43 protein-coding genes (2 of these 43 running past the window's edge) are annotated in these 57671 nt (G+C 57.6%); 11 read left to right on the top strand and 32 right to left on the bottom strand.

Going from position 1 to position 57671, the window contains the following annotated elements; all coding sequences use genetic code 11:
• The 5 genes from AB4072_RS09505 to AB4072_RS09485 form a co-directional block, all read right to left on the bottom strand.
• A protein-coding gene (locus AB4072_RS09505; RefSeq protein WP_441967468.1) for a cadherin domain-containing protein crosses the window boundary here: on the bottom strand, positions 1–3298 show its 5' portion. 944 nt of this gene lie to the left of the window's left edge; only the first 3298 of its 4242 coding nucleotides appear in the window; the start codon lies at positions 3296–3298; its stop codon lies beyond the left edge, outside the window.
• Between the two features lie 660 nt (positions 3299–3958).
• The gene (locus AB4072_RS09500) at positions 3959–6517 is read right to left on the bottom strand and encodes a hypothetical protein (RefSeq protein ID WP_441967466.1); all 2559 of its coding nucleotides are present in this window, start codon (positions 6515–6517) and stop codon (positions 3959–3961) included.
• A 975-nt stretch (positions 6518–7492) separates the two neighbouring features.
• Positions 7493–8737: a calcium-binding protein gene (locus tag AB4072_RS09495; protein ID WP_441967464.1), complete on the bottom strand. Its 1245-nt coding sequence runs from the start codon at positions 8735–8737 to the stop codon at positions 7493–7495.
• Between the two features lie 126 nt (positions 8738–8863).
• Complete coding sequence (locus AB4072_RS09490; protein ID WP_441967462.1) at positions 8864–12898, bottom strand: cadherin domain-containing protein; 4035 nt, start codon at positions 12896–12898, stop codon at positions 8864–8866.
• A gap of 62 nt (positions 12899–12960) precedes the next feature.
• Positions 12961–17628, bottom strand: coding sequence for a hypothetical protein (locus tag AB4072_RS09485; protein ID WP_441967460.1), 4668 nt, complete (start codon positions 17626–17628; stop codon positions 12961–12963).
• A gap of 36 nt (positions 17629–17664) precedes the next feature.
• Here AB4072_RS09485 and AB4072_RS09480 point away from each other — a divergent pair, with 36 nt between their 5' ends.
• The gene (locus AB4072_RS09480) at positions 17665–18015 is read left to right on the top strand and encodes a hypothetical protein (RefSeq protein ID WP_441967458.1); all 351 of its coding nucleotides are present in this window, start codon (positions 17665–17667) and stop codon (positions 18013–18015) included.
• Between the two features lie 1417 nt (positions 18016–19432).
• Here the strand turns inward: AB4072_RS09480 and AB4072_RS09475 are convergent.
• The 11 genes from AB4072_RS09475 to AB4072_RS09425 form a co-directional block, all read right to left on the bottom strand.
• Positions 19433–20764: a calcium-binding protein gene (locus AB4072_RS09475; RefSeq protein ID WP_441967456.1), complete on the bottom strand. Its 1332-nt coding sequence runs from the start codon at positions 20762–20764 to the stop codon at positions 19433–19435.
• A 125-nt stretch (positions 20765–20889) separates the two neighbouring features.
• Complete coding sequence (locus AB4072_RS09470; RefSeq protein WP_441967454.1) at positions 20890–22008, bottom strand: response regulator; 1119 nt, start codon at positions 22006–22008, stop codon at positions 20890–20892.
• 195 nt (positions 22009–22203) lie between these two features.
• The gene (locus AB4072_RS09465; RefSeq protein WP_441967452.1) at positions 22204–23271 is read right to left on the bottom strand and encodes a response regulator; all 1068 of its coding nucleotides are present in this window, start codon (positions 23269–23271) and stop codon (positions 22204–22206) included.
• A gap of 283 nt (positions 23272–23554) precedes the next feature.
• Positions 23555–24055: a MarR family transcriptional regulator gene (locus AB4072_RS09460; RefSeq protein WP_441967450.1), complete on the bottom strand. Its 501-nt coding sequence runs from the start codon at positions 24053–24055 to the stop codon at positions 23555–23557.
• A gap of 81 nt (positions 24056–24136) precedes the next feature.
• A complete protein-coding gene (locus AB4072_RS09455; protein ID WP_441967448.1) occupies positions 24137–24415 on the bottom strand; it encodes a hypothetical protein in 279 nt (92 codons plus the stop codon).
• A 371-nt stretch (positions 24416–24786) separates the two neighbouring features.
• Positions 24787–25623, bottom strand: coding sequence for a 5-dehydro-4-deoxy-D-glucuronate isomerase (kduI, locus tag AB4072_RS09450; RefSeq protein ID WP_441967447.1), 837 nt, complete (start codon positions 25621–25623; stop codon positions 24787–24789).
• Positions 25624–25663: 40 nt separating this feature from the next.
• Positions 25664–27526 carry a DUF2264 domain-containing protein gene (locus tag AB4072_RS09445; protein WP_441967445.1) on the bottom strand — a complete coding sequence of 621 codons (1863 nt, stop codon included), beginning with the start codon at positions 27524–27526 and terminating at the stop codon, positions 25664–25666.
• 79 nt (positions 27527–27605) lie between these two features.
• Complete coding sequence (locus AB4072_RS09440) at positions 27606–28892, bottom strand: ABC transporter substrate-binding protein (RefSeq protein WP_441967443.1); 1287 nt, start codon at positions 28890–28892, stop codon at positions 27606–27608.
• Between the two features lie 42 nt (positions 28893–28934).
• Positions 28935–30026 (bottom strand): ABC transporter ATP-binding protein, encoded by a 1092-nt coding sequence (locus AB4072_RS09435; RefSeq protein ID WP_441967442.1) that lies wholly within the window; start codon positions 30024–30026, stop codon positions 28935–28937.
• Between the two features lie 39 nt (positions 30027–30065).
• Positions 30066–30917 (bottom strand): carbohydrate ABC transporter permease, encoded by an 852-nt coding sequence (locus tag AB4072_RS09430; protein WP_441967440.1) that lies wholly within the window; start codon positions 30915–30917, stop codon positions 30066–30068.
• Entirely contained in the window at positions 30910–31872 is a 963-nt protein-coding gene (locus tag AB4072_RS09425) for a carbohydrate ABC transporter permease (RefSeq protein ID WP_441967438.1), read from the bottom strand. The genes AB4072_RS09430 and AB4072_RS09425 overlap by 8 nt, the downstream gene beginning before the upstream one ends.
• A gap of 145 nt (positions 31873–32017) precedes the next feature.
• Here AB4072_RS09425 and AB4072_RS09420 point away from each other — a divergent pair, with 145 nt between their 5' ends.
• The 3 genes from AB4072_RS09420 to AB4072_RS09410 all read left to right on the top strand — a co-directional run bounded on the left by AB4072_RS09420 (position 32018) and on the right by AB4072_RS09410 (position 34799).
• A complete protein-coding gene (locus tag AB4072_RS09420) occupies positions 32018–33208 on the top strand; it encodes a hypothetical protein (RefSeq protein WP_441967437.1) in 1191 nt (396 codons plus the stop codon).
• 50 nt (positions 33209–33258) lie between these two features.
• Entirely contained in the window at positions 33259–34317 is a 1059-nt protein-coding gene (locus AB4072_RS09415) for a LacI family DNA-binding transcriptional regulator (protein WP_441967435.1), read from the top strand.
• A 173-nt stretch (positions 34318–34490) separates the two neighbouring features.
• On the top strand, positions 34491–34799 hold the full coding sequence (locus tag AB4072_RS09410) for a DUF1684 domain-containing protein (RefSeq protein WP_441967433.1): 309 nt from the start codon (positions 34491–34493) through the stop codon (positions 34797–34799).
• Here the strand turns inward: AB4072_RS09410 and AB4072_RS09405 are convergent.
• From AB4072_RS09405 to AB4072_RS09390, 4 genes are read right to left on the bottom strand one after another with little or no spacing between them, the layout of a single operon-like run.
• A complete protein-coding gene (locus AB4072_RS09405) occupies positions 34742–35617 on the bottom strand; it encodes an HpcH/HpaI aldolase/citrate lyase family protein (protein WP_441967431.1) in 876 nt (291 codons plus the stop codon). The genes AB4072_RS09410 and AB4072_RS09405 overlap by 58 nt on opposite strands.
• Before the next feature lie 33 nt (positions 35618–35650).
• Complete coding sequence (locus AB4072_RS09400; protein WP_441967429.1) at positions 35651–36688, bottom strand: MBL fold metallo-hydrolase; 1038 nt, start codon at positions 36686–36688, stop codon at positions 35651–35653.
• 17 nt (positions 36689–36705) lie between these two features.
• Positions 36706–37758, bottom strand: a complete 1053-nt coding sequence (locus AB4072_RS09395; RefSeq protein ID WP_441967427.1) for a MaoC family dehydratase — start codon at positions 37756–37758, stop codon at positions 36706–36708.
• A gap of 18 nt (positions 37759–37776) precedes the next feature.
• Positions 37777–38706: an HpcH/HpaI aldolase/citrate lyase family protein gene (locus AB4072_RS09390; protein ID WP_441967425.1), complete on the bottom strand. Its 930-nt coding sequence runs from the start codon at positions 38704–38706 to the stop codon at positions 37777–37779.
• 179 nt (positions 38707–38885) lie between these two features.
• On the opposite strand from AB4072_RS09390, the gene AB4072_RS09385 reads away from it, so the two are divergent.
• From AB4072_RS09385 to AB4072_RS09360, 6 genes are all read left to right on the top strand, one after another.
• Positions 38886–39656: an enoyl-CoA hydratase-related protein gene (locus AB4072_RS09385; RefSeq protein ID WP_441967423.1), complete on the top strand. Its 771-nt coding sequence runs from the start codon at positions 38886–38888 to the stop codon at positions 39654–39656.
• Between the two features lie 173 nt (positions 39657–39829).
• The gene (locus AB4072_RS09380) at positions 39830–40621 is read left to right on the top strand and encodes an ABC transporter ATP-binding protein (protein WP_441967420.1); all 792 of its coding nucleotides are present in this window, start codon (positions 39830–39832) and stop codon (positions 40619–40621) included.
• A gap of 21 nt (positions 40622–40642) precedes the next feature.
• The gene (locus AB4072_RS09375) at positions 40643–41515 is read left to right on the top strand and encodes a branched-chain amino acid ABC transporter permease (protein WP_441968078.1); all 873 of its coding nucleotides are present in this window, start codon (positions 40643–40645) and stop codon (positions 41513–41515) included.
• Positions 41515–42555 (top strand): branched-chain amino acid ABC transporter permease, encoded by a 1041-nt coding sequence (locus AB4072_RS09370; RefSeq protein WP_441967418.1) that lies wholly within the window; start codon positions 41515–41517, stop codon positions 42553–42555. Before AB4072_RS09375 ends, AB4072_RS09370 begins: the two co-directional genes overlap by 1 nt.
• A 73-nt stretch (positions 42556–42628) precedes the next feature.
• On the top strand, positions 42629–43828 hold the full coding sequence (locus tag AB4072_RS09365) for an ABC transporter substrate-binding protein (RefSeq protein ID WP_441967416.1): 1200 nt from the start codon (positions 42629–42631) through the stop codon (positions 43826–43828).
• A gap of 3 nt (positions 43829–43831) precedes the next feature.
• Complete coding sequence (locus AB4072_RS09360) at positions 43832–44584, top strand: ABC transporter ATP-binding protein (protein WP_441967414.1); 753 nt, start codon at positions 43832–43834, stop codon at positions 44582–44584.
• A 72-nt stretch (positions 44585–44656) separates the two neighbouring features.
• Here AB4072_RS09360 and AB4072_RS09355 read toward each other — a convergent pair whose 3' ends face one another.
• Genes AB4072_RS09355 through AB4072_RS09335 form a run of 5 tightly spaced genes read right to left on the bottom strand, consistent with a single transcriptional unit; the run spans position 44657 to position 49367 of the window.
• Positions 44657–45388: an SDR family NAD(P)-dependent oxidoreductase gene (locus AB4072_RS09355; RefSeq protein ID WP_441967412.1), complete on the bottom strand. Its 732-nt coding sequence runs from the start codon at positions 45386–45388 to the stop codon at positions 44657–44659.
• 10 nt (positions 45389–45398) lie between these two features.
• Complete coding sequence (locus tag AB4072_RS09350; RefSeq protein ID WP_441967411.1) at positions 45399–46181, bottom strand: SDR family NAD(P)-dependent oxidoreductase; 783 nt, start codon at positions 46179–46181, stop codon at positions 45399–45401.
• Between the two features lie 9 nt (positions 46182–46190).
• On the bottom strand, positions 46191–46976 hold the full coding sequence (locus AB4072_RS09345) for an SDR family NAD(P)-dependent oxidoreductase (RefSeq protein WP_441967409.1): 786 nt from the start codon (positions 46974–46976) through the stop codon (positions 46191–46193).
• 46 nt (positions 46977–47022) lie between these two features.
• Positions 47023–48567, bottom strand: coding sequence for a long-chain-fatty-acid--CoA ligase (locus AB4072_RS09340; protein WP_441967407.1), 1545 nt, complete (start codon positions 48565–48567; stop codon positions 47023–47025).
• A gap of 23 nt (positions 48568–48590) precedes the next feature.
• Positions 48591–49367, bottom strand: a complete 777-nt coding sequence (locus AB4072_RS09335) for an enoyl-CoA hydratase/isomerase family protein (RefSeq protein WP_441967405.1) — start codon at positions 49365–49367, stop codon at positions 48591–48593.
• Positions 49368–49537: 170 nt separating this feature from the next.
• Here AB4072_RS09335 and AB4072_RS09330 point away from each other — a divergent pair, with 170 nt between their 5' ends.
• Complete coding sequence (locus tag AB4072_RS09330) at positions 49538–50218, top strand: TetR family transcriptional regulator (RefSeq protein WP_441967403.1); 681 nt, start codon at positions 49538–49540, stop codon at positions 50216–50218.
• A 41-nt stretch (positions 50219–50259) separates the two neighbouring features.
• Here AB4072_RS09330 and AB4072_RS09325 read toward each other — a convergent pair whose 3' ends face one another.
• The 7 genes from AB4072_RS09325 to AB4072_RS09295 all read right to left on the bottom strand — a co-directional run.
• Positions 50260–51423 (bottom strand): acyl-CoA dehydrogenase family protein, encoded by a 1164-nt coding sequence (locus AB4072_RS09325; protein ID WP_441967401.1) that lies wholly within the window; start codon positions 51421–51423, stop codon positions 50260–50262.
• Complete coding sequence (locus AB4072_RS09320; RefSeq protein ID WP_441967399.1) at positions 51416–52171, bottom strand: SDR family NAD(P)-dependent oxidoreductase; 756 nt, start codon at positions 52169–52171, stop codon at positions 51416–51418. Before AB4072_RS09320 ends, AB4072_RS09325 begins: the two co-directional genes overlap by 8 nt.
• Positions 52171–53532, bottom strand: a complete 1362-nt coding sequence (locus AB4072_RS09315) for an MmgE/PrpD family protein (RefSeq protein ID WP_441967397.1) — start codon at positions 53530–53532, stop codon at positions 52171–52173. The genes AB4072_RS09320 and AB4072_RS09315 overlap by 1 nt, the downstream gene beginning before the upstream one ends.
• 1 nt (position 53533) lies before the next feature.
• Positions 53534–55090, bottom strand: coding sequence for a long-chain-fatty-acid--CoA ligase (locus tag AB4072_RS09310; RefSeq protein ID WP_441967396.1), 1557 nt, complete (start codon positions 55088–55090; stop codon positions 53534–53536).
• Between the two features lie 26 nt (positions 55091–55116).
• Positions 55117–56280, bottom strand: coding sequence for an acyl-CoA dehydrogenase family protein (locus tag AB4072_RS09305; RefSeq protein WP_441967394.1), 1164 nt, complete (start codon positions 56278–56280; stop codon positions 55117–55119).
• Positions 56281–56334: 54 nt separating this feature from the next.
• On the bottom strand, positions 56335–57132 hold the full coding sequence (locus tag AB4072_RS09300; RefSeq protein WP_441967392.1) for an enoyl-CoA hydratase/isomerase family protein: 798 nt from the start codon (positions 57130–57132) through the stop codon (positions 56335–56337).
• 76 nt (positions 57133–57208) lie between these two features.
• Positions 57209–57671 carry the end of an acetate--CoA ligase family protein gene (locus AB4072_RS09295; protein ID WP_441967390.1) on the bottom strand. The gene runs 1643 nt beyond the window's last position, so 463 of the gene's 2106 nt are visible here — the last part of the coding sequence; its start codon lies off the right edge, out of view; its stop codon occupies positions 57209–57211.

Below are 57671 nucleotides of genomic sequence, written 5' to 3'. Positions count from 1 at the left end.
TCAGAGTATCGTTGCCGAGGCCACCGGAAAGGGTATTGGCCCCGCTCGATCCGATGAGCAGGTCGGAATAGTCAGAACCGACAATGTTCTCGATCGATGAGAACGTGTCGCCTGCGGCTTCGCCCGTATTTTGGGTCGGATCATCGAGACTGACGATCAGTTTCGTCTTCGCGCCCGCATAATCAGCCGTATCGATGCCGGCGCCACCTATCAGTCGGTCAGCGCCTGCGCCACCCTCGAGATTATCGTCGCCATCGCCACCTTCGAGAAGGTCGTCACCATCCCGTCCCCGCAAGTCGTCATCGCCGCCTGCTCCCGAAAGCGTGTTCGACAGGCTGTTGCCCGACAGAATATTCGCGCCGCCATTACCGGTCAGATGAATCCCGTCGATGCCGTCGCGCGCGACAGCGTTTTCGATCCCGCCCGCAAGCGTGTAAACACCGGACGCCGTCGCTACGAGAATGTCGCGGCCTCCCGCATCTTCCACCACATCGTCGGCATCGACCTCGAAGCGGTCATTCCCTTTGCCGCCTTGGAGAATGTCGAGACCGCCGCCACCGGAAAGCGTGTTGCCGGAATCATTGCCGATCAGCGTGTTGGCATTGGAGTTACCGGTGAGCGAGAGAGATCCGGCTTTGCTGTCCGCGCGAAGGATCTCTATCGAGACATCCGAACTAAGAGCGTAGTCTATATGAGCGATGATCGTGTCCGTCTCGAGATAGAGTTCGGGGTATGGATCAATCTCAATAATAACGTCATCCAAGGAACGCACGTGATAGGTATCCTTGCCGAAACCGCCAATCAGCGTATCCCCGCCACTGCCGCCGTCTAGAACGTCGTTGCCCCCCGCTCCGTAGATGGACTGGCCATAGCTATTTCCAGTGATATCAACACCTAGCGAGGAGCGATCATCATAAACACTAATGATCTCGACTTCGGAACCTTCGCGAAGAACAAAGGAATGGCCGATGCCCCCCCCTACTTTTACGGTATCGATACCTTCTCCAGCTTTCTCTACGATGAGAACATCCTCAAAACCCACATAATAAATATCGTTTCCCTTGCCGCCTTCTAAGGTGTCTAAGGTTTCACCCGGTATGTAAGTGCCTGTATAGAGGGAGTTGTCGGCAGCATTGCCGACGAGGTGATTAGCTAACCGGTTGCCAATGAGTTGCATCGCGAAGGTCGATGATGGCAGGGCAATCATGTTCTCGACATTGTCCGGGACAAAGCCACCCCACTCGGTCAAGACCGTATCGATTCCCCCATCGGCATCCTCGCGGATCGTGTCGCAGATTTCTTCCACCCATTCAGTGAGAGAATACTTGTCTCTAATAATGTAGGTGTCATTGCCCGCGCCGCCAATCAGCGTGTCAAAGCCGTCACCCCCGTCCAGCAGGTTGTCTCCTGCATTACCTTTAATGGTATTGTCGAGGCTGTTGCCGGTCAGCGCGATGTCGCCCGTTCCGGTCGCCGTGAGAACCTCCACGTCTGCATTGCGGATATCATAGCTGACACTTGTATAGACTGTATCTCTGCCTGCATTGGCGGCCTCCACCACGATGTCGGCGGAATCGTCCACATAATAGATGTCGTTGCCGAGCCCGCCTTCCATCTGGTCTTTACCGACACCACCATCAAGGGCATCGTTTCCTGTACCGCCGAGGAGAAGATCGGTGCCGTCGCCGCCATCCAGGACGTCGTCTCCGTCGCCGCCGTCGAGGGTGTCATTGCCCAGAAGGCCTGACAGCGTGTCGTTCCCACCGCGCCCGCGCAGATCGTTGGCGACATCGCTCCCACTGATACGATCATTGCTGGTAAGACCACCAATGAAGCCTTCAATGGAAATCAGGGTTTCGCCCAGATTGTTGCTGCCTGTCTTCAAGTCGACGACGAACCAATTGCCCTGGTGGCGGCTTTCGACAATATCGAAGCCGTCGCCGCCATCGAGAACATCGGTATAACCCAAATCCTCTGCGACGAGGATGTCATCGCCGCTGCCGCCCAGGAGCGTGTCAGCTCCAGTGCCGTCAACAAGCACGTCGTTTCCTTCCTCGCCCGACAGTTTGTCGTTTCCTCCCCCTCCCTGAAGGTAATCGTCACCCGCGCGTCCGGCATAAACCTCCGCCTGATCGGTCCCCGTCCAGTGAAAAAGGCCGCTCTCGGCGCGTGGATCGAAGATCTGCGAACGGATGATCGAGGCACCGCTGGCATCTCCGGCCTTGTCGGTCCAACTGATCGCAAACCGACCATCCTGAAAGGCTGAGATCTGAGGATCGATCTGGTCGCCGGCAGTCGAGGTGTTGACCAAGAGTTCCGTGCCGTATTTGCGGCCATCCGCATAGAAAACCTGCGCGCGAATGGACGTGCCGGACGTATCGCCGCCTGTCGCGCTCGAGTCGACCCAGGTCACCACGAAGCGCCCGTCGGATAAGACTGTCGTCGCAGGATCGCTCTGTTGCCAGGGGCCTGTCGTGCCGATGGTGAAACTGCTCAGCAACGGGCTTCCGGTACCGGAGAAGATCTGACCGCGCAGTTCGCCACTGTCCGTGCGCCAGGTGACGACGAAACGGTCAAATTGCAAGGAAGCGACGCTTACACCACTGACACGTCCCTCAGCAGGGATAACGTACAGGGGTTCGGACGCTTTGCGTCCCACATTGTCGATGATGTTGAGCGTGACACCGTAGTACGGCTCTGCATCCGCCGACCCCGGAATGTAGTTGCTGTAGGCGACGACGCTCTTGCCACTCGTCAACGTCGCAAGCTGCGCGCCGCCGGACTGTGCCTTCGAGCCCGCGCTCCATTTGATGTCGGTGCCGGTCCGGGACAGATAAGTCGCGTCGAAGGTAGAAACGCTGTTACCGCTCCATGCTACGGAAAACCCGCCAGACGGCAGCGCCGAGACGCCTAAGGGGTCGTGATAAATGCCCGTTCCGTCCGAAATGATGGTCGAGGAACCGATCAGCTTCCCATCGGCGCCGATCAGTTGAGCCCGAACCTCCCTCGCCTGCGCCCCCATGACGTCCCATGTCAGCAGGAACCTGCCGTCAGCCAAGGTCGTCACGATGGGGTTGGGGTCGTTCTGGGTTAGTCCTCCGGAGCCGACCCATTGATCGGCGTTGCCGACAGGCGAGCCCCGAAAATCATGAGCTGTGAACCAAACTGAATTATCCGTGGGGGATACATAGGCTCTAATCGTAGTGCCCGTCTGCCCACTGATCGCCGATGTCGATGACAAAAATGTCCCGGAGGTGCTGACCTTGGTCTCGGAACCCCACTTCACAACCTGAACCATGCTTGCCCCGACTAAATTGTCTTAGTTATTAACCGACAGTCATGGCATGGCACTCGCCCTGAAAAACTCTGCGAACGGTTAGCTTCCCAACGTCACCTTGTGCCTTTTTGAGAAGATTAACTCACCGAGCACAATCAGAAGATACACTTAATTTCTTTGATTCAACTAACAATCAACTTCTCTCACGCGATGACAGAATCGTCAAAACACTTGAGGTGGCATGACGACTAATCTTAAACAGAAAACCTTACAGTAAGAGCCCGACCGGCTGGCAACGCCTCTCAATGAGTGCAACCTTGCTCATCGGCCCCAGCAATTCGCGCACGCCGAAGCTGATGGACGAATTCGCGAAATCGGCGATCATCCTCAAGTTGCTGAGGCCAACCCCTTCACGGGCGATCCCACCTCGCAATGCAGTGCCAATCTCAAGCAGAACTTGTGAAGGTAGAAGCCATTCGTCAGAAGGCGACTGTGATGGCGTGCTTAATCCTGGTGGAACCTCAAAGCAGAAGAACAGTGGCACGTCACTACGTCTTCGGACCAAGCGGTTAGTCGATCGTCATCGTGGAAGGTCACACGGTAATTTCCGACATGACAATAAAAAGCCCTTCCATGGCGCAAACCAAGGAAGGGCTCGTCATTTCTGGTTGTTTATTGCGGCTACAGGATGAAGTGATCCTTGGTGAGGGCGAGGTTGGCAGCGGCGACAGCAAACTTCACCTGCGCGCCGGCGCCCAAGCCATCCGCATCGTAGAATAGTTCGCCCGTCGTGCTGTTGTAAACGATCTGAGCTTCCCAGGCGTTCGCCTTGTCACCAATCGCCAGCGACACCTTAGTCCCAAAGCCGCCAAAGATCGACCGCGCCAGGACGATACTGTCCCGGGCCACATCGAAGTCCGTGATCCGGTCTACGTTGCTGATCCCGTCCAGCGCTGTATCGAACACAAACCAGTCTTTGCCGGCCCCGCCCATCAACACATCCGCGCCCGCACCACCATACAGCCAGTCGTCACCCTCGCCGCCATACAGCACGTCGTTGCCGAGATTGCCGAGCATCAGGTCGTTGCCGTCCTCACCATAGAGAACGTCATTATCCGCTCCACCATCGAGGGTGTCATGGTCGGTGCCGCCGTAGAGCGTGTCGGCGCCAGCCCCACCCGTGATCGAGTCATTGCCGCTCTCTCCAACGAGAAAGTCATTGCCGTTCTCGCCATTCATCACATCCGAGCCGGTACCGCCAATGAGCGTGTCGTCACCGGCGCCGCCGACCATGTAGTCGTTACCACTCTCGCCAGCCAGGAAGTCGTTGCCGTCCTCACCGTAGAGATAGTCGTTATCCGCTCCGCCCCACAGCGTGTCGTGGCCCGCGCCACCCAACAGCGCATCGGCACCGTTGCCGCCAAACAGCAGATCGTTGCCGAGGTTGCCGAACATCCGATCGTTGCCATCCTCGCCATAGAGGATGTCATCATCGGCTCCACCATCGAGGGTGTCGTGGTCGGTGCCGCCGTAGAGCGTGTCGGCGCCAGCCCCACCCGTGATCGAATCGTTGCCGCTCTCACCGACGAGGTAGTCATTGCCATCCTCGCCATGCATTACGTCCGAGCCGGTACCGCCAATGAGCGTGTCGTCACCGGCGCCGCCGACCATGTAGTCGTTGCCACTCTCGCCGGCCAGGAAGTCGTTGCCGTCCTCGCCGTAGAGATCGTCGTTATCCGCCCCGCCCCACAGCGTATCGTGGCCCGCGCCACCGAGCAGTGCATCGGCACCGTTGCCACCAACCAGCAGATCATTGCCGAGATTGCCGAACATCAGATCGTTGCCGTCCTCGCCATAGAGGATGTCATCATCCGCTCCACCATCGAGAGTGTCATGGTCGGTGCCGCCATAGAGCGTGTCGGCGCCGGCCCCACCCGCGATCGAGTCGTTGCCGCTCTCTCCGACGAGGAAGTCGTTACCGTCCTCACCATAGAGCGTGTCGTTACCAGCGCCGGCCCAGACCGTATCTTCGCCCGTGCCGCCGTACAGCGTGTCGTCGCCGTTGCCACCGAGCATGAAGTCGTTACCGCTCTCGCCAGCAAGGAAGTCGTTGCCGTCCTCGCCGTAAAGCTCGTCGTTGTCAGCCCCACCCCACAGCGTGTCGTTGCCGATGCCGCCATACAGCGCATCGGCACCGCTACCGCTAATCAGCAGATCGTTGCCGAGATTGCCGAACATCAGGTCGTTGCCGTCCTCACCATAGAGAACGTCATCACCGACGCCGCCATCGAGGGTGTCGTGGCCGGCACCTCCGGCAAGCGTGTCGTTACCAGCCTCACCGTAGAGGCTGTCGTTACCCAAGCCGCCATTCAAGCTGTCCTGGCCATTGCCGCCATGCAGGTGATCGTTGCCGGCATCGCCGTTTAGGACATCGTTGCCGTCTTCGCCCCACAGAAGATCGACGCCATCACCACCCGACAACTGGTCATCGCCAGAACCGCCTGTCAGCGTGTCGTCGCCCTCGTCACCATTGAGGACGTCATTGCCGTCATCGCCGAATAGTTGATCGCTGCCCATGCCGCCGTAGAGCGCATCCCGACCGGCTCCACCGTAGAGACTGTCGTTACCCAGCCCGCCGCGCAACTCGTTGGCAGCTTGATTGCCGAGAATCTTATCGTTGCCAGAACCGCCAAAGGCATTCTCAATCAAGGCCCGGGTGCTGCCCTCGTACAGAAACGCATTATAGACATTGCCGGCGGCAAAAGTGGTGTTCGAGTCCCGTCGTGCCAATTGTGAAGCTGAGAACTTGGATGACTCTCCTGGAGTCAGATCGATGACCGCATTCCCGCTAAAATTTCTCATATCGTAGGTATCGATGCCGCCGCCGTCCCAGATCGTGAGAAAGATCTTGCCGTTGGCCGGCTGACCCTGGCCGACACCGTTGACGAACGTCTCGCCGGTGGAGCCATTCCATGTATAGACCGTATTTCCGCTATTCACGGTGTAGTTAGCACCATACATTTGCTGAAGCGCAGCGATGTCATACCGCATAAATGTCTGGGCAGAATCCCAGTAATTATTATAGGTCATCACTGTATTTTCAGGATTGTCCAGCGCAGCGGGGAGCTTCGACTGACCCAATCCGGCATCAAAGGGGTGCTTCAGGCCAAGAGAATGGCCCAATTCGTGCAGAACCGTATCATTATCCTGCGAACCCGCTTGGCTTCCTGCGCGCTTCAACCAAACATCTCCTCCGAAAAGAGGGATGCCCGGATAGTATGCGTGAGACCGGGTGATCACTTTGCCCGGGATGAAGCCAGATACCTGGAGATCAGCATCGTCAGTACCAACATACTGAAATTTCAAGTTGGTGAACGAAGAAACAGATGTCAGCGTCATCTTTGACTGACCCGCATACGGGCTAGTACCTTCAAGAGCATACCGGACACCCTGCTGCCCCTCAAAGCTCAAGGAACGATATCCAGAAGCACTTGGGTTAAAGATGCTAAAGTCAGACTTTGAATCTGGGAACGAATAAGTCACTGTCCCCTTTGCCCATTGCGACCCTGACATCACCGCGAGAACATTAGAATCGGCGTGATCAGGAAGATAGTATTTCGTCCCGAAAAGAGCGACCTCAGGAAGGTGGGACGCGATCTCAGCGCCTATACTGAAGAGAGTCAGCGGCAGCGACGAAATGTTGTCCGAAAGCCATCCGTAGACTTCGTCAACCGTTGAGGTCACAAAGTCTCCGATTGATTTAAGAACTCCATCGAGACTGAAACCCTGAGCCATGCTGGCGTAGGTCCAGGCAGAAAGATAGCCGTTCACATCAGAGGACGACATCTGCTGGGCAGCTGGGAACCCGTCACCGCTGCGCGCCCCAAGATCATGATCGAAGGCCGACCAAGAAGTTCCCTGACCGCTCAATGCGCAAGCTTGACACATATCTATTTCCTATAGCTATCCAGTGCGGACCTATTGATCCTTACTATCAGGAAATTAGACCTTGAATGAGCAATGTAGGAGTCAGAGAACTTCCGAAAACTTAAATACTATAGTTTTTTCCACTAAAATCACTTGCAGAATCGTGGTCGCTTTTGCGGAAACGATCTCAGTTATTCCGCCTCGATGTGGTGCTCGGATGTTTAAAGAGGCATACAAGGCCCCAAGCCTTTCAAATGACGGGTTACGCCATACGGGTACTGTAGAAACTTAAATTATGAAAAAATCTTTATAAGTAATTTTCAGATTCTTTTTGAGCATTGCGATCTTGATCTGAGCCTTCGGGCCTGAGCCATCTGCATCATAGTAGAGTGCACCGGTCTTATCGTTGTAGATGATGCGCTCCGAGACACTGTCCGCTTTCTCACCTTTGTAGAAGCTGTCTTCCTTTAGATACCCCTTCTTTCCGGCTTTCTTAAAAACCGCCCTGGCTAGGTGGATGGTGTCGTCCCGAACATTGAAATCAACAATCCGGTCAGCCTTATTTTTCTGGGGTGGGGTATCGAAAACAAAGACGTCCTTCCCAGGGCCGCCGGAAAGTCTGTCTGCATCATAACCGCCATAAATCGTATCACGGCCGCTTCCGCCCGAAATTGTATCCTTCCCGCCGCCGCCTAGAATCTTGTCGTTTCCAGACAAGCCGGACAACACGTTCGGGGCGCTATTGCCTACAATACGATTGTTGGTGTTACTTCCTTGAAGATTAATCAGCGCCGCAGTCGATGCAATCAGCTCTTCGACCTCGGCGTCGGCATCGAGAGCGAAACTCGCTTCGGCATAGACAATATCGTACCCATGCCCGACAGCCTCTACAACGCTATCGCCGGCTCCAACATAATAGGTGTCATTTCCAGCGAGGCCGGAAAGGATATTCGGAGCGTCGTTGCCGTGAAGGACATTGTTGGTTGAGCTGCCTGTCAGGTTTATGGCGCTTAGTCCAACCGCAAACAATTCTTCGATTGCTACATCAGGCGTCAACGCGAAGCTTACGCTCGCAAACACCTTATCATAGCCATCTGCATCAATAATGATCGTTGCGCTGGAGACGTGATAGCTATCGTTGCCAACGCCACCATCAAGGGTATCCAGGCCCCGATTGCCGATGAGAATGTCGTTACCGGCACCACCACTCAGATAGTTATCGAGAGAGTTGCCCGTGATGTTGTCATCACCGTCCGACCCGATAACATTCTCGATGCCGATATAAAAATCTCCCTCAGCGTAGCCACCGCTCCCTTTTGTTGACAAGAGGTTCACGACCACTCGCGTCGGAGAGAGTGCGTAGGACACCGTATCGATATCGTCCCCGCCATCGATAGTATCTGCGCCGGGGCTCCCGATCAGCGTATCATTGCCCGCCAAGCCCTCAAGGTACTCATCCTCCGCGATACCCTTGAGAAGGTCCGAATCTAAAGACCCCTTTATTTTGGGAGCAAGCAGCGTGAGAAGAGGCATGACTTCGTGAAGTCCAATCTAAATCGACATTTTTGGGAAACCGCCGAAGAAGCACCTCGGTGGCAACTCGCCGTAAAACAGAATCCAACCTCGGCCTAAGCCGAGGTTGGTGTTCGTCTGTGGACGTCAAATCATGAAGAAGTCTTTTTCAGTGAGCTTGAGATTCTTCTTCAAGCTCGCGATCTGAATTGCCTCCTTCGCGCCATTTCCATCGGCGTCGTAGTACAAGGCACCCGTCTTTTTGTTGTAGATCAGGTGATCATTGGCATCGAGGGCCTTATCCCCGATGATGAAGAAATCCTTCTTCATCTTCCCGGGCTTCAGCTCCGATTTGCCCTTTCCGAGCTTCTTCAAATCACTGTCTTTGAAGATCGCATCGTCAAGCCAGATGGTGTCATCCTTGACGTTGAAATCAACGATCTTATCGAGATTGTACTTCTTGTTCGCCTTGTTGGTTTTGGCCAACTTGGTGTTGAACACGAAGGTGTCCTTTCCTAGGCCGCCGGTAAGAACATCGTTTCCAAGACCGCCCCAGAGCTTGTCGTCACCCAGGCCGCCTCCGATCGTGTCCTTACCGCTACCGCCCTTGATGACGTCATTGTAGATGCTGCCAAGTGTCCATTCGACAGCGACGTCACCCACGTTGACCGTCAGCACCTTCTCGAAGCTGAGTCCACCCTGATCCGTGACTTTGACGCGGATCTGATGAGATTGTGCCTGTTCGTAATCAAGCCGTACGCCATTTACGACCTGCAGCTCATTTCCGACGATAGCGAAACGGCCATCGGCGCTGTCAATCAAGTCGAACCGGAAACTGTCACCCGCCGCAATATTGGCGTCGGCTGCCGTTAAGATGCCGACGACACTGTTATCGCTAGCCAGTTCTTGAATATTGAGGTTGGACGCCCCGATATCCGTGGGCGCGTAGTTAACCGGCGGTGTGTTTTCATTCACATCACCGACATCAATCGTGAACGCTTGATCCTTGAACCCACCGTTACCGTCCGAAACGCGGACTGTCACCACGTGAGCATGGTTGACGCCCGAGTTCTCGTAATCAAGGCTCACACCCGACTTGAGCTTAAGAAGGTAGTTCTGGCCTTCCTTGACGATCTCAAACTTGCCGCTCTGATCGCCACCCGGAGCAATAGCGAACGTCAGGATGTCGCCGGGGTTCGGATCGTGCCCGACCAAGATACCAAGTGTTGCGCCGGCGACGTTCTCAGAAATGCTCGTTTGCGTCGACCCATTCAGGAAGGTCAGGATATCAGGGTTCTGATTTCCGGTCGGATCATCACTGGTGTCATTTGTAACATAGATCTTGATGCTTTTAGCTTGAGCAAGCTGCGCATTGCCACGATCGGTGGCTTGAACCTTCACAACGTAGTACTTGCCATGCTCATCACTGAGGAGCGAAGCACTGTCCTCGTAGTCGAGGCGCACGGCTGTCACAATCTTTGTGACACCATTGGACGTCGAGAGTGTGAAGCGACCGCCTGCATTATCAACCAGGCTGTAGGTAAAGGCCTCATTGGCATTGCTATCGACAGCGCTCAAAGTACCAACTTCGGTCGCGGGGTTTAAGTTCTCCCGAACTTCATTATTGGTGATCGTAACATCGGTCGGTGCGCGGTTGGCGGCCTGGGAAATCACATAGGCAGCCATACCTCCGCCGGAGGTCAGGTCTCCACTATCCGTCACGCTGATTGTGAAGGTCGTTGTTATCTGAGTGCCTGTGGCATCAGTCGGGCGGTCAGTCGGATTGAACCTCAATCCTTGCACCGCCAGCGTAACCTGCGCGGCCGTCCCCGTTACCGTATAGATGCCGGTTTCCGGATTGTAGCCACCTATTCCCAGATTCTCGAGCACACCCTTGCTCGAGGCATCGAGTATGATCTTCACTGTCAACTGCCCGGCATCGGAGATGTTGACGCCTGCGAACGGCGAAGCGGAACCAGTGTCAGCTATTGTTGAAGTGCCGCTGAATCCGGTGATGACAGGAGCCTGGTTTCCAAGACCGTCATCGCTGGTGTCATTGGTGATGTAGATCTTGATCACCTTGTCTTGCGGAAGAGTTGCACCGCTGCCGTCCCGGACCTGAACCTTGATAGAATAATATGTTCCCGAGCCATCGCGCTGGATAAGGGAGTCAGTGCTTTCGTAATCGAGATTCGTGGCCGTCACGATCTTGGTCACACCACCTGCGGTGGAAAGCGAGAACCGCCCCCCGGCATTGTTAACGAGCGTGTAAGTAAAGGTCTCGTTTGCGTTGCTATCGACAGCACTGAGAGTACCGACGATCGTTCCGACTTCTAGATTTTCGCGAACGAATGACTGATCGATAGTGATGTCCGTGGGCGCGCGATTGGCAACAGTCGCATTCACTTCGGTTGCCGAATTCGTTGTCGATGCATTCCCGGAATCGGTTGCAGTGATCGTGAACGTTGTTTTCGAACCTGAGCCAACCGCTCCCGTCGGATTGTCCTTCGGGTCGAAACGCAGCGCCTGCAGTACGCTTGTCACGAACGCCGCATTGCCGACGACCGTGAAGGTGCCAGCCTGCTTATTGTACGCCCCGCTCGTGAACCCGGCGAACTCACCGTTAGCCGCGTTGCTCATTGTTATAACGACGGTCAGCTGGTCGCTATCCGAGATGTTCACTTGCGAGAAGGGCTGGATGACGCCGGTATCCTCGACAACTTGCGTTCCTGCCGTCAGGCCGGTGATCACCGGCGGCGTATTTTCCACCACATCCGTGACGTAGACCTTTAAGATCTTAGTGGGTGACGACAAGCCGTTGCCGCCTTGGTCCCTCGCAATAACATAAACCTGATAGTACTTGCCGCCGCTGTCCTGCAGAAGGTTCGGATCTTCATAATCGAGAGGGCCCGTTATCTTGAGCTTGTTCCCGCTAATGGCAAACTTTCCGCCGGCGTTGCCGCCACCAGTCTGGGTGGCATCGAACGAGTAGGTGAACGTATCTCCTGAATTCGAGTCGGTCGCTTCAAGTGTCGCTACATCGCGGGCCACGCCATTCTCTGCAATGGATGCAGTTGCCTGCCCTCCCTCGAACAAGACATTCGTCGGCGCGCGATTAGCAACGATCGAGTTGACCGTCACATTGGCGGACGAGTTCGTCGAATTCGTTCCGTCTGAGACCGACAGAGTAAAGACCGTAGCCTGCTGATGGCCGACCGGATCCCCCGCACGATCTGTCGGGTTAAAGGTAAGAGCGCGAATAGCTGCCTGAACAGCAGAAACAGTTCCGGTGACCGTGTAGGTGTTGCCGCTCACGCTACCGACGCTATATCCCGCAAGAGCTCCTTGATTGGCGGTAAACGTCAGAACTGCTGTAACGGACGTGCTATCATCCGTGATCGTCACATTGGAGAACGGGGAAACTGCCGCGGCATTGTCCGCTGTGTCTACCGTGCCGGAGAAATTTGCGATAACCGGTGCATTGTTGGTCGCAACAACATTCTTGACGGTAATCGTGACATCGCCCGTCGAGGTCGCGTTGGGTGCGCCGGTATTGTCGTTAGCAGTGAGCGTGTAGCTTACAGTCTCATCTGCGTTAACTTGAGTGACGTTGTTGATGACGATCTTGTTATTGACGATCTTGTATCGCCCATCGCTGCTGATGAGCCCATTCGACCCAGCAAGGGACGATTGGAAAATATATGTGATCGTCTGACCATCGGCGTCTTTGTCAGCCAATGTCAAAACATCGGTGCCGGCTCCCGCTCCTTCATTGATCGTCGCCAAACCTGAAGGCGTCGTCGGAGCCTGATTGGCTGGCCCCTCGGCAAGATCCTTCAGCTCTACGTCGAGAATGGCCTGGTGCACAAGAGAGCTGCCATTGTAGAACTTAAACGTTATTTCTCCGAAGAAAGCTTCGAATGTGGGATCTTCATAATCGAAGAGCGTGCTGCCACCGTTCTTGACAGCCAAATAATATTCACCGCCCTCTTTGATGACCTCAAATCGATCGCCGTAGGATTGCTCCGCGACAATCGTATAATTGATAGAGGTGCTGTCAAACCCCACCAGTTTTCCAATTTTTGTGCCACTTGTAACGTTCTCATTGATGAGAACGCCAAACACACCGCTCTGCTCACCACCGTTGGTTGGCAGAGCCGAAATCGTAAGATTGAATGGCATTTTTCGCCCCGTTGAATAGATAGTTTCTAGAGTAAGTTAGGCCCGAATGACTCGGCATTCACTCACACGATAAAGAAGCTCTCGTGTGTAACGTTCGTTGGCTTTGTAGAGAGGATTGCAAAGACCTGTGCGGCCGCCGCCCCGCTTCCATCTCGGTCGTAAAGCAGTTGACCTGTGGCCGCGTTGTAGATGATCCGGTCGTCCGCATCCTGCGCCGCGGTGCCAAGCACGAACGCATTGGCAGAGAGGGTCTTGTTGACATCACCCTCGGCAAACGCGGCGAACATCGAGCGTGCGAGATGGATTTTGTCAGTTCCAGCAACAAAGTCGACAATAGTGTCGATGTTTGTGGCGTTGAGACGAGAGTCGAAAAGGAACACGTCGTTTCCGTTCCCACCCGTCAACTGATCGGCCTCAAGTCCGCCTGATAGCGTGTCATTGCCGTCGCCACCGTTGAGACGATCCTTGCCGGCTCCCGACTTGATCAGATCGTCTCCAGCCGTGCCGGTTATTCTTTCCGTCACAACATTCTCGATTCCGATCGTGATCGACTTTTCGGTGACCCCGCCTTTTCCATCGCTAACCTGCACGACGAATGTGATTTCGCGCGACTGCTCAAAGTCGATCTTCGTATGATCCTTCACTTTGAGATCCAAGCCCTCGAGGTACACGCTGCCATTTGCATCGTTCAGGAGCGTGTATGTGAGGGCGTCGTTATCGGCATCCTCAGCGGAAAGCCGGCCAATGATGTTGTCTTTGCCAAGATGCTCGCGCACGAACACGTCAGAGAACGTAATGTTTGTCGGAGGGGTATTCGTCACCGGCCCCGGATCGTCGATGAGGACATTCTCGATACCTCTGTTCAGTATCAGATCTAGGATGAAAGCGTCTCGTGCTTCGATGGACGCGAAGTCCTTCGTGTAGACGTATGCCGTGTCGTTTCCACCTTCGAAGTCGAAGATGACATCGCCAGCGTTCCGGATGAAGTAAACGTCGTTTCCGCTGCCGCCTTGCAAGGTATGTGCGACAGCACTGGATCCACCATCCAGAGTATCGTCATAGTTACTTCCCCGAAGGGTGTTGGCGTAGTTATTTCCGATCAGCCATGCACCAGCTTGGCCCGCATCGCCCACAGCCAGGAGTTCGATTCCAACATCGTCCGCCAGATGATACTTAAGACCACCGTAGACATACGCGATGTCGTTGCTGCCGCCAGCAATATCAACGCTTTCGATGATGAAATCGCCGCTATGGGCGATGAAGTAAACGTCGTTGCCATCCCCACCATCGAGGGTATCGGCGAATTCGCTGGGCCCCCCATCTACCAAATACCCACCCGCGAGAGTGTCATCGCCATGACCACCGACAAGGGTGTCGGCGCCCGAGCCGCCAATGATCTCGTTATCGAGCTCGTTGCCGATGATCTCTACATTTGTCGTCATCGCACTTGCGTCAAGGTTCTCGACACCGGCGGCGATGGTATATGTCGTGATCACGCTGCCCTGCAGCTTAATCGTGTCAATGCCACCGCTACCAAAAAAAGTCGCCTCATCCACGATCACGTCGTAGCTGGACACGATATAGGTATCGTTGCCGGCGCCGCCCGCCAGATAGTCCTGGCCGCCGTTAGTGACGCCGCCGCCATCGAGCGTGTCATTGAAAGCGCTTCCGATGATCGTGTTCGCCAGGTTGTTGCCCGAGACGCTGCCGCCGACCGTCGCATTGGGGTCGATGATGAGATACTCGACGCCGACAGTGTCATTCAGATTGTATGACGTGAAACCTTTCGCTTCGTCGAAAAGAATGTAGGCCGTGTCAATCCCGCCGCTCACGTCGGTGGTCTCGATGATCACGTCACCAGCGTCATTGATATAGTAGACGTCGTTGCCCGATCCGCCCACCAGAACGTCGCTGCCGTTGCCGCCATTCAGTGTATCGTTGCCCGATCCGCCGATCAGAAGATCGTCGCCGCCATTTCCGATGAGAAGGTCGTCGCCGCCGTGTCCGTCGAGCGTATCGTTGCCTTCACCACCGATCAGCGTGTCATTTCCAGCGCCGCCATTTTGCGACGTGTCGCCTGTTAGGAGGATGACGTTCTCGACATTTTTGAGAATGTTCCGCCATTCTGCCTCTGAGCGGCCATCGACCATGATGTAGGCCGTATCCGTTCCGCCGTCAGCACCTGCCGCTTCCGTCACGATGTCATCGAGACTGCGAATGATGTAGATGTCGTCGCCCGCACCGCCCGCGAGCGTGTCGCCACCACCGCCGCCGTCCAGAATATTGGCGTAGGCATTTCCGGTGATGACGTTCTTGCCCTGATTTCCTTTTAGAGTAAGCCCGGCGTTCGAAACGCCTGCGGAAAGCGTCAGATTCTCAAGCGGGGAATTGTCGCTGAGCGTATAGCTTGCAGAGACAATCGCGGTGTCATTTCCGCTTTCATCGATAATGGTCGGGGCCGGGACACCTAATTGGGTTCTGATGTAATAGGTATCGTTGCCTCGGCCGCCATCGAGCGTATCGGATTCTATTCCGCCGTCTAGGACGTCGTCTCCATCACCACCATAGAGTTTGTCGTTTCCGGTACCGCCATAGAGAATGTCGTTATTGGCTTCGCCGTAGAGGGTATCATCCCCTTCGTCGCCATAGAGCACATCGTTGTCGTCGGCACCATACAGGGTGTCACGGCCTTTGCCGCCATAAAGCGTGTCGTTTCCGTACCAACCCTGAATGTTGTTATCGCCATCATCGCCTTCCAGGTGATCGCTGAAGCGAGACCCAATCAGGCCTTCGATAGAAACATAGGTGTCACCTTGCGCGTATCCGCTGCCGCTGCCCGTCAGGAGATTTGCGGAAATGCCACTGCCATTGCTACCTCCAGTCCAGTCACTGTAAGAAGCAAAATCGTAGCCTTCACCGCCATCCAATGCGTCCGCGCCGGCCCCACCCACAAGGGTGTCGTTGCCATCTTCGCCGTAAAGCTCGTCCTTGTCGTTTCCGCCCTCAAGCTGGTCATTTCCAATTCCGCCGCGAAGCGTGTCCTGGCCTATGGCGCCGTAGAGGCTATCATCTCCTCCGCCACCGATGATCGAGTCGTCGCCATCCCATCCCTGGATGTCGTTGTCGTTATTATTTCCGACCAGGACATCGTTAAACTGTGAGCCAATCAAACCTTCGATGGAAGTATAGCTATCGCCGAAGGCATCGCCCACATTCGCGGCCGAGCCATCAAGGTAGACTTCGACATGCTGGCTTGCCGTCGTATAGGAAGCAAAATCGTAACCGACGCCACCATCGAGGGTATCAGCGCCCGCTCCGCCGATCAGCACATCGTTTCCATTGCCACCACGGAGAGTATCCGTTCCCGCACCGCCATCAAGGGAGTCGTTTCCGTCGTTACCGATCAGGCTATCGGCTGCGCTGCTACCGATAAGCGTGTCGTTGCCGCTGGTTCCGCTAACACCTTGAATGTTGGAGAGAGTATCTCCCTGCGCATCGCCTCCGGTTCCCTTCCCGGTCGAGAGGTCAACTTTGACGGCGGTCGTGCCGAGATACTCCGCGATATTGAATCCGGTTCCGCCCTGGAGATTATCTGCACCGGCCCCGCCTCTCAGCGTGTCATTTCCGTTCCCGCCGATGAGCGTATCATTGCCGACCAATCCGACCAGAACGTCATCGCCGTCGCTTCCGTCGAGGGTCGTCGCGGAGATGCCACCAGTGAGCGTATCGTTGAACCTTGAGCCTTCAATGCCTTCGATCGAGGAATATGAATCGCCCTGCGCTTCACCGGTATTTGTGCTCGTGGCAACGAGATTGACAGTGATACCTTTGAGAACGCCACCGACATCAACTTGAGGAGCATTGATATAGCTGGCAACGTCATTGCCGGCTCCGCCGTTCAGTGCGTCAGCACCCGCGCCACCTTCAAGAGTGTCGTTGCCGGCATCACCTTCAAGTTGGTCGTTTTCCGTGCCGCCACTGAGCCGGTCGTCCCCGTCGCCGCCGTTGAGCGTATCCGCGCCCCCAAAGCCAAGCAGAACGTCATTGCCGAGGTATCCGTTAAGGTCATTCGCATTGTTATTGCCGCCGAGCGTGTCGGCAAACGCCGTTCCAATTAGGCCTTCCACCTCGGAATAGACGTCACCCTTGGCATCGCCGGTGTTGAGACCAGAGTTGCCTAAGTATGCGGCTACAGCCTTGTCGCTTGTCAAATAGACGGCATAGTCGAAGCCGTCGCCACCCACGTGCGTGTCAGCTCCTGCGCCGCCATGCAGAAAGTCGTTGCCGCCACCGCCACTGAGAAGGTCATCTCCGGCACCGCCATAGAGAGCATCTCCATTCGCGCCACCCTCGAGAGTGTCGGCGAATCTCGATCCTTCCAACCCTTCGATTGAAACGTAACTGTCGCCGCTCGCATCGTTGGTGTTCAGATTAGGGCTCGAGAGGCTCGCATATACGCCTGCGCTCGAGGTTGCATAGGAAGCGATGTCGCTCCCGGCACCACCGTCGAGGGTGTCTCCTCCGGAGCCGCCAATCAGCGTATCGTTACCCTCGTTGCCGTAGAGCTTATCGAGACCGGCTTCGCCGTGAATAATGTCATCGTCAGCTCCGCCAGACAGATTGTCGTGGCCATCGCCACCGATCAGGAGGTCGTTCCCGCCCCCTCCAAGCAAGGTGTCGTCATAGGCCGACCCATATATTGTGTCGTTCAAAGGCGATGAGGACGTCATGACAACGCCCGAGGTGCGGGCATCAAAGATCTGTCCGTGGATATCAAGGCTCCAGAACTGGCTGTCTGGAGCTGTGCCCCAGGTAACCATAAAGCGGCCGTCAGCAAGCGCCGTAACGTCGTAATGCGACTGAACGCCAGTCGTATTGGAGTTTACAATGAAATCTCCCCGCAGAACGCTACCGTCAGGTTTGAAAACACTCGCATGAATGTCGGTGCCAAATTCCCACGTGATGACGAAACCACCATCGCTCAGGATTTCAAATTTATGCGCTCCATCGCCACCAATCCGGATGTTGGAATCCCCTCCAGTATTAACCCAGAGAAACCCGTCCATGCTGTAAACAACGGCAACCTTACCATTCGGAAGTGGGGCGGCTTCTTTTAGGACAACGGAAGGGAGCGTTGTTCTAGAACTCACATTAAATTTGGAGTATCCCCCGTTCTGCTGCCAAATCGTTCCGTCAGCATTGTAGTAATGCCCTTCAATAGAGCTAAAATACAGCCCATTCGCCGGATTGTATTCCGTTTTCACGTTGTACGTAACGATTGCTCCAGCTTTCAAAACTGTAGAAATTATTGAGTCTTGAGTTAAATCTGGAGTAGAAACTTTGCTGCCTAATTGTCGAGATACTTCAATCTCGGATGGTTTGACGTAAATATACCCCATCAGCATCGCTCCGCCCCAGGCATCGACAGCAAGTCCGCTATCGCCCAGGGCCGAAACACTCTGCAACTCACGGTCATAGGTCCCCGAGTCCGCAATAGTATGAGTACTACCCAGGGCTCCGGTCAGAGGATCAAAGGTTTTCGACATCACGCGCTTATGGTAAGCGCCTATTACAGAAACATCCTCGAAAACGAGGGATGCTTGGCCGTTGCCGAGTTGCACGACATCAAAATTGCCGAACGTCGACGTCCCGGCGATTTCACTGTAGATAGTATATGCGGATCCGGCGATACTTCCGTCTGCGTTGAGAAGCTGGCCCTTGATCGTGCCGTCGCCTCCATCGCGGTAGACAACCAAGATATGCCCGTCGCGAAGACCGATAACACGGGATGCGTACTCACCCGACCCCGGCTTCGAGGTGATCGTCAGCTCGCTCCCCCAAGCCAGCGGAGGCACAAGCGACTGGGACGCCGTGACATTCGACACAGAAACGTTTTCTTGGGTTGAAGGATAAGACACTTTTACGCCCCCTCGTATGGTGCATTGCAATTTCGCTTGCCGCTATTGACTACGCGACAAGGCGAGAGAGCCGCTGACGCGGCGAGATTAACGTTCGACGACGACTTGTCCGTATTTCCGGTTGCGAGCCGACGCATATTCATGAGGGCATCACACCACGACGCGCTTTCGCACCGTGGGGATCTCTCCCATTCAAAGCATCGTGTCACCAAGTCTGCCCCTGCTACATCGATATCGATCGATGTTTTTTCGTTACAGAGCATCAATGCATGAAAGGCGAAATTTAAAACTAGTCGTTTAAATAGAATTTCGATTTTTAGACATCAGCAAGCATACCAAGCGAGCCTTTACCGCGAGCACGAAATGGAAACCGTCACAAAGGGTTAGATTAAGAGAAGGGCTTGTCCCCGCTTGGGTTTCGCAGCAGGTCAGGCTCGTTAGGACGCTATCGCCATTCGCCAGACGAGCAGCCGCGACCAGTACAGAGGGCGCGTTGGCAGAGGATCGGCAGAGCCGCGACGACCGGCAACTCCGGCCAGATCGCCTGTAGACGACGAAAGACACAAACCCGCCCGGCTGGAGCCGGACGGGTCTATGATGGTAGCCGAGATATGACTTAGACGACGAAGAAGTCCTTGTAGGTCATGGCGAGGTTCTTGGAGACGCTGGCAAACTCCACCGCCTTGCCTTTTCCGGAACCGTCGGCGTCATAGTAAAGGATGCCCTTCTTGTCGTCGTAAATGATATAGTCGTTCTTGTCCTTCGCCTTAGAACCAATTGTAAAGTAGCCGCTCTTCAGCTGTGCGGGCTTGGCCTCCGTTCCGGACTTACCGAGCTTAGTGAAGATCGCGTTGTCGAGCCAAATCGAGTCATCTCTCACATTGAAATCGACGATCTTGTCCTTGTTGGTGCTTTTGTTCGGCTCGGTATCGAACACGAACGCGTCCTTCCCCGAGCCGCCGCTGAGCGTATCATTGCCCGATCCACCAAAGAGCTTATCGTTGCCACCGTTGCCCGAGAGCTTGTCCTTGCCACTATAGCCATAGAGTTTATCGCTGCGGGACGTACCTTTGAGTACGTCAGCCTTGTTCGTCCAAACATCCGCAGCATAAACAGCGAAAGTGGAAGCCTTTCCATCGCTTGCGGTTATCTTGAAAGTTATCGGAGAGACAGAAGCCTTGGCGCTCTCGGGAACACCCTTCGGAATGAAGACCAAGCCCTGAAGACCTGCTTGCACCTGCGCTTGCGTCCCGCTGATCGAATAGGTCCCGGACACGGCATCATAGCTGCCACCGCCGAGGCTTGACGCCAAAAAGGAGCCTTGCATAGGATCGCTGACAACCACCGTGATACTGAGATTGTCGTCATTCGCGTCACTGATCGTCGTCCAAGAGAAAGGGCTAGCCCCTTCTGAAATCTCCATATACGGCAGGTTGACACCGATGACGGGCGGTGCGTTTACACTTCCGCCGCCAGTACCCGTTCCCTTTGTAATCGAAACGAAATTGGTGCTTCCGCCTCCAACGTCATCGTAGACTCCGATGAGAACCGATCGCAGAAAATTCTCTTCGAGAGTTGTGGCCGTGTTCGTAAAAGTCAGAGCGCGGACAAACTGCTGGGCAGCAGCGGCTGTCGCTCGATGTTCGGCGTCAAATTTCACATGGAAATTATGCGTTCCTGTGCCCCCAAGCTCGATGACACCGACGATCTGGCCGATCGTGACGACACTACCTGTGTTGATGCCGTTGGAGAGCGTGATCCCGCTCGCAGGATCAATCCCCAAACGATCGTAAACCGGGTCAGCCCCAACCAACAAAGCGACCTGAATGTCGGCAATGCCGCCGCTGGTTGAAACCAGGGAATCTGAATTGAGGTCTAAGTGAACAGTCATGTTAGTTTTATTGAACGTGACGTTGTCGCCGTTGAGACTGGAAACAGTCGTTGTCATCTGTAGTCCTTCCTTGGGTTATATAAATCTAGCAACCTGCCATGCGCCGCGTCGTACCGAAGCGAGCCATGAGGTTGTCGTGGCTATTTCACTGTGCCAGCAGGCAGCATTCGTCTTTGTCGCCATCATTTGACCTGCGAGACATCCATCCCGCCAAACTTCCTCTGGGCTAATGGCTCGTCTACGCGAAGGGCTAACGCGCCTCGAAGCAACAGAGCGACTAGATCTGTCTGCCGTGACGTCTTTGTTTTGCGAAAAAGGTTCTGAAGGTGGAATGAAATGGTCGTCTGAGCAACGGAGAACTCATTCGCAATCTCGTCGAGTCGTTTTCCATCCGCCAATGCGACAGCGAGTCTGGTCTCAGCATTGGTGAGGTCATACATGCGTGCGGTAAGGCTAGGGGCCGGCCGAGGACGATCGTCGGGATCTATAACAAGAATAACGACAGAGGGCAGGTTGCGTGTCTCGCGTGTGCCGAGCGAACAAATGTGTACAATAAGCGGCCTTCCATTCTCCCTTTCGATAGAGAGGGTAGTGGTCCGGGATGATTGATTTGGTGCATTGGCAATGGCTTGCCGCAAAGCTCGAGTAGTCTCTTTTGAAGTTGAGCTCAGGCGATTGGCTGATGCGATGAGGCCGCTATTCTTCTCAAGGATTTCTGTCGCTGAGCGGTTCATTTGCTGAAGATGACCGTCGCTATCGAGAAAGATCACGCCCTTCGCCATGCCGTCCAAAGTACGAGCCATACTGTCGAAAGCGCCTTGAGCATCGAGTATCGTCGACGCAAGTATGAATTGGCTCTCACGTTCCAACTCCGAGACTACACTCCTCTTAATGCGTCCTACTTGGTCAATGCGAGCTCGCACTGTCGCAAGCAATACATCATAATCGACTGGCTTGATGAGGTAGTCGTCAGCACCGACGTGCTTCCCTTCGATGATGCCCTTGCGATCGGAAAGAACCGAAAGAAACATGAAAGGGACATCATTAAGAGACGGGTGTCTCTCTCGCACAAGACGCAGGAGCTCATACCCCCCGACGATTGGCATGGAAATATCGCACAGAATGAGATCCGGCCTGCTATGTTTTAGGATCTCAAGTGCCGCGGCGCCGTCGCCCGCTTCCTGGACTAAGAACCCAGCAGAGCCAAGCACTTCGGCGACATCGGCACGGGTTCGTGCATCATCGTCGACGCAAAGAATCGTATAGCTGTCTGTCGATGAAAGTCGCTCGGGATTAAACACGGGAAGCCCTAACTATCTACCTTTGAAAATAAGCTGAAGATTTCCACATTGCCGATAGGCAGTTGTTTGAATCGGCCAATCATTCGACGGCAAAATTTGATCTTGAAACGCTCTGTCAGGGTTTTGAAAAAATCCTTCAGGAAATAATTAATCCTTTCCTGAAATTCGCAACCCGGCCTCCAATGCTAGACCGCTCTAAGCGGCGATTTGCAGTACTGGAGTGCTGATCGAACTTCGCAATAACAATGCAACCAGCTCGCTTTGCCGTGTCGTTTGCGTTTTGCGAAAGAGGTTCTGAACATGAAAGGCGATCGTTGCCGGAGAGACGCTGAATAGCTCCGCAATCTCATCCAATCGATTGCCATGCGCGAGAGCCACGGCGATCCGCGCTTCGCTACGTGTAAGGCCATAGATCTGTGCGATGATTGGAGCTGATAGAGGAGGGGGAACAGATGGATCGATGATCACAATCGCGACAGTTGGCAGGCCGTTACGGCCGCCAGTCTCCAAAGGGCAAACGTGAAGAACGAGCGGCGTTTGCGTCTCGCGTGGAATCGGCACGATACTAGAACATGGCTTTTGCGCAGTTGCGGCACGAACAGCGTCCCGGAAGCTTCGAGCAGAGGGCGGCCGCGTTATTGAAAGCCGCCCCGAAATGATTTGCAGAGCGCTTCCTTCAGAAATAATGGTATCGGCAGTCCTATTCATATTTCGTATGACGCCCGAGCTATCAAGATAGATAACACCCCGCGACATGCCGTCCAATGTTTCAGCAAGATTGGAGAACGATACCTCAACATCTGCTGAATTACCCGCGTTACCACTCGTATCGCGACGCTCCAAGAAATGCGGCTTGCTCCGTTGAAGACGTCTGACTTGTGCAGAGCACGCTTGAAGCGTCACTTCCACAATCTCTAAATCTATAGGCTTCGAAAGAATATCGTCGGCGCCGAGCTCTCGCAGACGGAGCACTTCTTTGCGATCAGCACATGCCGAAACAAGGATGAACGGCGTGGCATCCAGGCTACTGTGGTTCTCACGCACTGCCTTGAGTAATTCGACGGCAGCGAGGTTAGGGAGTGCGTCATCGCAAATGATAAAGTCGGGAGAGTTGTCGCCAAGCATCGCAATCGCGTCTTTGGCACTTTCTGCCTCGACGACAACGTAACCGATGTTGCGCAGGCCTGCAGCGAATGCCGATCGGCTATTTTCATTATGATCGACATACAAAACTGTACGGTAGTTTACTTCACTTACAGCCATCTTTCACCCGACCCGGTAGATCGCAATTGGACGCGCCAATGCATTCGATGAAAGCCTGAACGCTGCCATCGTGAACCGTTGTAAATTATGCGGTGGACTATGCGCGCGCGCCGACAAGTGTTTCGGAGCGCGAAACTTATTCGGCCAATGATGAAGGCTTCTACTTTGAAGCAATCAGCTTTGGTTTCCGCATGTATCGTTGACGCAGACCTGATCTTGCGCCGGAGCTATATATATATATTTCAACCTCGTTGACCAAAGGGCATTAATTGCAGTTTGGAGGTCATTTTGACTTTGAGACACTTACGTCAAAGCCGTTGCTGTTCATAAGCGCAAGCCGGGCTTGGAGGAAATTTCGCCCTACAATGAGCAGGCGTTCAGTCGGAATAAGGAGTAATCTTCGGTTGTCAGTGGGATCCCTCACCCGCTCCAACATTCCCGCATATTCCATGTCGTCTATGTGACGGGATATCGTTGCCTCAGTGGTGAATTCGGATAAATAGGTCGCAATCTCTTTGAGTGTGATGGGCGCCTTCGTAAGCCATCTGTGAGCGATGAGACTCAAGGTTGCGTCTGCCTCGAAGATGTTGCGCCAGGAAGTACGCAGCTGGCCGGAACCGACAACGATCTTACGAAAGTCGGATCTCCAGTGCAGCCATGCCACTTCGATCTCCAGTACAGCCAATTCCTCAGGTGTCAGTTCCACGCTCGCCATTGCCAATGTGCGTGCAGAGGCTTCTGCAATCTCCTCAGAGACAATCTTAATGCCCTTTGGCTTTTTCATCCCGCTTCAAACCCCGCATTAGAAAATCACAGGATGAAGTGATCCTGAGTCAGCGCCAGGTTGGCACCAATCACGCAAACTTCACCTGTGCACGAAGCCCCGTGCCATCCACATCGTAGAACAATTCGCCCGTCTTGTTGTGTAGACGATCTGAGGCCCTGCGGCGTTCGCCTTGTCGCCGATCGCCAGCGACACCTTGGCCCCGAACCCGCCAAAGATCGCGCGGCTCAGCTCGATCCGATCCTCGGCGACATTGAAGCCGACGATCTGGTCGACATTGCTCGTGGCATTCAGCGCGGTGTTAAACAGAAGGTGTCGCGGCCCTGCTCGCCGTAGAGCGTGTCTGAAATGTCCCCACATCGCGAGCGTCCTCTAATGGTTCTTTAACCTTGGCCGCTACGATTACCGAACTTGCAGATTGAAAAAACTCTCTGAACAACCGGAAAGCTTATCCTCTCGGAGGCTAAAACTATTGATTTACAACCATAATTTTGTATTGCTTCAACGAAATGCGACTTTAAGTTACAATCTGCTTTGAGCTAACTGGCAGCCCTGAACGGGTCACAAGAAACGGCACCCTTTCTTTCAGACATCAGTAACAGCTCGATTCCAGGGTTCGCCGACCTGTGCGCTCCTGCAACCCCAGGCGCGCACCCTCGCGCGAGCCCTGCAGCAAGCGACAGTTCAAAGCTTGCGCTCTGCGCCCGATCGAAAGGCCGCGCCTTGGATCCTCAGAGCACGTCTCTCATGGCGACCATATCCATGTCGGTGAAGAGCTGGTTATCGCCCGCCATGCTCCAGATAAAGGCATAGGCGCCGGTTCCGGCACCGCAATGGATGGACCATGGGGGTGATAAGACCGCCTGTTCGTTGCGCATGATGAGGTGACGGGTGGCGTTGGGACGTCCCATGAGATGAACAACGAAGGCATCCTCGGGTAATTCAAAGTACAGATAGGCCTCCATGCGGCGGTCATGAGTATGCGCCGGCATCGTATTCCAGACGCTTCCCGTCTCAAGTCGAGTCAAGCCCATCAGCAGCTGGCATGTCGGCAGCACCTTCGGATGCAGGTACTGGTACAGCTTGCGCTTGTTGGCAGTCACCGCGTCACCAAGGGCGTTCGCGATGGCCTCCTCCCGTGCGATACGGCGCGAGGGCAGCGCCGCATGGGCTGGGCAAGTGTTGACATAGAACTTGGCCGGGTTTCCCTGATCGAGGCTCTCGAACACGATCTCCTTCGTGCCCATGGACAGATAGAGACCGTCCTGGAAACCGATGTCATAGGCCGAGCCGTCCGCGACGATGCGGCCGGGGCCCCCGATATTGATCAGGCCAAGCTCGCGCCGTTCCAGCAGAAAATTCGCACCGACCGATGCCGAATGTTCAGGTCCAAACCGGAGTGAGCTGGAGGTCGGCATCACACCAGCTACCATCATCCGGTCGTAATGGGTGTATGTCGCTTCAAGCGATCCCGGCGCGAACATTCGGTCGATGACGAAATGACGGCGAAGATCAGTCGCACCCAAGGCTTCGGCGTGCTCGTAATGCACGGCCTGACGCGTATCCATGAAAACCTCCTGACTCACAAGGAACTGAACTGTCGTTGATTTACCGGTCCGCGGCGCCCGTCATGGCCGAGACCGGCACGCCGCGCATCGCCACGAGCTTCTCCAGCGCAGCGAGATCGGGACGCGGCGGCAAGGTTCCGAGCACTCTTCGAACCGCAGCGGGATCGCCTTGCGCCACCACGGCGCACATGAGCAGGCTCTCGCCGGCCGGAATATCGCCGAGTAATTGCGGCACGACCGTTTTCGGCGCAATGAGATTCGTGTTCGGGGGTGCGCGATGGGCCCGGCCCGTCCGCGTTACGGTCGAACCCAGATCGACGATTGCGGATAAATCGGCCGAGGTTTCGGCAAGGGCTTGTCCCGGCCCGTCCTCAAGCATTGGCAGAAGATCAGCCTGCAGCGCCACGGCGAAACCGCCCTCGATCGTGTGTAGCGCGCGGGGAGTGCGGACACGATGGACGCGGACATGAAAAGGCTCGGCCCAGTAGATCCAGCTTTCGACTTCGACATCCGGAAACGGCCGCCAGAGGGCGTAAAGCGTGTCATCGGCGATCAACGCCTTGTCATTGACCTCGCGGGTTCGGCCGTGCCTGCCGTCGTCGCTGAACCCGATAGTGCCATCGAAGACGGCATCGAAGAACCGGCGTTCGTCACTCTCAACGCTGAACCCGTAGCGGGCGGAATAGACGAACTTGGCATACTTCTCGGCGCCGAAGCGCATGGACAAGTTCTGCTGCCCGCTGGCAAGAGCGATGGCGTCGCCGGGAGGATTGGCGACAAGCATGCCTGGATGGCGCTGTGCGGTCGGCTTCGGCCGTACCGGGCATGGCTGCTCCTCTGCCACCCAAAAGGGATGATCGGCCGGAAGAGCAAGCGGTAAAAAGGCCTTGAGCGCCCAATAGGGCGAGCCGGGGGAGTTGTAGTTCTCCGACATGAGTAGGCTGGGATAGGTGTAGCCGACCGACAGGATGCCGTCGCGACCCGCAATGGGTTGTCGGGTCCACCAGCGCAGCAGGCGAAGGTAATAGCCCTTGATGACGCCCCACGGCAGCGCCTCCTCGCCGGCGAAGACGAGCGCCCCCCAAATTCCTGCCGTGGCGAAGCGATAGGTCATCGAGCGACCGAATACGAGAGCAGCCCCGTCATCTGCATACCATCGGGCAATTTCGGCTGCGAAAATCCTGGCGCGCTCCCGGTAGCGTTCATTGCGCGGATCGTCATCGAGAGCCGCCAGGATCAGGCCGTAGAAGTGGAACGCAAACGGAATATAGTGGTCGACATGTCGTGGGGCGCCATCGCGATACCAACCGTCTCCCAGGTAAAGAGCATCGAGGTTCTCCCGATACCTGTCGGACGGCGCGGGGTCGAAAGGCACACCAATCGCCTTCAGTCCGAGATCGAGCATGAGCCGGAAGAATTGCCAGTTGTTGTCCACGTACTCCCTTTGCCGTGCCGACAGCAGGTATTGGGCCACGTTGTTTTTCTGGGTATCTGACAGCGGATCCCAGACATGCTCCGGCACGAGCCGAAGAGTGAGGCCGATGGCGGCAAGTTCGACAAGACGCTGATCCCGATCCCGAACATCGCCCCAGTATTCGGGATGTGTGGGATCCGTACCTGCAGCAAGGCCGCGCGCGACGGGCTTCCAGTCGATCCAAGTCGCACCGCCCGCAGCCGCGGGCGCAAGGCCCCAGAGCGGACGGGCAAAGCCTTCGAAATCAGCTGCCACCACATCGAAATGGGCCGCCGCCGTATCCAGCCGCACGCGTGCGCCGCCGGGAGACCGAAACGGCTCCAGTGGACGCACGAGCGCCTGCAATGCCTGCTCGACATCCTCGCGCGTCCGGCAAGGATTATTCGCCATGGGATTGAAGAGACGAGCAGGCGGATCATAGGTAGGCATGGATCATTCCTCGCCGTCTGCGGACGGCGACACCTCAAAATGGGGAAAGGCGCAGCACCGACGATGCTGCGCCGATGTATCAGACGCGAAGGACGCGCTTGCCCTCCGCGATGAGACGCTCGGCTGCCTCCGCGACCGTGAGCTGACCGAAAGAAAGCTGATCGGCAATCGGCCGCAGCACCATCTGGTCGAACTCGGTCGCTCCCTTGGGAGCCGGCGGCGGGTATGCTCCCACGCGACCACCAATGGCGTTGACGTAGTCGATCGTCATGCGCGACACGTCGTCGGTGGTCGGCTTCACGGTCTCGCGAACGTCCAGATTCACCGGCACTCCGCGCTCGACGCCCAAGATCTTTCCGGCTTCCTGGTCATTCACGAAGAAGTCGATGAAGGCTGCGGCCTCATCCGGGTTCTTGGTGGTCTTGCCGATGCACCAGATCAACGCCGGACGATAATACAACCCCGAAGGTCCTCCAGTGCTTGTCACGGGCGGAGTCGTGATGCCGAGCTTCTGCTTCAGCACCGATTGATACCCGATGAGCTGGTTGGAATACGCGAACGACATCACGCTATTGCCGCGAGCCAGCGGATTGGAATCGATCATGTTCTGGTCGAGCGATTGAATGTCGGGCGCAACGCAGCCGCCGCGTTTGCGCAACGTATCCCAATAATCGTACCACTCTTTCGCATCATCGACAGTGAAGCCGAGTTGACCGGCCTCGGTGTAAAGGCCCTTGCCACGCTGATGCAGCCACACATCGAAGAGGTGGTTGTAGCGGGCCGCATTGGGTGACGCCCAGACCTTGTCCTTGCCCAGCGCCTTGGTGAGTTCGACGGAGAGATCGGCGAACTCCTTCCAGGTGGTCTGGCCTGTCGGCGGCTTCATGCCGGCTTTCTCGAACGCCTCGGCATCATAGATCACGGCAAACGAGTTCACGCCGAGAGCGATACCGGCGACCTTACCGTCAATGCGCGTGAGACCGAGAGTGCCCGGACCGAATTTGTCGGTCTTGATGCCTTTGCCGAGATAACCGTCCAAATCGAGCATGGCCCCGCGACGATAATAATCGGGGAATGTGGTCGGCTCGAATTGCACCACATCCGGCAGGTTGCGCCCGACCACCATTGTGGCGAGCTTGGTCCAATAATCCCCGCCTACCGACTCGCCTGTCGCCTGGACGCCGGGATGCGACTGCTCGAAGAGCTTGGCGACATCCAGTGTCCGCTTGGAGCGATCCGGCGAGCCCCACCAGTAAAGCCGCAAGGCCGCATTGGCCGCCTGCGCCGGAAGGAAGGGCATTTGTGACGCCAATGCGCCCGCACCGAGCGCCATGGTTCGTTGTAGCAAGTCTCGTCTACTGATCATTGGTTCCTCCTCTGGTTTATGTGCATTATCAGTCGTCCCTCATCAGGTGAGGGTTCGACCATCGGGGTCGAACAGGTGGCAGAACGCGGCATTGACCTCGACATCCATGACGTCCCCCATGCGCGCGCCCTTCTGACCATCGCAGATGATTGTCAGGGGCTGCCCATCCGACAATTGGCCATAGATCAATGTCTGGCTGCCGAGATGCTCCACATGCTCGACCCTGATCTGACCGATCGGCAGGCCTCCGGACCCGCCGATTTCGATGTGTTCAGGCCGCACGCCGAGAGTCAGATTCCCGTCGCCAGTCAATGACGCCACCGCGTGCGCCATGCCAGCCATCACCAGTTCCCGCCCTGCGAGATCGATGACGATGCCGTCCCCGCGCACGCAGCGGCTTTTCACCGCGAGAAAATTCATCTTCGGCGATCCGATGAAACCGGCGACGAACCGGTTGGCAGGCTTGTTGTAAATTTCGAGCGGACGACCGAACTGTTCAACGCGGCCCGCGCGCAGAACCGCAATACGGTCGGCAAGAGTCATCGCCTCGACCTGATCGTGCGTCACGTAGATCATCGTCGCGCCGATATCCGCGTGCAGCTTGGCGATCTCCACGCGCGTCTGAACACGAAGCTCCGCATCGAGATTGGACAGCGGCTCATCGAACAAAAAGATCTTCGGCTCACGCACGATGGCGCGTCCGATGGCAACGCGCTGACGCTGACCGCCTGAGAGCGCCCTGGGCTTGCGGTCGAGCAAGCGTGTCACCTGGAGGATCTCGGCCGCCTTGCGGACGCGGCGGTCGATCTCGTTCTTCGGCATGCGGGCCGTCTCGAGACCGAAGGCCATGTTCTTGTAGACGGTCATATGCGGGTAGAGGGCATAGGACTGGAACACCATCGCGATCCCGCGATCGGCTGCAGCCCGCTCGTTCATCCGCTGTCCGTCGATGCTGATCTGCCCTTCCGAGATCGGCTCAAGCCCGGCGATCATGCGCAACAGCGTTGATTTTCCGCAGCCGGAGGGGCCGACAAAGACAATGAACTCACCGCTTTTGATATCGAGATCGACGCCGCAGATGACCTCTGCGCCGCCAAAACGTTTGATGATCCCATCGAGAACGAGGTTGCTCATATAGGTCTCCGGCTCCCGGTCAACGTCACGGTTTCAATCTCATCGCTTCATCCCCGTCGTCGCGATTCCCTCGATCAAGAGTTTTTGGAAGAAGAGAAACAGGACGAAAACGGGCAGGACCGCCAGAGTCGACATCGCGAATAGCGCGCTCCAATCCGACTGACCGCTCGAATCCACGAAAGTGCGCAATCCGAGCTGCACGGTGTAGCTCTGCGCATCGTTCAGATAGATCAGCGGCGCGAAGAAATCGTCCCAGGTCCAGATGAAGGAGAAGATGGAAGCGGTTGCCAGAACCGGCATCGACAGAGGCAGGATGACCTTGAAGTAAATCCGCCACGGGCCGCACCCATCCATGATGGCTGCTTCATCGAGTTCGCGCGGGATACCGCGAAAGAACTGCACCATGAGAAAGATGAAGAACGCATCCATCGCCAGGAATTTCGGCACCACGAGCGGCAGGATCGTATTCACCCAACCCAGATTGAGGAAAAGAACGTATTGCGGGATGAGAACCGCGTGCTGCGGCATCATCAAAGTTCCCAGCATCAGCGCGAACCAGAAATCCCGACCGACAAAGCGCAGCCTCGAAAAAGCGTAGGCCGCAAGCGAGCAGGACATCACGTTCCCGGCCACCGCCAGCACGGCGAGCATCAGAGAATTGAGGAAAAAGCGGCCGAAGCTGACGCTCAAACCATTCCAACCGCGGTAATACGAATCGAAATTGAACGTTTTGGGAAAGAGCGACGAAGACGAGAAAATCTCATTGTCCGGCTTGAAGGAACTCGAGACCATCCACAAGAGCGGGTAGAGCATGACAAAGCTCGCCGCGATCAGACCCGCGTAAGTCAGAGCACGCCTTACATGCGAATTGCCGGATGTGCTCTCAGTCATCGTAGTGCACCCAGAAGCGTGCCGAGAAGAAAGCCAAGGCCGTGAACACGCAGATGATGACGACAAGCACCCAGGCCAGAGCCGAGGCATAGCCGATGCGAAAATTCACGAAAGCTTCTTGATAAAGATACAGCGTGTAAAAGAGCGTGCTGTCGATGGGTCCGCCGCTCCCGTTGCTGATAACGAAAGCCGAGGTGAAGGCCTTGAACGCATCAATGGTCTGAATGACCGCATTGAAGAAGATCACGGGAGTGAGCAGCGGCAGCGTAATCTTGAAGAATTGCCTGCCGGCGCTCGCGCCATCGATGCTGGCCGCCTCGTACATGTCCTTCGGGATCTGGCGCAGTCCGGCGAGAAAAATGATCATCGGCGAGCCGAACTGCCAGACGGCGAGTAGGACGAGCGTGTAAAGCGCGGTTCCGGGCGTCGAAATCCAACTCGGCCCGTCATAGCCGATGAGATGAGCCAGAAGTCGATTGAGCAGGCCGTCACCGGCAAAGATCTGCCGCCAAAGCAGCGCGATGGCGACGCTCGCACCCAGCAAGGATGGCAGATAGAAAATGGCCCGAAAGAAGGAAAGCCCTTTAAGCCCCTTGTTGAGCGCGACAGCGACAGTGAGCGCAAAGGTCAGCTTTAACGGCATCGCTAGAACGACGAACGTGAACGTGACCTGCATCGCCTTCCAGAAACGCGGGTCATCGCTCGCGATGCGGACGTAGTTTCCGATGCCGATCCAGTACGGGGCGTCGACCAGATCGTAATCAGTGAAGGACAGATAAAGCGAACTGACCGCCGGACCGAGCGTCAGAGCAAAAAAGCCGACGAGCCAGGGCACGAGAAAGCCATAGGGCTCAAGGCGGCTGCACAGGTCTGAAGCGCTTCTGCGGCGACCGCCCTGTGTCAGCGCCGTCCCGACGACAACGCTGCGCGCGTCGCTAAGGTATGGCGTTTCCATGACCCCTCCCTCAGTGATGGGCCTTTTTGACTTCTTGTTGCGGGCAACCTGCGGGTGACGGCCGGGGTTGTCAATTGAAAATTTTTTCCATTGACGAAAATTTCTCTTTGAATAGAAATTTTACGAAACTTTCTGGACAGGACACATGAGAGCAGAGCGCGATTCCTATTTCGAGAGTACCGACCGGCCAGGTCTCGCCCGTACCACCGACCGCTACCAGCAGGCGTTGGATCGCTGCATTGCGAAACTTCGGGCAACGATGCCGATCGTCGGGCTGCGGAATCCCAAAATCGGCCGGGCGGACCTGACGTGGGATTATTGCGGCCCCTTTGACTGGGTCGTGAGTTTCCAGTCCGGCCAATTGTGGCTAGCTCTTCAGCTCACGGGCGACCCGGTTTTCCTCAATGCCGCCAGAGCCCGTAGGCCGGTCTTCCGTCAGATTCTGCAAAATCACCATGCCAAGGATCACGATCTGGGCTTCCAGTTTTCGCTGGGCTGCGTCGCCGATTGGCTCATGACCAGCTCACCCGAGGCGCGGGAGCTAGGTCTACGAGCCGCGGAGGCCCTGCTGGCTCGCTTCCGCCAGGAGGGTCAATACATTCAAGCCTGGAACCCACGCCCTGCCCATGGCGGGTCGCGCGCGGTGTTCGTGGCCGGCCGCGTGATCGCCGACACGATGCAAAACCTTGCTCTCCTGCACTGGGCGCATCGGGAGACGGGTCACGTGGATTTTCACGCCGCCGCCGCCGCGCATGCCGCAACGACAGCACAGCACCTCATCCGCAACGACGACACGAGCTACCACACCTTCGTTTTCGATCCAGCCTCGGGAGACCCGATTCGTGGAGAAACCCATCAAGGCTTTGCGCATGAATCGTGCTGGTCGCGCGGGCAGGCCTGGATGATCCATGGATTTGCCCAATGCGCTCTCAGCACCGGAGACGAAGCCGCGCTGAACGTCGCTCGGCGCCTGGCGGCGAAAGCCGAAGCTCTCATGGGCCGGGATCAGGTGCCGGCGTGGGATTACAAGCTGGACGACGGCTCTCCGGCCCATCGCGACAGCTCGGCGGGCGCCATCATGGCGGCAGGCGTCTACATCATTGCCAGCCTGACCACGGGAGACGAAGCCGCGCACTGGACCGCCTTTGGCGATCGGCTGCTCGACGGCCTTCTGGCGACCTGCGATCTGACGACCAACCCTGCCGCCCTCGGTCTTCTGAATCATGGCGCAGCCAATGTGCGGGCGGGCTACGCGGACAACATGCTTCCATACGGTGATTATTATTTCATGGAAGCTTTGATGCGCTCGCTTGGGCACACCCAGTTTTTCTGGTAAGCGGCGGACTTTCGCAGATCGGAACGGATCCGCGGTCAGAGGCTGAAACGATGGACACCAAACCCGGCACGCCGACGTTGCACGATATCGCGAAGGCAACCGGCATGTCCGTTGCGTCCGTCTCCAAGGTCCTCAACAATCGACCCGGCGTGGGCAGCGAGAGCCGCCAGCGGATTCTCGAAGTCGCCGAGGAACTGGGCTATCTCGGTCGGGCCGGGCGATCTTCGCGCGGGAATATCGAGAGCGTGACGATCATCACTTTTGCCCGCTATTTCCCAGGCAGCCAGTTCTACGAAGATGTCTTCCAGGGAATGATCGCCGAAGCCGAGGCGCACTCCATCGAGACAAACGTGTGTCTGCTGCCGACGGATGGGCCGCAGGCGGATGTTGCGGTTGCCGACATCTTTCGGAACGAGGCTCCCAAGTCCGTGTTGCTGCTGGGCCTCGACCAGCCCGCCATGCTGGACCAGGTGGTGGAGAGTGGAATCCCGGCCGTGATCGTGAACGGCCTCGATCCGACGATGCGCCTCAGCAGCATCGTGCCCGACAACCGGTTCGCGGGCTGGGTCGCGACGCGGCGGCTGCTCGATGCCGGTCACCGGGAGATCGTTTACATCACCCATCCCTTGAGGCTGTCCTTGCGGCGTCGTCTTGACGGCTTCCGGGACGCTCTCGAAGGGGCCGGGATTACGTTCGATCCGAGCCGCCACGTCATCGATCTGGGACAAGAGAAGCTTTCCGAATTCGAGATGCCTGCGATTCTCGATCGTGCTTTCAAGGATGGTCGCCTCGACGGCGTGACGGCGTTCTTCTGCAGCAATGACGTCATCGCCTTGGGCGTTCTCCACGCCTTGGACGCACGCAAGCTCACGGTCCCGTCGGATTATTCCGTGATCGGCTTCGACGACATGACGATTGCGCTCCATAGCAGGCCGCCCTTGACGACCATGCGGATCAAACGCGCCGAAATGGGGCACTCTGCGGTATCGATGCTGATCGAAAGAGCCGCCAATCCTGACTTGAGTACGCGTCGTGTCGCGGTCGGAGTGCAGCTCATTGAGCGCGCCAGCGTCGGCGCGCCCCGGACGTCACCCAATCAACTCTTCTAGCCAGATGAATGGCGGTTTGGTTCGGCGCCCAACAACGATCTCGTCATCTCAGGCACACCGGCACATGCGGGAAGGATCCTGTATGCTGAAGATGGCATGGTTCATGTCCGCCTGACTTCGGGAAGGAGACCTATGGTGCGGGCCGCTTCCTGTTCGGTGAAATCGCGGGTGAAATGATTGTGCTCGATTTCAACAAGGCGATTAACCCGCCCTGCGCCTTCACCGCTTTAGCAACCTGCCCCCCTTCCCCCACCCGAAAACCGTCTCTCGCTGCGTGTGGAGGCTGGAGAGAAGGTGGTGCGATCCCTAGCTTGGGAAGAACTGCATTGAGAAATACGATACCCCGACTCTCCGGGCAGGAGAATTTCCAAAAAAGTTGCGACAGAACCGCCCGGCAGGCTGAGATGGATCGTAGGCAGACGATTCATCCGTTGAAAACAATCCCAGCCTTGGCGAGTGTGCGCATCGCCATTTCGACGTGAAGCCGTTCAACCATCTTGCCGTTCAGCGATAGGACACCGCGCTGGGAATTTTCCGGCGCGGCAAAGGCGGCGACGATAGTGTGCGCCTCCTCGATCGAGGCCGCGTCTGGGGAGAAAGCCGCGTTGGCGGCTTCGATCTGCTTGGGATGAATCAGCGTCTTTCCGTCGAAACCCATAATCGCGCCCTGACGACACTCGGCCGTAAAGCCATCGGCATCGTTGAAGTCATTGTAGACTCCGTCGAGAATGTCGAGCTCGAAAGCGCGAGCGTGGATGATCGCCGAGGCCAGCCAGAGCATCATGATGGACCGCCCTTCGGGAAGCGGTAGCCCGGTTTCCTTGGCAAGATCGTTGGTGCCGGCGACAAGACATTCGAGCCCGATCGAAGGTTTTGCTCCGAGAGCCGCGATCTCGCGGATATTGACGATCCCGAGCGGCGTCTCGATCATCGCCCAAAGCCGCGTGTCGGAAGCGTTTGATCGCTCCAGCACTGTACGAACCGCGAGCACCTGTTCCGCAGTCTCCACCTTCGGCAGCAATACCGCATCCGGCTTGCAGACGCTCGCTGCGGCAAGGTCTTCGGCGCCCCAAGCGGTCGCGGCGGCATTGACGCGGATGATACGCTCCTTCGTCGAAGTCGGATTTGCGGAGAAATGTGCTAGCAGCGCCGCGCGAGCATCGGCTTTGACCGGTGCAGCGACTGCGTCCTCGAGATCGAAAATGATCGCGTCACAGGCTAGCGATTCGGCCTTGGTCATCGCCCTTTCATTGGTGGCCGGAACATAAAGGACGGAACGGCGCGCACGCGCTTGCGTCATCATTGCCTCTTATGAATTGTCGTGTTCTGCAGGCTAGAAGCGCGCGGTGAATATCGCTCGTCCATCCGCATCACGGCCTTCCTGGACCACGCCGCTGTTAACCAGGTAGTTGATGTGGGCAAGGGTCTCGCCGAGCGCGAAGCCGATGTTGTCCGGTCCCTCGATATGCGGGAACATCGTCCGTGAAAGGTCGAGCGCGGTCCTTGGCATGGAGAGAGCGTTCGCGGTGGCGTCGAGGCGCTTGCGGTGATGGTCGCACAGCTCTTCGATGCGCTCATGGATGCCGCGATAGGGCATTCCATGCGAGGGAAGAACAAGCGTCTGCGCCGGGATGTCCGCGAATTGCGGAAACGAGGCGAGGTAGTCCGCCAGCGGGTCAGCCGTCGGCGTCATCTCGTAGACCGCAATGACCGGCGATATTTTCGGAAGAAGGTGATCGCCCGCGATCAGGATGCCGGATACTGCGTCGTAGAACGAAGCATGTTCGAAAGCATGCCCGCGTGTGACGATGACACGCCAGTCGCGACCGCCGAAGCATATCGTGTCACCGCCGCGAATCTCGGTGATGGCACCGGGAATCGGCCCGGACAAGTCGATGAAGCGATTGCGGCTTTTGATCATGCCATCCGCGACAACTTCATCGAATCCGTGCCTGATGAGATAGGAATGGTGAGTTGCGCTCGAATTCGGCACGTCGTGCATATGGGTGAGCCGGGCCCATATCCATTCGGCGAACGTACCGACGAAGTCAGCCTCGAAACGTTCGACAAGCCAGCCCGACAGGCCGATGTGATCCACGTGCCCGTGAGTCGCAATAACGCGGCGCACCGGCAGACCTCGCATCGGCCCTGCCAGCAACGTCTCCCATACGTCGAACAATTCGGCCGTTGCACAGCCCGTGTCGATCACGGTCCAACCGTCATCATCTTCCAGCAACCAGACATTGACATGGTCGAGTCTGAACGGCAGGGGCAAGCGTGCCCAAAGCAGGCCGGGCGAAATCTCGGTGACTTCGCCCTTTCCGGGCGGCGCATTCCAGGGAAATTCCAACTTGCTCGTTCTTGGCACCATGGATCTGATCCGATCAGTCACGCAGCGCTGCGGGGAATGAGCAGCCAATAGTCGAGATCGAGCAGAACGGAAGCCTCCTCCTGCCCACCTGGAGCCGGATAGGAAGCGCAGTCCATATCCTTGGTGGCGATGGTGCGAACGCGCAGCGCTCCGATGTCGGTGCGGTCTGGAAACGGACATTTATCCAAGACTTGCGACCAGCAATAGATCGTATCGCCGGCAGCCGCCGCATTGACATGCCGACCGCCGTTGATGGCAGCGACGACACAGCCATTGGCAAGCCCATTGAACGAGAGCGAACGCGCCAGCGATATGATGTGACCACCATAGACGATCCGCCGTCCGAACCGGCTCGACGCCTGCAGAACGGCATCGAAATGGCCTTTCGCCGTGTTCTGATAGAGCCGTGTTGCAATCTGATGTTCAGCTTCTTCAATGGTCATGCCATCGATGTGATCGATTCTTTCGCCCGCCTCATAATCATCGAAAAAATGCGGGCTTCCCCCGAGCGCGGGTACATAGTCTGAGAAATCGAGTCCATCCGGAATTACAATCGCATCGCTGGCGACCTCAGACGCCAATTCGGGGATGACTGGGTCGGGCGCAGCAACGGATTCGTCGCGCTTGTTCACCATGACCCAGCGCACGAACGTCAACACCGCTACGTCGTGCTGATTGTAACCGGTCGAGCGCACGTAAACGATGCCCGTCTTGCCGTTGGCGTTTTCGCGCAGGCCGATGACCTCACTGCGCGCCGTAAAGCTGTCACCCGGCCACGCGGGCGCGAGAAAGCGACATTCGGCGTAGCCCAGATTGGCGACCGCGTTCAGAGATATGTCGGGAACGGTCTTGCCGAAGATGACGTGAAAAAGAAGGAGATTATCGATCGGCGCGCGCGCAAGGCCGCATGATTGTGCGAAAGCGTCCGAGGACTGCATGGCAAACCGCATGCCGTAAAGCGCGGAGTAAAGTGCGGCATCACCCGTGGTGATGGTGCGCGGCACGGCGTGCACGATTTCCTGGCCGAGCCGGAAATCCTCGAAGAAATTGCCCCTGGAAGCCTTGGCCATGTGAGAAATCCTTGCGGCTCAAATGTCGGCCGTCGGCTTGATGCCGGCGAGTTCGGCCCGGTCGATGATGCGCTGCACGAGGCGGACGGTCGCCACATCCACCATCTGACCGTCGACTTGGATGGCGCCGAGGCCTTGTCGCTGCGCCTCGCGATAAGCGGCAACCGCCCTGTAGGCGCGGTCGACTTCCGCCTGCGACGGGCTGAACGCTTCTTGCGCGATTGCCACCTGACTCGGATGGATCGCCCATTTTCCGACCGCTCCGAGCTGCTGCGCACGGATGCATTCGACCCGGAAATAATCCTGGTCCTTGAAGTTCACGAACGGCCCGTCGACGGCATCAAGGCCATAGGTCCGCGCAGCCACGATCATCTTGTATCGGGCGTAATGCCAGATATCACCAGGATACCCGGTGTCGCCGGAAATGGCTCGCGGATCAATTCCCTGCGAAGCGGAGTAGTCACCCATTCCGAAGATCAGCGCTTCGAGGCGATCGGACGCTCCGGCGATTTCCTCGACCCGCATAATGGCCTCGGCTTCCTCGATGAGAACCTCAATGCCGATGCGTCGCTTGAGACCGAGCTTTCCTTCGATCTGCGAGAGCAGGCGATCAACGAAGCGCACGTCGCAAGCGGATTTCACCTTCGGAACCATGATGGTGTCGAGGTTCTCTCCGGCCCCCTCGACAACCGTTATGATGTCCTCATAGGCATAGTGGGTATCGAGATCATTGACCCTCACGCAGCGTATGCTGCGCCCCCAGTCCAATGTGTTGAGTGCCTGAACAATTTGAGCGCGGGCAGGAACCTTCGCTGCCGGCGCGACCGCATCCTCGAGATCGAGGAAGACGTGATCGACGTCGAGCGACGCGGCCTTGGCCATCATCTTGTCGCTTGATCCGGGGACTGCGAGTTGGCAGCGGCGCAATCTCCGCGATCTTGCGATCATCTTTCTCTCCCGTAGCATGGCGACGTCGTCTCCCCGCGGTTCAGACACGTTCGAACCGTTTCCTGAATGTGGGTTTTGACGCAACCGATTTCTTCCCTATAATCTAACTACCGTTAGAATGTTGATGCGTAAACCCCTTTTCGGCGGGGCACGAATCAAACAGCGCAAGGCAAGACATCATGTCACTGGTGGTCCTCGAACATCCAGCCGAGCATGTGGCGCTTCTTAGGCTCAATCGGCCGGAGGCGCGCAATGCTCTCAGCCCTGAGCTGCGCGCGGAGCTCCGAAGCCACTTCCTCTCGCTGTCGGAAGAAAGAGCGATCCGCGCGATCATTGTCACTGGAGACCGTAAAGCGTTCGCAGCCGGCGCCGACATTCGTTCAATGGTTTCGATCGGGCCAGCCGAGATGATGCGTCGGGGCGATGATCTCAACTGGGGAGCGATCCGCCACTGCCCCAAGCCGGTTATTGCCGCTGTGAATGGCTATGCCCTGGGCGGAGGATGTGAACTCGCCATGCATGCCGATATCATCGTGGCAGGCGAAGGCGCGTTGTTCGGACAGCCGGAGGTCAAGTTGGGCATCATGCCGGGCGCCGGTGGCACCCAGCGGCTGGCACGGGCTGTCGGCCGCTACCGCGCGATGCTGATGCTTCTCACCGGCCAGCCCATTACCGCGCGGGAAGCTTACGAGGCCGGACTGGTGAGCAAGATCACGCCGGATGAGGATACTGTTCCTGAAGCGATCGCGATCGCGCGCGCCATTGCCGCCATGCCGCCACTCGCGGTCGCCGAGATCAAACAGGTGCTGCATGCGGGGCTTGATGCTCCGCTCGACACGGCTCTCATGCTCGAGCGCCGGGCAGCTTATCTGCTGTTCGACTCTTTTGACAAACGCGAGGCGATGACGGCCTTTCTAGAGAAGAGAAGCGCAACGTTTTCCGGCACCTGAGGCAATGGCCGACAGGCTCTCACAAAGAGTGGTGACAAGTTTTCGAACAAGTGTTAGAGTTTTTAAATACCCAAAGCGACGGAGATCGACAGGGTGATTGGGAGGAATGGCATGGATGCGAAAAATTTCCCGCAAGTCGCTTGCGCGCGCTGCGGCCTACGGCGCGACTGACCATGCTGCTCGTCGATGATATTCAGCTCGCTTTCGGCGGCCTCAAAGCACTGAGCGGCGTGAGCGTTCACGCCAAGGCCGGCAAGATCACCTCCGTGATCGGCCCCAATGGCGCGGGAAAGACCAGCCTGTTCAATGTCGTATCCGGCTTTTACAAGCCCCAGCACGGACGCGTGACGCTCGACGGCCGCGATATTTCAGGCCTCAAGCCGAGTCAGCGCGCCTATTGCGGTATGTCACGAACTTTTCAAAACATCGCGCTCTTTCACGGCATGAGCGTCCTCGACAACATCAAGCTCGGAGCTCACACCAAGCTCAAGAGCGGTGTTCTGTCGGCTGGCTTCCGTCTGTTGCAGACGCGCAAAGAGGAGGCTGAACTCTCGCGCGAAATCCAGCGCGATATCATCGGTCTTCTCGAACTCGACCGCGTTCAGCACCATCCCGTGGAGGATCTCGCCTATGGCCTCCAGAAGCGGGTTGAACTGGCACGCGCGCTCGTCATGAAGCCCAAGATTCTGCTCCTCGATGAGCCGGTTGCAGGCATGAACCGCGAGGAAAAGCAGGAGATGAGCCGCTTCGTGGTCGATGTCCGCAACAACTGGAACACGACTGTGCTCTTGATCGAACACGACATGAGCATGGTGATGGGAATATCCGACCAAGTCGTGGTCCTTTCCTTCGGCAAACCCATCGCTTCCGGTACACCCAACGAGGTGTGCACCAATCCAGCCGTCATCGCGGCCTATCTGGGTGTGGGCGACGATGTCGCGATAGCAGAAGCAACGGCGGCATAGGAGCGCGAAGCCTTGAACTCGGTGGCATTGTTTCTCGAATACTCAACGGTCGGAATCGCTTCGGGCGGCATCTACGCTCTCATCGCGCTCGGCATCGTCGTAATCTTCAAATCGAGCCGCACGTTCAATTTCGCCATGGGCGAAATGATGATGCTGTCCGCCTATTTCTTCTACACAGCCGCCGTTACATTCTCGATGGGAATCCTCTTTGGTATCGTCGCGGCGCTGATCGGTTCGGTCGCGGTTTCATTGCTGATCGAGCGGCTTGCATTACGCCCGATGATAGGGCGGCCCTTCATCGCCATCGTGATGGTGACGTTCGGCATCGGCAGCATCATCCGTGGCATCGTTGGCATGATCTGGGGTCCGAACGATCTTCAAATTCCGGCGATCCTGTCGCGATCACCCGTTCTGCTCGGTAGCATCTTCATCCCTGGGAAGACCGCGCGCGCCTGCGCAATCGCTGTTGTGATCGTCATTTCTCTGATCGCCTTTCTGCGTTACTCCCGCGCTGGCATTGCGCTTCGCGCCGCGGCGGCGGACCAGATCACCGCTTATTCCATGGGAATCGACGTGCGTCGCATCATCGCCTTCAGCTGGGTGATTGCCGCCGTCACGGGTTGCATCAGCGGAATTCTGATGGCCAATGTGAATACATTGACGCCGCATCTCGGCCTCGTCGCTCTCAACGTCCTCTCGGTCGTGATCCTCGGCGGCATGAACTCGATCGGCGGTGTCCTCGTCGCGGGCTTCATCGTCGGCTGGCTGGAATCGGTAACCGGATGGATTCTCGGTACCGAGTTCCGCGAGATCACTCCCTACATTCTCGCCCTACTGGTCCTTCTCGTCCGTCCGACCGGCCTGTTCGGCACCAAGGAAATCGAGCGAATCTGATGTTGAGCCAAGTGGAAACAACGACGATCTCCACCCCACTACGGACGATCAACCGGGACTGGCTCTGGGCTGTGCTGCTCATTGCCGTGCTCGCAGCGCTGCCGCTTGTCGCTCCCCGCTATTGGATCTACTTCGCGGGCCTCCTCGGCATCAACATCATCGTGACGCACGGCCTCAATATCATGACCGGCTACACGGGCCTGTTGTCTCTCGGCCATGCCGCCTTCGTGGGTGTCGGCGCATACACGGTGGCGCTCTCGCAGATCCATCTCGGCCTTCCCTTCTATGTAACGATTCCGCTTGCAGGCATCGTCGCGGCCGCCATCGGCATCGCCTTCGGTCTTCCGTCTCTGCGAATCCGAGGTCTGTATCTGGTCATCGCCACGCTTGCTGCGCAATTCATCCTGAACTTCGTCTTTGTGCATTGGCAGAGCGTCACCAACGGTGATGCGGGATTAACGGTCCAGCCCGCGACGGTCTTCGGTTATGCCTTGAACAACGAGACGCGGACCTATTACCTCATCCTCGCCTGCGTCGTGTTCTTCACGATCTTCACGCTGAACGTCATCCGCTCCCGCGTCGGCCGCGCATTCATCGCCGTCCGCGAGCGTGATCTGACAGCGGAAGTCTTGGGCGTCCAGATCGTCTGGTACAAGCTGGTCGCCTTCGCGCTCGGCTCGTTCTATGCCGGTGTCGCCGGCGGCTTGCTGGCTTATTTCAATCAATTCGTGAACCCCGAGCAATTCGGTCTACTTCTCTCCGTCTTCTTCCTGTCGGCGGTGATCGTCGGCGGCATGGGCTCGACGCTCGGTGCGATCCTGGGAGCGGTCTTCATGACTCTTCTCCCGGAAGTGCTGCGCGAAGGCGCGCTCACGATCGGCGGAACGTTCGGCTTCGACATTGCATCGATCCTCGTTCCGCTCCGCGAGACGATCTTCGGCCTCCTTATGGTGGCTTTCCTTATCCTTGAACCGCGCGGGCTCGCCCAGTTGTGGAAGCGCGCTCGGCAGAAATTCTCACCCGCTCGCAAGAGCGCGTGAGAGACCTTCGCCGCCCCGAGGGGCGGCGCATACCAAATAAGCGATCGACCAGATCTAATAGGTGGAGGGGATAATGATTAATAGACGCAACTTCGTGAAGGCAGCGGGCGCGGCCGCGGCGGTCGGCACATTCGGTATCCGTACCGCACGCGCGGCCGATGACCTCAACTGGAGCATTCACTGCGACCTGACCGGTCCCGCTGCCGAGGGTGGAAAGTTCCAGGCCGACGGCTTCACCACCTACGCCAAATGGATCAACGCGAACGGCGGTATTCGTGGTCGCAAGATCAACCTGACGATCAACGACTCGACCTTCAAGGTCGACGTCGCTGTAGCGAACGTGAAAAAAGCACTGGCCCAGGGGCGTGTCGATTATCTGTTCGGTGAAAGCACCGGCATGATCCAGGCGATTTCACCCGAGAACAACTCAACGCAAAAAATCTTCATGACCTCGGGGTCGTTCGCGTCCGAGCTCGCCGACGAGAAGAATTTTCCCTATCACTTCGTGACTGGCGCAACATATGGCGCACAGCTTCAGATGCTCATTGATTATATCAAGACATCATCCGGATCGAATCCGACAAAGGTCGTGATCGTGCACTCGAGCACGAGCATGGGTCGCGACGGCATCGAGCCGGCGATCAAACGAGCCGAGGAAGTAGGCGTCAAAGTGGTCCTGGTCCAGCAGACCAAGTTCGTCGAGACGGACGTCAGCGCCTATGCTCTGGCGATTCGGAAAGCTCAACCGACCCACGTCATCCACCACGGCTATTCCTTCGCGGTCTGGCCGGAGATCGTCCGCTTGGTTCGCGACTATGGCATGGACGACGTTGTGTTCCTCGGGACCGTTTGGCAGAACGAGCGTGCAAAAATGCTCGAACTCAAGGATGTTGCGGAAGGATTGGTCGGCGTCAAAGTTTGGAACGACGACACGTTGAAGCCTGCCGGCACACTGATGAAGACCATCGGTGAGCTCTCGAAAGCGAAGGATCCGAGTTTCAACGGCTATGCTCGACTCGGATTCCTCAACGCCTGGGTCAGCGGCATGATGGCGACGAGAGCGTTCGAAGCCGTAATCGATGCGGGGCAACCGATCAACGGCGACAACCTCGCTCAGGCCGTACGCGCGGTGAAGAATTGGGACACCGGTGGCATCATCGACACTCCGGTTTCCATCTCCGGTCAACAGGTCGGACTCGGGCGGATCATCAAGTGGAGCCAGAAGAACAACTGGGATCCGCAGCATCTCACCGATTGGATGAAGGTGAACTGAGCGATGGCGGCCGCACTCGAAATCCGGGATCTCGCCGTCGTCTATCAGGGAGTCATTCAGGCGCTCACCAACCTGAGCCTGCGTGTCCCGGAGGGCAGCATCGTCGCCCTTCTCGGCGCCAACGGCGCCGGCAAAACGACGACGCTGAAGGCGGTTTCCGGGTTCCTGCCGCTAGAGGACGGCCGCGTGACGCGCGGATCGATCACGATTGGTGGACAAGACATTCTCAAACTCGCGCCGCACATGATTGTGCGGCGCGGCATCTTTCACGTCCGCGAGGGACGCCACATCTTCTCGGAAATGACGGTTGAGGAAAACCTCATCGCCTCGACATTCGCGCAACGCAAATCCCGGCCGCGCAAGGAGGCTTTCGATGAGGTCTATAACTACTTCCCGATCCTGTCGCAGCGCCGGAACCAGGCGGCAGGATACCTTTCCGGGGGCGAGCAGCAAATGCTGGCGATCGGACGGGCATTGGTGGCTGATCCGGAAATGATCCTGCTCGACGAGCCATCTCTCGGCTTGGCGCCGCTGATCGTGAAGGAAATTTTCGAAATCGTCGCGCAGATCAACCGCGAGAAGAAAGTGTCGATCCTGCTGGTCGAGCAAAATGCGGTGATCGCGTTGAAATATGCCTCTTACGGCTACGTCATTGAGAACGGTCGAATTGTTATGGCGGGCAGCACGGAAGAGCTTTCGGCGAACGAGGATATCCAGAAATTCTATCTCGGCGTCGAGACAGGCAGAGCGGCCTGACTTCTTAACGTGCCTTCAAATGAGGAAAGGGTGGCGCTGCCAGCGCCACCCTTTTTCAGCTGTGCGACACGCTCAGTAGAGCGAGATACCCATGGACCTACCGCCGTCGAGAGTGAGGATCTGACCGGTTACGTTCTTTGTTCGCGGGTCGGCGAAGAATGCGATGCCGTTGGCGATATCCTCAGGTTGACCGACGGTCTTCGTGGGCTGCTTCGCGATAAGTTCCTGCTGTCGCTCGGGCGTCAACGACCGGAACATATCCGTCTCGATCAGGCCCGGCGCGATGCCGTTGACGAAGATCCCCTTCTCCGCGAGATCGAAGGCCATCCCGCGCGTCAGCCCGACAGTTCCAGCCTTCGACGTGATGTAGGGAGCGTGGGCATAGCCTGCGAGGTAAGCACGCGAGGCGACATTGATGATGCGTGCGCCACGCTTCATCACTTTCACCGCTTCCTGCGCCATCACGAACGTGCCGACGACATTGACTTCGTACATCGCCTTGAAGTCGTCCTCCGTGATCGCGTCGAATTTGCCATCCCAAAAGATCGCTGCGTTGTTGACCAGCACATCGAGCCTCGGCAAGGCTTTCATCAGCGTCGCGACGGCCGCGCGATCCGTAATCGACAGGGCGTGATGCTCGACCGATTTTCCGGCCTCGTGCAATGCCTGTCCCGCAGTGGCGAGCGGTTCGGCATTACGATCCACCATCACGACGTGAAAACCGTCATCAAGAAGGCGCCTGACCGTCGCAAGACCGATCCCTTGTCCGGCGCCCGTTACCAGCGCCACTTCCTTGTCGCTCATCATTGTTTCCTCAGGCGTCCACGGGAAGGACGAAGGTTTCTGTCAGGCCGCCATCCACCATCAGGACGTGGCCGTTCATGTAGCTCGAGGCCTTTGAGACCATGAAAGCGACAACACCACCCGCCTCTTCGGGAGCGCCCCAACGGCCCAGCGGAATGCGGCCGGAGACGCCCTTTTCATAGCCCGGCCGCGCAAGAATGCTCGTGTTGATCTCTGTCAGGAAATAGCCCGGTGCCATCATGTTGCAGGTCACGCCACTGGGGCCGAGTTCGGCAGCTAGCGCCCGCGTCAGGCCCGCGAGTCCGTGCTTGCTGGACACATAGGCCGCGATCTTCTCACGACCTGTGACAGCGAGCGCCGAGCCGACATTGACGATACGGCCATATCCCCTCGGAACCATGAACCGCGCCGCTTCCCGGCACAGCAAATATGGTCCACGGACGTTAGTGGCGATAACCTTGTCCCACGTCGATGTCTTTGCCTCGGCCAAAGGCTCCCAGGCATTGATGCCCGCGTTGTTGACGAGGATATCGAGGCGGCCCTCCGCTTCGCCGATCTTGCGAATGGCATCGACACATTGGTCGCCGTCGGCGAGGTCAAATGCGCTGGTGCGGACATCAAGTCCTTGTTCCCGCAGAGCGGAAGCCGACTCTTCGAGCTGCTCCTTCCCTCGCGCGGTCATGTAAACGCGGGCACCGGATTCAGCGACGGCACGCGCCATTTCGTATCCGAGGCCGCGCGAGGCTCCAGTCACGACGGCAACCTGCCCTTTGAGCGAAAAGCGTTCGGTCATGTCGGTTCCTCAGGCTGCGAGCTGAAAGGTGAATGTCGCCTCGATCCCGCCGTCGACATGAATCACCTGGCCGGTCACAAAACTCGAGGCATCCGATGCGAGGTAGACGAGTGTCCCGACGAGCTCCTCCGGCTTGCCCCAACGCTCCATCGGCGTGACGCCGCTGACAGCCTCCATATACCCGGGTCGCGACGTCAGGCTGGCATTGATATCCGAGACGAAATAACCCGGCGCGATCACATTGGCGGTAATGTTCTCGCGACCGAGCTCGGCGGCGAGCGATCGCGTGAGCCCGACGATCGCGGACTTGCTGGCGCAATAGGCATGCAGCTTCGCCCGTCCGATCGTCGAGAGAACGGAGCCGATGTTGACAATGCGGCCGCCACGGCCTCCGGCGCGCATGAAGGCCGCGCATTCCTGCGACAGGATGAAGGTCGCCTTCACATTGGTTTCCATGATGCGCTCGAAATCCTCGACATCGCTGTCGAGAATTGGTTGCCAGTTGATGATGCCGGCATTGTTGACACAGATGTCGATGCGTCCGAGGTCATTGCCGATGTGTCGGATCCCGGCGCGAATGGCTTCCTCGTCGGTGAGATCGACCGCCAGCACTGTCGCTTTTCCGCCAGCGGCGGCAATCTCGTCGCGCACCGCTTTGAGTTTTTCTTCGTCACGCGCTATCAGCACGACATGCGCGCCAGCGGCGGCGAGGCCCTTGGCCATCGGTTTGCCGAGCCCGCGGCTCGCTCCTGTAATGACGGCAACCTTCCCTTTCAGGGAAAACAGTTCAAGCATCCTCAATCCTCCTTGCTACGTCGGTGGCGTTTGCAACAGCGATGGTTCAGCCTGGGCCATGGATCCGACGCAGCCTGACCTTGTCGATCTTGCCGCTGGGAAGCTTCACGATCTCGTCGACGAAGGTCACATGGCGTGGCTTCTTGTAGCTCGCGATTTGCGTCCGGCAGTGATCGACAATTTCTTCAGAGGTTGTCGACGCACCGGGTTTGACCACCACGACGGCCATCACCGCCTCGCCCCATTTCTCATCGGGCACGCCGATTACTGCGACCTCGGACACGGCATGGTGAGAGACGATCGCCTCCTCGACTTCGCGGGAATAGATGTTCTCGCCGCCGGAGATGATCATGTCCTTCTTGCGGTCAACGAGGTAGAGAAAGCCCTCGTCGTCGAGCTTTCCCACATCGCCGGTATGCACCCACCCGTCGCGCAGCGTTTCCAGCGTCGCGACAGTGTTGTTCCAATAACCCTTCATGACGCCAGGGCTCGTGAGCAGGATCTCCCCGACACTTCCCGTCGGCACGTCTTCACCATTCTCATCGACGATGCGGACATTGACGCGCGGCGAGGCCTGCCCGACCGACGTCAAGATCTCGCGGTCACGGTCGGTACCGTCCGGCCTGTGTTGATGGGCAAGCAATGTCGTGCCGATGCCCTCCGTTTGGCCGAATTGCTGCTGAAACACGGGCCCGAGGAGCTTCAGGCCCCGCTTCAGGACGGGGATCGGCATAGGCGCCGCGGCATAGACGATCATGCGCAGGCTCGATGTATCCGTCGTGCCCATATGCGGGGAGTCCAGGAGGGATTGAATCATGGTCGGCGCCATGTGCGTGACCGTGATTCTCTCTTTCTCGATCGCGCTGAGAATTGCCTGCGCTTCAAATCCTTTCTGGATGACGACGGTACCGCCACGCCAATGCTGCGCGAGCTGGATGATCTTTGCACCGATGTGGAAAAGCGGCATCATGATGAGCAGGCGGTCGGCTGGCGAGTTACGCTGGTCGGAGCCAAGGATTTCGGCAGCAGCCACTTCGCCCGCCTGCGACAGCATCACCCCTTTGGGCCGACCGGTGGTGCCGCTCGTGTAGATCAGAAAAGCCACGTCGTCCGGTGAGGGACGAAACGGAACTCCAGACGCATCGCCTAAGGCCAACACCTCTTCGTAATCCGACGCGAAATCGGTGCCCCCATCGATGCATATATAATTCTCGATCGTCGTCAGCTGCGCTTTCATAGCGGCGACGATATCGGCATAGGCCGCTTCGAAAATCAGGACCTTCGGCGCGCTGTCGTTGATGATGTAGACCATCTCTGGTGGCGCGAGACGCCAATTGATTGTCGCGCAGATGAAGCCGGAGATCTCGCAAGAGCCATAGATCTCTTGAAACGCGAGCGAATTCTGGCTGAGGATGCCGACTCGATCTTGACGTTTCAAGCCGAGCCGACGCAGAGCGTTCGCGAGACGGCTTACGCGCCCATGAAACTGAGAATGGGTAATGCGCTTGTCGTTCCAGACGAACGCCGTCTCGTCGGGATACTTCCAGGCATTGTTGTCAAGCATGTCGGCAAGCGTCTGCGGCACCGTCATCGACTCTGTCCTTCTTTGAGCGCTTACTCTACAGGGCCGAAATTCGGCTTGCGCTTTTCACGAAAGGCCGAAAGACCCTCGCGAAAATCATTACTGGCAAAGCAGAGCGGCTGGGCCATCGCCTCGAAATCCAATACGGCGACAGGGTCGTCCGAGCACTCCATCATGCGCTTCGTCAGCGCGGTTGCGAAGGAGGGGAGTGCCGCGATCTCACGCGCCCTTTCCATCGCCTTTACTGCAACAGATTCGTCGGGGACGACATCGTCCGCCAGTCCAATTGTGAGCGCGTCCGCGCCTTTGAAGTTGCGAGCGTAGAGAAGAGCCTGTCTTGCCTTCGCGAAACCGATGCGCTGCGGCAAGGTATAGGCGATGCCGAAATCCGGTGTGAGGCCAATGCGTGGGAATGGAAAACCCATGCTGGCATTCTCGCCCATGACGATCGTGTCGCAGGCCAGTGCGAGGCCGGCGCCGGCGCCGACCGCGTGTCCTCGGACTTCCGCTATGAGAGGCTTGTCGGCCGAAAGGAGCAGGCGGGCGAGACGATGCGCCGAGAGCATTCGCCGACGCCCGGCCTCTGGATCGCCAAGCGTGTCCATCTTCGACAGATCACCGCCGACAGAAAAATCCTTCAGCGCCGAAGCGATGATTATCACACGAGTTTTGGTGTCGCTTAGAAGCTCGGTAAAGGCAGGTAGAAGTGTGCCCCTGAGCTCCTCTCCCATGGCGTTGCGGGCCGCCTCATGTTTCATGACGAGACGCACTATTCCGCTTTCGTGCCGTTCGATTTCGACGATCTCCACCGGCTCCTCCCTGCGCTTATCGGCATTTCAGAGGAGGCTACACCAATTAAAAACCTAACACTAGTTAGAAAACTGACAAATTCTGATGTGCGTTCGAAACCATTCCCTTGAATCAATTTGCCGCTTATAATGATACAAACCTACAGGCACGAGCGAACTAGAGAAGCGGAATGACAAAAAAGCTGGCCAAGTCGGCCATTTCCCAGAAGCGGGTTCTCGATGCCGCGGCCAAGATATTTCGTGATAACGGCTATGCCGGGACGACGATGCGGATGATCGCCGACGAGGCCGAACTCAAAGCCGGAAGCATCTATTATCATTACGAGTCGAAAGACGAGCTCATCAGCGCGGTTCTCGATCTCGGCATCCATGCGGTCATTGAAACGGTCAAGGCCGCTCTCGACGCGCTGCCTTCCGATGCGTCAGGCCGACAGCGGGTGGAGACCGCGATTCGCGCCCACCTTTCGGCGATCATCGACAATGGCGATTACACATTGGCGACCAGGCGCGTGTTCGGCCAAGTTCCCAAGCCGATCCGGGAAAAGAACCAGCGGCTCAGAAGCTCCTATGCCACCATGTGGCAGAGCATTCTCGTGGACGCTCAGAAGCGCGGAGAATTCCGGTCGGACACCGACCTCTCACTCGCTCGTCTGTTCATTCTCGGCGCGCTGAACTGGACCGTCGAGTGGTTCAAACCCGGTGGCCGCAGCATCGATGAAGTGGCCCGCACATTCTCCGGCGTCGTGATCGATGGCCTCGTCATCGATGCAGGAATGATGGCGACGACTAAGGCACCGCCCCCATCCAAGCAGAAAGCAGCGCCCCGCACTCCGCGCATCCGCGCCCTGTGACTGTGAGAGTGGCCGCGGAGCCGTTTTAGGTCACGGGCGCGTCAGGTATCTCGACCGAGGATGTGATCCGAGATGATGCGCATCTGGATCTCGGACGTCCCTTCGAAGATCTTGGTCAAGCGCGCATCACGCCAATGCCGCTCGACGGCATTGAGCGTCGTGTAGCCACCGCCGCCATGGATCTGCAGCGCCTCGCTGGTGACGCGCTCCGACATCTCGGATGCGAAGAGCTTCACCATCGATGCCTCCTTGTCGCAGCGAACGCCCTGGTCGATCTTTTCGCAGACAGCATGCATCAGCGAACGCGCAGCTTCGATTTCTGTCGCCATCGTCGCGATCTTGAATCGGATCGCCTGGAAAGACGCGATCGTCTTGTCGAACTGACGACGCTCTTTGGAGAACTGAATCGCGTCTTCGAGCCCCGCCTGCGCCAAACCGATCGATCGCGCAGCCGTGTGAGCACGCGCCGTCTCCAGACCTGCCGTGGCGAGATAGAAGGCCCTGCCCTCCTCGCCGATCATGTTCTCCGCGGGGACCCGACAGTCATCGAACGCTAATTCCCAAGTCGTCCAACCGTAATAGCCGATCTTGGGGATCGGGTTGCCCGAGACGCCCTCTGGCAATTGACCACGCGGCTTTTCCACCATGAAGGCGGAAATTCCGCGATGCCGAGCCTTCGGATCGATCGTGGGATCCGTGCGGGCAAAAACGAGGATGAAATCCGCTCCATCTGCGAACGTGCACCAATATTTGTTGCCCGTGATCTCCCATTCGTCTCCGACACGCTTGGCGCGGCACGAAATGTTGGCGACGTCGGAGCCGGCATTCGGCTCCGAGAGCGCGAAAGCCCCGAGAAACTCTCCCCGCGCCATCCGTGGCAAGTAGACTTTCTTCTGCTCCGGCGTCATCGACTTCAGAGATCCGATCAACGCGTTGCCGCGCGCGATCATGCTCGCTACGCTCATCCAGCCGCGAGCGAGCTCCTCTGCAACCAGGCAATATTCGAGCGCGCCAAGACCCAGACCGCCATATTCCTCAGGGATCAAGATACCGAAATAGCCGAGCTCGGCCATTTCATCGATCAGATCGCGCGGCATTTCACCCTTCACAGGGTCGAGCTTGTCGGCAAGAGGGCGCACGCGTGAGCGTGTGAACTCCCGAGCCGATTCCTGAATCATGCGGCGTTCTTCGGATAGTTCAGGCATAGAGAGATTCCTCAGGCGGGAGTTGGCCCTGGCCGAGCGAGCGCCCGCCGTCGACAATGAGAACTTGCCCGGTGATGTAGCGGTTCTCTCGTGAAGCCAGGAAGGACACTGCTCGCGCGATGTCCTCCGGCTGACCGATGCGGCCGAGCAGTTGGAGACTGAGCATGACTTGTTGACGCTCGGGCGTCATGTAGTGAAGCATGTCAGTGTCGACGACACCGGGCGCGACTGCATTGACCCGGATATCGCGCGGCGAGAGGTCGATCGCCATCGCGCGCGTCAATCCGACGACCGCCGTCTTGGAGGCGACGTAATGCGCCATTTGCGGCGCGCCTGCAAAAGACCGAGACGCAATGTTGACGATGCGCCCGCCGTTCCGCATACGCCGCGCGCCTTCCTGTGCGACGATGAACGTACCAACCGTATTGATGTCAAAATTCTCGCGAAAATCGCCTTCCGTGAGGTCTTCGAAGCGATGCGTGCTCGTGATGGCCGCATTGTTCACGATCACGTCGAGCGGTGCGAAGCGCTCGAGGATCGTCGTGATCGCCACCCGGTCGCGAATATCGGCAACAAAGGATTCGACCTCCGCACCACCAGCGCGGAGGGATGAGGCCACATCGTGCACATCCTCAAGGCGATCAAGGGCGACAACGCGAAATCCGTCTTCCGCAAGACGTTCCACGATGCCGCGGCCGATGCCTTTGGCCGCGCCCGTTACAATTGCAGTTTCCCGAGCTTCGGCCATCAATTCGCACTCCGCGCGAGTTTCATCACGTCCGTCATCGAACTTCCGTCTCCGAATGCCGTGAGCGCCCCACGCAAGTCCGCGGAAATCCGGCCAAGCACGGGCTCGACCAGAGCGTCGAACTTCTGCTCCAGTTTTCTGCCCTGTCGGCGCAGATCAGTGTCTGCCACTCCGGCATCACAACTTGCCGTGAAGCGCTTCGCGTCGGATGTCTCGATGATCACCTCCGCCTTTGCTTCCGGATAGGTCTCGTCGAAGACGATCGTTGCCATGTCGCGCAGACGAACGAGTTCGGGCTCGCCCGTCACCACGTCCTCGAAAGTCGAGATCGCAGATGTATCGCGACCCGCGAGCGCCATGGCGACAGTCAGCCGAAGCGAGAATTTGGCTTCGAGGCCGGTTTCCGGCTTCGCTATGTTGCAGACACGATCGGTGACCGGAGGCACGCGAATGGCAATCGCCTGGATCGCGTTCGACGAGGCCCCATGCTGCTCGCGAAGGGCGCGCCCGGCCTCGATCGCCCCGTGGGTGAGGTAGCAGGAGGCGTGATACTTGAAGAGATTGTTTCGGATGTGATGATCGAAGGGTGCTTCGAGCATCGCGGCTTCCGGGTTGAAGTTCACGCTCTGGGTCGCTGCAAAACCCTGTTCGCATTCGAGAGCGTCCTGACGACTCGTGAAGCCCCGGGCCGCTAGCCGCGCCGCTTGCAGACCATTCTGAGCCGCACGGCCCGCATGCAACGGCTTACACATAGTGCCGAACATCGACTTCAAACCCGATGCCGTCGTCGCTGCGATCCCGTAGGCCGTCGCCGAGGTCTCGGCGTCAAGGCCGAGCAATCGCGCGCAGGCTGCCGCCGCGCCAATGCTGCCAATGGTAGCGGTCGCATGGAAACCGTGCCCGTAATGCCCCGGACTCATCAGCGCCCCAGTGCGGCACACGACGTCATAGCCGGCGACGAAGGCGGTCAGGACTTCGTTCGAATCGGCTCCGATTTCTTCGGCGAGAGCAAGAAGTCCCGGTAGCAGTGCCACGGTCGGGTGACCGAGGATCGCCAGGTTGACGTCGTCGAAGTCGAGTGAATGCGATGCTGTCCCATTGATGAGTGCGGCATTAATGGCCGAACTGCGCTCAGGCGAGCCCACGAGAGAAGCGACGGGCGCAGCGCCATCGGTGAGGATCTCGTCACGCAGAATGCGGACCACCGGCTCCGCGGCCCCAGGGATCGTCACGGCGAACCAGTCGAGAATGCACTGTCGCGCGAGGGTGACGGCGGCCTCCGATAGATCGCCGTATTTCAGACCCGCAGCGCGCGCTGCGAGCCAGCGTGTCACCGGAGGCGTCGCTCCTGCCTGACCCATGTCAGTTGCCCTTCACGCCGGGTTCGCCATAAAGCTGACGAAGAACCACCTTGTTGATTTTCCCACTCGGCAGACGCGGCAGTTCATCGACGAAGACGATCGATTTCGGCTTCTTGTAACTGGCGATCTGCGTCTTGCAGTATTCGATCAAGTCGCTTTCGGTCACTGCTTGCCCGTCGCCCAGGACGCTGACGGCACGAACGGTTTCGCCCCAATACTCGTCCTTGACGCCGATCACGGCCACATCCTGGATAGCGGGGTGCGTCGCGAGCGCTTCCTCAACCTCACGGGAATAGATGTTCTCTCCGCCGGAGATGATCATGTCCTTCTTCCGGTCGACCAGATAGAGAAAGCCCTGATCGTCGAGATAGCCGAGATCGCCGGTGTGGTACCATCCATCGCGAAGCGCCGCGATCGTCGCCGCACTGTTGTTCCAATAACCCACCATGTGGCTCGCGGTGCGAGTGAGAATTTCACCAGGCTGGCCGACGGGAAGCGCGCGCCCCTCGTCGTCGACGATCTTCACGTCCACGTTGGGTGCGGCCTGGCCTATCGATCCAAGTCGCTTGATGTCCTCTGGCGATCCATCGGGCTTGTGCTGGCGCTTATGCAGCGTCGTGCCTCCGCCCTCCGTCATGCCGTAGAGCTGGAGGAAGACGGGCCCGAGGAGCTTGAGGCCGCGCCGCAGCAACGGAACTGGCATGGGTGCGGCCGAGTAACAGATCGTGTGTAGCGCGGAGAGGTCGGCTTCTTCGATCTGCGGCAAGTTCAGGACCGCTTGAACCATGGTCGGAGCCATGTGGGTCATGGTCACCTTTTCCCGAACGATGGCATCGAGAATCTCGGCCGGTTTGAAGTCGTGATGTAACACTACGCTGCCACCGCGCAGATGCATGCCCAGCTGCAGGAAACGCGCGCCGACATGGAAAACCGGCATCATGAGCTGCAACCGATCCGACACGATCAAGCCGAGTTCCGTGGCCATCAGCTGGGCGATGGCGATATCTCCCCGATGGCTGCGCATGACGCCCTTCGGCCGCCCCGTCGTGCCGCTGGTATAGATCAGGTGCATGATGTCGTCGGGAAGCGGCCGGATGGGAGCGCCCGCCGCATTGCCCGTCGCGAGCAATGTCTCGTAGTCGAGCGCCCATTCCGGAGCCGTTCCACTAAAGCATACATATGTCTCGATATGCGGCAGGCTGTCCTTTATCTTTTCGACCGTCGCCGCATACTGCGCTTCGAAGATCAGAATGCGCGGCGTGGAATCCGTCAGGATGTAAATCAGTTCGGGCGGTGCGAGCCGAAAGTTGACGGTGGCCGCGATGAATCCCGCAAGCTCGCAGGCGCCAAACGCCTCCATGAACTCCAGTGTGTTCTGCGAAAGGATCGAAACCCGGTCCTGTTGCCTCAAACCCCTCTCGTAGAGGGCAGAAGCCAGCAGGTTCGCTCGTTCGTGAACTTCGCGGAACGTGACGCGTCGATCACCGTACACATAGGCTATTTCGTCTGGGAATTTGTGCGCATTATTCCTGAGAATATCGCCGAGCGTTTCGATCATCTTACCGCCTCCCTTTCGCCGGTGCTTCAGGCCTTCGGCAAGCCCATGCGGTTGGCGATGTTGTTCTTTTGAATGGCTGTCGAGCCGCCGATGATCGGCATCAGCAGCATGTCGCGGACGTGGCGCTCCATGTCGAAGCCGCGGGCATAGCCATAGGCGCCCATGATCTTCTGGCATGTCAGGACGATATCCAGGCCGGTCTCGCAGACGAACATTTTGGCCATGGATGTTTCGACGCTGCAAGGCAGATTGTTGTCGGCAAGCCAGCAACCCCGATAGAGCATCAACCGCGCCGCCGCGAGCTTGGTCTGTACGTCGGAGAGCATGTGGCGGATTGATTGCATCGAGCAAATCCGCTGGCCGAACTGACGGCGTTGCTGGGAATATTCCCAGGCATCGTCGACAGCTTGCGCCGCAATGCCCATCGCCATCGCCGCCACTTCGAGCTTCTCGACTTCCAGGGCCGGGCCGGCGAGTTTCGACCAACCCTGGTTCCACCCCTCCTCGCCGCCGACCACGTCCTCGATCGGAATCTCGACGTTGTCGAAGGTAACGTCATTTGTATTCAGCCCCCGCGCACCGAGGGCCGGAATATGTTGCAATGTCACACCCTTCGCGGTCGGCGGAACCAAGACCAGGGACAGGTTCTTGTAACGCGCATCGGGTTCGCCTGAGCGCACCAAAGCGTAGATGTAGTCGGAGATTTCGGCACCTGAGCACCAACGCTTGTTCCCATTGATGATGACCTTATCGCCCCTGCGCTCGGCGCGCGTCGCGACGCTGGCGAGGTCCGAGCCGACGTCCGGCTCGGATAGTCCGTAAGCGAAAAGAAGCTCGCCGTTGGCGAGGCGCGGCAAAAGACGCTTTTTCTGCTCTTCGCTACCCGAGGCGAGGATGTTCATGCTGCCGTAGCACGCATTCATCAAGAAGAGCGTGCCGATGACCATGGAGCGTCGTGAAAGCTCCTCGACCGTAACCATGGTCGCGAGGACATCCCGACCGGTGCCGCCATATTCCTCCGGCACCGTCATGCCGCACACACCGAGATCGCGGATGTGGTCCATCAGCGCGCGTGGAACGCGGTCTTCCTCATCCCATTTCGCCATCTGCTCACGAGGGGCATGCCGTTCGAGCATACGCCGAATGCTCTCGCGAAGCATGCCGATATGTTCGGGTTCGCCGAAATCCATGGTGATCCTCCCGGCGCGCGGTTCCGCGCTTGTTATCGTTCGAAACGCAGCCGATCAGGCGCCTGTGAACACCGGCTTGCGTTTCTCGCTGAAGGCCTTGATCGCCTCAAGGTGGTCGCCAGTACGGTTGGAAAGAGCCTCGTAGGCCATGCAGGTGTCCATCATCGAATGGGCAAGCTGCTTGAGGCCGATATTGATTGCGGTCTTCGTCCACTTGATGGACTTCATCGCGCCCGATCCGATCTTCTTCGCGAAGGCGTCGACCTTTTCGTCGAGCTCGGCGGCCGGAACGGCGTAGTTGATGAGGCCCATGGCGGCGGCGTCCTTCGCGTTGATGAGATCGCCCGTCAGGAGATATTCCTTGGCGCGTGCATAGCCGATGAGCTGCGGCCAGATTACTGCGCCGCCGTCACCGGCAGCCAGACCGACACGCACATGCGGGTCGCCAATGCGCGCATGATCAGCGGCGAAGATCACATCGCAGAAGAGCCCGATCGTCGCACCGAGTCCGACCGCATCGCCGTTCATCTTGCAGATCAGCACCTTCTCGCAATCGAGGATGCCGAACACGACCTTTTTCGCTTCCATGATCGAGAGTTCGAACATTTCCGGCTTGTCGTACATCTCCTGCATGCCCGCAATGTCGCCGCCGGCACTGAAGGCCTTTCCGGCGCCGGTCAGGATCACGACGTCGATGGAGTGGTCCATGCCGAGATCATAGAAGACTCGCGAGGTCTCTTCATGCATCGCGGCGGTCATGGCGTTCAGCACGTCGGGCTTGTTGAACGTCACCGTCATGGTGCGCCCAGCCTTGTCGAACTTGATGTACTTGTAAGCCGAGTAGTTCACCATCTTGATCCTCCCGGAGGGTGACGGGAGGTTTTGCTCCCGCATTGTTTTCTAACATTAGTTCGAAAAATGTGTCTCTTCAAGTCCCACGTCGAGGCACGACGAGCGCATCGAGAGCAACGACACCCTCGCCTTTCGGCAAGACGAGGACAGGATTTAGATCGATCGTTTCGACATCTTCGGAATGGGCGGCGGCGAAATGCGAAACGCGCACCAGAACATCGGCAAGCGCCTCGACATCGGAAGGCAGCGCTCCACGCACGCCCGAAAGAAGCGAGCGGCCACGAATTTCATCGATCATGCGTAGCGCCTCTTCCTGTCCGAAGGGCGCCAGGCGGAATGTCACGTCCTTCAGCACTTCCACATGAACGCCCCCGAGGCCGAACATGACTGCCGGGCCGAAGACCGGATCGCGGCTGACACCGATGATCGTTTCCACGCCCTTTTTCGCCATGGGTGCGACCAACACGCCTTCGATCATCGCGTCGGGGCGATGCCGCGCTGCGCGCTCTATCAAGGTAGCGAAGCCTTCCGCAGCCGCG

Origin of the sequence: Microvirga sp. 2MCAF38 (genome assembly GCF_052115485.1) — a bacterium.
Taxonomy (GTDB): domain Bacteria; phylum Pseudomonadota; class Alphaproteobacteria; order Rhizobiales; family Beijerinckiaceae; genus Microvirga.
This window is presented reverse-complemented; position numbering and strand designations above follow the sequence as displayed.

What these genes read in the sequence shown, in the direction of transcription:
- AB4072_RS09495 (WP_441967464.1), bottom strand. Translation starts at nt 8,737, where the DNA reads ATGCCTCTTCTCACGCTGCTTGCTCCCAAAATAAAGGGGTCTTTAGAT.
- AB4072_RS09490 (WP_441967462.1), bottom strand. Translation starts at nt 12,898, where the DNA reads ATGCCATTCAATCTTACGATTTCGGCTCTGCCAACCAACGGTGGTGAG.
- AB4072_RS09485 (WP_441967460.1), bottom strand. Translation starts at nt 17,628, where the DNA reads ATGACGTCCTCATCGCCTTTGAACGACACAATATATGGGTCGGCCTAT.
- AB4072_RS09475 (WP_441967456.1), bottom strand. Translation starts at nt 20,764, where the DNA reads ATGACAACGACTGTTTCCAGTCTCAACGGCGACAACGTCACGTTCAAT.
- AB4072_RS09465 (WP_441967452.1), bottom strand. Translation starts at nt 23,271, where the DNA reads ATGGCTGTAAGTGAAGTAAACTACCGTACAGTTTTGTATGTCGATCAT.
- AB4072_RS09460 (WP_441967450.1), bottom strand. Translation starts at nt 24,055, where the DNA reads ATGAAAAAGCCAAAGGGCATTAAGATTGTCTCTGAGGAGATTGCAGAA.
- AB4072_RS09455 (WP_441967448.1), bottom strand. Translation starts at nt 24,415, where the DNA reads ATGTGGGGACATTTCAGACACGCTCTACGGCGAGCAGGGCCGCGACAC.
- kduI (WP_441967447.1), bottom strand. Translation starts at nt 25,623, where the DNA reads ATGGATACGCGTCAGGCCGTGCATTACGAGCACGCCGAAGCCTTGGGT.
- AB4072_RS09445 (WP_441967445.1), bottom strand. Translation starts at nt 27,526, where the DNA reads ATGCCTACCTATGATCCGCCTGCTCGTCTCTTCAATCCCATGGCGAAT.
- AB4072_RS09440 (WP_441967443.1), bottom strand. Translation starts at nt 28,892, where the DNA reads ATGATCAGTAGACGAGACTTGCTACAACGAACCATGGCGCTCGGTGCG.
- AB4072_RS09435 (WP_441967442.1), bottom strand. Translation starts at nt 30,026, where the DNA reads ATGAGCAACCTCGTTCTCGATGGGATCATCAAACGTTTTGGCGGCGCA.
- AB4072_RS09430 (WP_441967440.1), bottom strand. Translation starts at nt 30,917, where the DNA reads ATGACTGAGAGCACATCCGGCAATTCGCATGTAAGGCGTGCTCTGACT.
- AB4072_RS09425 (WP_441967438.1), bottom strand. Translation starts at nt 31,872, where the DNA reads ATGGAAACGCCATACCTTAGCGACGCGCGCAGCGTTGTCGTCGGGACG.
- AB4072_RS09420 (WP_441967437.1), top strand. Translation starts at nt 32,018, where the DNA reads ATGAGAGCAGAGCGCGATTCCTATTTCGAGAGTACCGACCGGCCAGGT.
- AB4072_RS09415 (WP_441967435.1), top strand. Translation starts at nt 33,259, where the DNA reads ATGGACACCAAACCCGGCACGCCGACGTTGCACGATATCGCGAAGGCA.
- AB4072_RS09410 (WP_441967433.1), top strand. Translation starts at nt 34,491, where the DNA reads ATGATTGTGCTCGATTTCAACAAGGCGATTAACCCGCCCTGCGCCTTC.
- AB4072_RS09405 (WP_441967431.1), bottom strand. Translation starts at nt 35,617, where the DNA reads ATGACGCAAGCGCGTGCGCGCCGTTCCGTCCTTTATGTTCCGGCCACC.
- AB4072_RS09400 (WP_441967429.1), bottom strand. Translation starts at nt 36,688, where the DNA reads ATGGTGCCAAGAACGAGCAAGTTGGAATTTCCCTGGAATGCGCCGCCC.
- AB4072_RS09395 (WP_441967427.1), bottom strand. Translation starts at nt 37,758, where the DNA reads ATGGCCAAGGCTTCCAGGGGCAATTTCTTCGAGGATTTCCGGCTCGGC.
- AB4072_RS09390 (WP_441967425.1), bottom strand. Translation starts at nt 38,706, where the DNA reads ATGATCGCAAGATCGCGGAGATTGCGCCGCTGCCAACTCGCAGTCCCC.
- AB4072_RS09385 (WP_441967423.1), top strand. Translation starts at nt 38,886, where the DNA reads ATGTCACTGGTGGTCCTCGAACATCCAGCCGAGCATGTGGCGCTTCTT.
- AB4072_RS09380 (WP_441967420.1), top strand. Translation starts at nt 39,830, where the DNA reads ATGCTGCTCGTCGATGATATTCAGCTCGCTTTCGGCGGCCTCAAAGCA.
- AB4072_RS09370 (WP_441967418.1), top strand. Translation starts at nt 41,515, where the DNA reads ATGTTGAGCCAAGTGGAAACAACGACGATCTCCACCCCACTACGGACG.
- AB4072_RS09365 (WP_441967416.1), top strand. Translation starts at nt 42,629, where the DNA reads ATGATTAATAGACGCAACTTCGTGAAGGCAGCGGGCGCGGCCGCGGCG.
- AB4072_RS09360 (WP_441967414.1), top strand. Translation starts at nt 43,832, where the DNA reads ATGGCGGCCGCACTCGAAATCCGGGATCTCGCCGTCGTCTATCAGGGA.
- AB4072_RS09355 (WP_441967412.1), bottom strand. Translation starts at nt 45,388, where the DNA reads ATGAGCGACAAGGAAGTGGCGCTGGTAACGGGCGCCGGACAAGGGATC.
- AB4072_RS09350 (WP_441967411.1), bottom strand. Translation starts at nt 46,181, where the DNA reads ATGACCGAACGCTTTTCGCTCAAAGGGCAGGTTGCCGTCGTGACTGGA.
- AB4072_RS09345 (WP_441967409.1), bottom strand. Translation starts at nt 46,976, where the DNA reads ATGCTTGAACTGTTTTCCCTGAAAGGGAAGGTTGCCGTCATTACAGGA.
- AB4072_RS09340 (WP_441967407.1), bottom strand. Translation starts at nt 48,567, where the DNA reads ATGACGGTGCCGCAGACGCTTGCCGACATGCTTGACAACAATGCCTGG.
- AB4072_RS09330 (WP_441967403.1), top strand. Translation starts at nt 49,538, where the DNA reads ATGACAAAAAAGCTGGCCAAGTCGGCCATTTCCCAGAAGCGGGTTCTC.
- AB4072_RS09325 (WP_441967401.1), bottom strand. Translation starts at nt 51,423, where the DNA reads ATGCCTGAACTATCCGAAGAACGCCGCATGATTCAGGAATCGGCTCGG.
- AB4072_RS09320 (WP_441967399.1), bottom strand. Translation starts at nt 52,171, where the DNA reads ATGGCCGAAGCTCGGGAAACTGCAATTGTAACGGGCGCGGCCAAAGGC.
- AB4072_RS09315 (WP_441967397.1), bottom strand. Translation starts at nt 53,532, where the DNA reads ATGGGTCAGGCAGGAGCGACGCCTCCGGTGACACGCTGGCTCGCAGCG.
- AB4072_RS09310 (WP_441967396.1), bottom strand. Translation starts at nt 55,090, where the DNA reads ATGATCGAAACGCTCGGCGATATTCTCAGGAATAATGCGCACAAATTC.
- AB4072_RS09305 (WP_441967394.1), bottom strand. Translation starts at nt 56,280, where the DNA reads ATGGATTTCGGCGAACCCGAACATATCGGCATGCTTCGCGAGAGCATT.
- AB4072_RS09300 (WP_441967392.1), bottom strand. Translation starts at nt 57,132, where the DNA reads ATGGTGAACTACTCGGCTTACAAGTACATCAAGTTCGACAAGGCTGGG.